Source organism: Streptomyces sp. NPDC111744 (assembly GCF_055634995.1).
Genome location: NZ_JBVKCG010000004.1, coordinates 169,470 through 226,155, shown reverse-complemented (window position 1 = coordinate 226,155; position 56,686 = coordinate 169,470). Strand labels below are relative to the sequence as shown.

Sequence of the window (56,686 nt, the reverse complement as noted above, 5' to 3'; positions counted from 1 at the left end):
CGACCCCGAAGGCATGGGAGGCTCTGTTCATCGCGAGCCTGAAGTCGAGGAGAGTGAATCCTTGCGGTCCGACGCCAACATCGCGGGACCGATGACCGATCCGGTCCCCGGTCCCCGTACCGAGTCGATGGGGGCGGATGTTTCACGTGAAACACCGCCTCCGATGGACGACACTCCCATCGGTCGTGCTGCCCAACTCGCGGTGGAGGCTCTGGGCCGCGCCGGCGAAGGCCTGCCACGTCCGGAGCAGACCCGAGTCATGGTGGTCGCCAACCAGAAGGGTGGTGTGGGCAAGACGACGACGACCGTCAACCTTGCCGCATCGCTGGCCCTGCATGGCGCCCGCGTCCTGGTGATCGACCTCGACCCACAGGGCAATGCTTCCACCGCGCTGGGGATCGACCATCACGCCGAAGTTCCGTCCATCTACGACGTGTTGGTCGAGAGCAAGCCGCTGGCCGAAGTCGTCCAGCCGGTGGTGGATGTCGAAGGTCTCTTCTGTGCCCCCGCCACGATCGATCTCGCCGGTGCGGAGATCGAATTGGTGTCGCTGGTGGCACGAGAGAGCCGGCTCCAGCGGGCGATCCAGGCGTACGAGCAGCCGCTGGACTACATCCTTATCGACTGCCCACCCTCGCTCGGCCTACTGACGGTCAACGCACTTGTCGCGGGGGTCGAGGTGCTCATCCCGATCCAGTGCGAGTACTACGCCCTGGAGGGCCTCGGCCAACTGCTGCGCAATGTCGACCTGGTGCGGGGGCACCTCAACCCCGCACTGCATGTGTCGACCATCCTGCTCACCATGTACGACGGCCGGACGCGTCTCGCTTCCCAGGTCGCGGACGAGGTGCGCAGTCATTTCGGTGACGAGGTGCTGCGGACGAGCATTCCCCGCTCGGTCCGCATCTCCGAGGCGCCGAGCTATGGGCAGACGGTATTGACCTACGATCCTGGATCGAGCGGTGCCCTCTCCTATCTTGAGGCGGCCCGAGAAATCGCGCTGAAGGGCCTCGGGGTCAGCTATGACCCCACCCAGGCCCATATCGGCGCCCAGAGCAATCCGAGCATGGTGGAGGGGATCCAGTGAGCGAGCGACGGAGGGGGCTGGGGCGTGGTCTCGGCGCACTGATCCCAGCTGCCCCGACCGAGAAGACCCCGGCCCAGACAGCGGTGGGCGGTGGGGCATCTCCGTCTCCTGCAGCCGTCCCGGTGTTGACGACCGACCGTGGAGTCGCCGCCGCCAAGGTGACGACGCTGCCGGCTGTTTCACATGAAACCGAGGAGCCGTCGGTCTTCGGTGTGGCTCCGGAGACGCCCGCTTCTCCGGTGGGCGCGCACTTCGCGGAGATCCCCCTCGACGACATCACGCCGAACCCGCGTCAGCCGCGTGAGGTCTTCGACGAGGACGCCCTGCAGGAGTTGGTCACCTCCATCCAGGAGGTCGGCCTCCTCCAGCCCGTCGTCGTACGCCAGCTGGGTCCCTCGCGGTACGAGCTCATCATGGGCGAGCGGCGCTGGCGGGCCTGTCGTGAGGCCGGCCTGGAGGCGATCCCGGCGATCGTCCGGGCGACGGACGACGAGAAGCTTCTCCTGGATGCGCTGCTGGAGAACCTTCACCGTGCCCAGCTGAACCCGCTGGAAGAGGCCGCCGCCTACGACCAGTTGCTGAAGGACTTCAACTGCACGCACGACCAGCTGGCCGACCGTATTGGGCGCTCCCGTCCGCAGGTCTCCAACACCCTGCGGCTGCTGAAGCTCTCGCCGGCCGTCCAACGCCGGGTCGCCGCCGGCGTTCTGTCGGCCGGGCACGCCCGGGCGCTCCTCTCCGTCGACGACTCGGAGGAGCAGGACCGGCTGGCCCACCGGATCGTGGCCGAGGGACTGTCGGTGCGGGCCGTCGAAGAGATCGTGACCCTCATGGGCTCGCGGCCGCAGACGACTACCCGTTCCAAGGGGCCGCGTGCGGGCGCCCGGGTCTCCCCGGCGCTGAGCGACCTCGCCACCCGGCTCTCGGACCGGTTCGAGACACGGGTGAAGGTCGACCTGGGCCAGAAGAAGGGCAAGATCACCGTGGAGTTCGCCTCCATGGAAGACCTTGAGCGGATCCTCGGCACGCTCGCCCCGGGTGAGGGGCCGGTCCTCCACCAGGGGATCCACGACGGCGACTCCGCAGAGCCGGAGGAGTTCGAGGAGTCCGAGGACTGACCGGCCCCGGTGCTTTCCGCCCGGGGTCGTCGGGGTGTTTCCCGCCCGGGGCCGGGTGTTTCCCGCCCGGTCGGTGTCCTGTCGCTCAGAGAGCGGATCATGTCCGGTGTGTACCGGACACGATCCGCTCTTTGCTTTTATGCGGTATCGATGGAATCGCTGTGTGGATACGATGCGTTCGGGTACGGCGGATCCACCTGACAGCTGGCAGCACCTCTGATGGGGAGGCGGGGGCCATGCGATCGATGAGCCGCACCGGACTGGTGAGCGCGGGCCTGGGACTGGGCGCGACCGTCGGATTCGTCGGCAGTCTGCTCAGGGAACACAGTGCTCTGACAGCCGCTCGCGACGCCGCGGGCGAAGGAAGCGAGGAACAGCCTTCATGGGGCGTCGGCTCGTACCGCTCACCCTGGACAACCTTCAGGACCTTCCCAAGCGCTGTCGCTCGTGTGTCTTCTGGGAACTGGATCCCGTCAGCGGCGAAGCAGCGGTAAGGGCGGGCACACCCGCGGTCGAGAAGGAAGCGTGGATCTCCGCCGTCCTGCTCGACTGGGGATCGTGTGGTCGCGTGGTCTATGTCGACGACGTACCTGTGGGCTTTGTGCTCTACGCTCCGCCCGCCTACGTCCCGCGGTCCACGGCGTTCCCGACGAGCCCGGTCTCACCGGACGCCGTCCAGCTCATGACCGGCTACATCATGCCCGGCTACCAGGGACAGGGGCTCGGACGCGTGATGGTTCAGACGGTCGCCAAGGATCTGCTTCGCCGGGGCTTCAAGGCCATCGAGGCGTTCGGCGACGCCCGCTACAAGGAGCCGGCCTGTCTGCTGCCCGCCGACCATCTGCTGGCCGTGGGCTTCAAGACGGTCCGGCAGCATCCTGCCCATCCACGGATGCGGCTGGAACTGCGGACGACACTCTCCTGGAAGGAAGACGTGGAGCTGGCGCTCGACCGGCTGCTCGGGGCCGTGCAGAAGGAACCGGTACTGCGGCCGCTCTGAGTGCCGCCCTGTTGATCGAAGCGAGTCCGCAAAGCAGATGGGCCAACCCCGCGGGGTTGGCCCATTCGTGTTTCACGTGAAACGTCACTCGGCGATGAAGTCGTCCAGGTCGCGGAGGAGCGCGGCCTTCGGCTTGGCGCCGACGATGGTCTTGGCGACCTCGCCGGCCTGGTAGACGTTCAGGGTGGGGATCGACATGACGCCGTACTTGGCGGCCGTCGTCGGGTTTTCGTCGATGTTCAGCTTGACGATCTCGATCTTCTCGCCGTGCTCGGCGGCGATGGCCTCAAGAGACGGGGCGATCTGGCGGCACGGGCCGCACCACTCGGCCCAGAAGTCCACCAGGACGGGCTTCTCGCTCTTGAGGACGACCTCATCGAAGTCGGCGTCGGTCACATGCTTCAGAGTGCCGGCCACGGCGGGCTCCTTTACTTGTTCGTGCGGTGGGACGGAAGGGGGATTGGTCAGACGGCGGTCTTCTCGGGCTCGGCCTTCTCCTCGTCCGCAAGGGCGGCGAGGAAACGCTCGGCGTCGAGAGCAGCGGAGCAGCCGGTACCGGCCGCAGTGATCGCCTGACGGTAGGTGTGGTCCACCACGTCACCGGCGGCGAACACACCCGTCAGGTTGGTGTGTGTCGAGGGCGAGGCGACCTTCAGGTAGCCCTCCTCGTCCAGGTCCAGCTGACCCTTGAACAGCTCGGTGCGCGGGTCATGGCCGATCGCGATGAACAGGCCGGTCACCGCCAGATCCGTGAGCTCACCGGTCTTGACGTTGCGCAGCTTCAGACCGGCCAGCTTCTGGTCGCCCTGGACCTCGGCGATCTCGCTGTCCCAGGCGAACTTGATCTTCGGGTCGGCGAAGGCGCGATCCTGCATCGCCTTGGAGGCGCGCAGGGTGTCCCGGCGGTGGACGATCGTCACGGACTTGGCGAACCGGGAGAGGAAGGTGGCTTCCTCCATCGCGGTGTCGCCGCCGCCGATCACGGCGATGTCCTGCTCCTTGAAGAAGAACCCGTCACAGGTGGCGCACCAGGAGACACCGCGGCCGGAGAGGGCGTCCTCGTTCGGCAGGCCCAGCTTGCGGTGCTGGGAGCCGGTGGAGACGATGACGGCCTTCGCCTTGTGGACCGTGCCGGCGGTGTCGGTGACGGTCTTGATCTCACCGGTCAGGTCGACGGAGACGACATCGTCCGGAACCAGTTCGGCACCGAAGCGCTCGGCCTGTGCGCGCATGTTGTCCATGAGGTCAGGACCCATGATGCCGTCGCGGAAGCCCGGGAAGTTCTCCACCTCGGTGGTGTTCATCAGCGCACCGCCCGCGGTGACGGCCCCCTCGAACACGAGGGGCTTCAGCGACGCGCGCGCGGTGTAGAGCGCCGCCGTGTAGCCGGCGGGCCCGGAGCCGATGATGATCACGTTACGGACGTCGCTCACGGCTTGATTCCTCGTCTCTGGTCTACGTCAATTCGACCGGTGGGAGTTTCTGTCAGAAGCTCTCACCCCACCCAACGGATCCTAAGGGGCGCGCATTCCCGGTGTGTCCGGGCACACGGGCATCCCACACCGTACGGATTTCCGCGCCAGGACGGGACGATGCGTCCGACACTCCCGGGACACTACAGAGCCACTCAGGGGCGGGTCAGGGACTCCGTCAGCAGAACCTCGCCAGGGGAGGCCGACGACCGGCTCTGGCACGTTGCGTCGACGATGAGGACGGTCACCCGGGTGCTGTCGGAGGCATCGGGGAGGACGACGAGGAAGGCATCCTTCCCCTCGTACGTCCCCTTCTTCGCCCCGAGGAGGTCGTCGGCGGCCTGGCTGATGCTCTGGCGGACGCACTGCGGCACTGTCACCGAGGGCTGGATCCGGGTGGTGAAGGGCGTGGCCGTCGAGCCGGGTGAAGTGGGCTCGCCCTGGATCCCCAGGTCCGGCTTCTTGGAGCCACGCAGGTTCGTCTTCGTGCCGAGGAGGTTCTCCACCTCTGTCTGGAGGCTGCCCTTGGAGAAGCCCTCGGCGGAGCTTGTCGGCTTGCCCTGCGCGGTCGTCGGCCCATTGCCGCCGAGCGACTGAAGGAAGAACGAACCGGCTCCCAGGGCGGCCGCGGTGAAGACAGCTCCGATAACGACGGTCCGACGGCGTCGGGCGCGCCCCTGTCCGTGCCCCTGTCCGCGGTCCTTGCGGCCGGGACCGGTCGAAGCACTCGACCGTCCGGCGGGACGGTCCGCTGGGGGCGACGCGAGAGCCGATGTTTCACGTGAAACATGCGCCTCGGGTGCCGTGGCGGTCAGCAGTGCCTCGGCGGCGAGGGCGGCATCGATCCGCCCTGCGACGTCGGCAGGCATACGCGGGGGCCCCGGCAGCGCGCCCAGCAAACCCCGGATCTCCTCCAGCGAAGCGTGGACGTCGGCACAGAGTGCGCACTCGTCCAGGTGCTGTCGTACTTCCGCTGTCCGGGCATTCGGGAGCAGGCCTTCGGTGAGGTCGGAGATCTCCGCGACGTCCGGGTGCCCGGTCGTGTCTGTCGGGGAAGTCACGCTCGCCCACCTCCGCCCTTCACTGTGGCTGAATCACTCGGCCCGGTCTTCTGTGAGGCCCCGTCTTGAGGTCTCGCTGCCGGTGGGACGGATGTCCCCTCCGTCCGGTTCCGTGCCGGGTCCCGCTCCTTCTCTTCGCCGGTGTTTTCCGGCCGTAGATGGGTGAGGAGCGGCAGGAGTCTGGCTCTGCCGCGGGCGCAGCGGCTCTTCACCGTCCCCGTGGGTACGTCGAGGATCCGGGCCGCTTCCGCGACCGGATAGCCCTGCATGTCGACCAGGACGAGGGCGGCGCGCTGGTCGTGCGGCAGCGTGCCGAGCGCTTCGAGGAGCTGGCGATGCAGGTCATTGCGTTCGGCCGGAGCGGAAGCCGACTCATGCGGCTCCAGCAGCTGCTCCAGCCGCTCGGTGTCGTCGACGGGGGCGGTCTTCCGGGAGGCCACCTTGCGGGCCCGGTCGAGGCAGGCGTTCACCGTGATCCGGTGCAGCCAGGTTGTGACGGCTGACTGGCCCCGGAAGGTGTGGGCGGCCCGGTAGGCGGACACCAGGGCGTCCTGGACGGCGTCAGCGGCCTCCTCGCGGTCCCCCAGGGTCCGCAGCGCGACCGCCCAGAGCCGGTCTCGGTGCCGGCGCACGATCTCACCGAAGGCATCGGGGTCGCCTTCCACATGGCGGGCGAGCAGGTCCTGATCGCTCACTCCGTCGTATCCGGCACCCTCTGCCATCTGCCCCCTCCGCCCTGCGATCAGCTGGTCACCTTGATGTCTGCCACCCGTCCGCGATAGGTGCCTTCGGCCGTCAGCGGCAGCTTGGTCAGCCAGACCAGCAGGTAGCGGGACTTGAGGGACTCGTTCGGCTTCAGGGTCACGCTCGTACCCGAGCCGTCGGCGACCTTCGTGTATGCGGCGAAGGATGTCGGCTCCGAGCCGGCGTCGCTGGATGCGGCGCGCAACTCGACGGACGTGTCTCCCACGAAGGTAACGGTCACCTTCCCGATCTGCTGGACCTTGCCGAGATCGAGGATGACGCCGAGGCCCGGCTTCAGGTTTCCGAAGGTGGCGCCCTTGTAGTAGTCGGTCTGCCAGTAGGTCGACAGGCTCTTGTCGTAGACCTTGCCTACGTCGGACGGCTTCTCGGACCCGTCCCCGAACGGGTCGAAGTCACGGGCACCGCTGATGGCGATCGGCTCGCTGACCGCCTTCGATTCCTTCTTGTCGCCGTCGTTTGTCGTCTGGGTGTTGTTGGTGCCGCCGGACTTGTCGCCCTGGTTCATCAGGGCGTCCGCGAGCTGCCAGCTGCCCAGTCCCAGCGCGGCGATCAGCAGGGCCGAGACCCCCCACTTGAGGGCCTTGCCGGTGCGGCTCTGCAGCGGGGGCGGCGGGGTCTGGACGGGCTGCGTCACGCCGGGAGGCGTGGAGCGGCCGTAGGTGCCTTGCTGATACGTGGTGCGCTGGTACTCGGGCGGTGCCGTGAACGTCGGCTCCGGCGGGCGGATACGGGGCATCTCGCCGATCGCCTTCACCAGCTCCTCCGGCGTGGTGCACGCGGACTCGTGGCGGGAGGCGGTGGCGCCGTCGTTGACCAGGGCCCGCATGGTGAGCTCCGACAGGCCGCGGTGGACACCGGCGCGCACCTGGTCGGGCGCGATCAGACCGACGTCCTTGGGTAGCCCCGGCAGACCGTAGGCGTCGCTCTGGTACGGCCAACGCTGGGTGAGCGCCGCATACAGCAGGGCGCCGATCGCCTCGGTGTCGGCGCGCTGCGGGGTCTCGGAACTGATGCCGCGCAGCGCCGCGTTCACCGCCAGGCCGCGGATACGCCACTGACCGGTGGAGGTGCGCAGCACGGCGTTGGGGTTGAGCCGGAGATGGGCCAGCCCCTCGCGGTGCGCGGCCGCCATCGCGGAGGCGATCTGACTGACCATCTGGTAGGCGTCGTGCGGCTCCAGCGGGCCGGCCGCGAGCAACGCGGTCAGCTCGGTGGCGTCGGGCAGCCACTCGTGCACCACGTAGACGAGGTCGTTCTCCTCGACGGCGTCCAGGACCTGGACGAACCGGGGATCCCCGAGTAGCGCGGCCGAGCGGGCGGCGCCCAGCACGGCGCGGGTACGCGCATGGTCGGCCGGCAGGACGTGCACGCCGACGGCGCGCCGCAGTTTCTCGTCGACCGCACGCCAACTGCTGAATCCGTCCAGACGGGTGACGCACTCCTCAAGACGATAGCGTCTGGCGAGTTTGTGACCGCTGTGCAGTTCGGGAGGTGAGGCCTTCTTCCCTGGATTCGCGGCCGTACCGCTCCCCTGTGCCTCGTCGCTGTCCGTGTCCCGCTCCGGGTTCTGGGCCACCCCGTCGGCCGTGGACTGGTCCGCCTTGGCGGTCAGCGGCTTGTCACCGCTGGTGTCTGCCACGTCGACGGCAGCCGTGCTCCGTTCCGCCACCGTCGTTCCCTGCCTCCCCATCCGTTGCACGCTCTCCGACGCCGAAACCAATTGTGCCCACAGTCCTCCGCTATGCACGACACGCGGCGGCGAACGATGGTTGTGCGCTTACCCCCGCCTCAGCGCCCCAGACGCCCGCGCACCATACCCACGAGGGAGTTGAGCTCCTCGATCCGCATGCGGCGCGCGCCGACATAGAAGACGACGAGCAGTACCGCTCCGCCGGCCAGCAGCGCGGCGAGGGAACCGATCACGCCCTGCCCCAGAGTGTGGCCGATGCCGTAGCAGGCCGCACCGCTGAGCAGAGCCGCCGGTACGGAGGCGATGCACAGCCGCGCGTAGGTGCGGGTGACCTGGGAGCCGTCCAGGTCGCCGCCGAGCCGCTTGCGCAGCCGCTTCCAGGCGACACCCACGCCGATCGCGTAGGCGAGGCCGTAGGAGACTGCCATACCGGCCACCGCCCAGCGGGCCGGGAGCAGGACATAACAGGTGACCGAGGCGCCGGCGTTGACCGCGGCGACGATGACCGTGTTGTAGAACGGGGTGCGGGTGTCTTCGTAGGCGTAGAACGCGCGCAGGACGACGTACTGCACCGAGTAGGGGATCAGGCCGAGGCCGAAGGCCATCAGCATGAACCCCATGTTGGTGGCCTCGCTGGTGCCCGAGGAGCCGAAGATCAGGGTGCACATCGGGATGCCGAGTGCCACGAAGCCGAAGGCGATGGGCACGATCGCCACGGCGGTCGTCCGCAGGCCCTGGGAGATGTCGTCGCGGACGGCGCCGGTGTCGTTCTCGGCGGCCGAGCGGGAGATCCGCGGCAGCAGGGCCGCCATCAGGGAGACCGTGATGATGGCCTGCGGCAGGCCCCAGATCAGCTGGGCGTTGGCGTAGGCGGCGAAGCCGGTGCCGTCGACGGGGGATTTCTTGCCGGCCGAGGTCGACAGCTGGGAAACGACGAGCGCGCCCGCCTGGTTGGCGAGGACGAAGAGCACGGTCCACTTGGCGAGGGTGGCGGCCTTGCCGAGGCCGTGGCCCCTCCAGTCGAAGCGCAGCCGCAGCCGGAAGCCGGTCTCACGCAGGTAGGGGATCATCGCCAGGGCCTGGACCACGAGACCGAGGAGCACGCCGAGGCCGAGCAGCCGCTGGCCCTCCGGCGGGATGCTGGTGACCTTCATGCCGGAGTGCGCGGCGGTGCCGTACACCCAGATGAACAGTCCGAGGGTGACGATGATGACGATGTTGTTGAGGACCGGGGTCCACATCATCGCGCCGAACTTGCCCCGAGCGTTGAGGATCTGACCCATCACCACGTGGATGCCCATGAAGAAGATCGAGGGCAAGAAGTAGCGGACGAAGGTGATGGCGACGTCGTTGGCCGCCGGGTCGCTGGCGACCGAGTTGGACAGCAGGCGGATCAGGAAGGGCGCGGCCGCGATCGTGGCCGCGGTGAGCAGGCCCAGCGCCACCATCACGAGGGTCAGCAGGCGGTTCGCGAACGCCTCGCCGCCGTCCTCGTCCTCCTTCATGGCCCGCACCAGCTGTGGCACGAAGACGGAGTTGAGTCCACCGCCGACGGTCAGGATGTAGATCATTGTCGGCAACTGGTAGGCGACCTGGAACGTGTCACCGAGCAGACCCACGCCCAGCGCGGAGACGATCAGCGCGGAGCGGACGAAACCCGTGAGACGGGAGACCATCGTGCCCGCCGCCATCACGGCGCTGGACTTCAGCAGCCCGGAGGCGCGCCCGCCCTTCTTGGCCGCGGGGGCCGAGGGCGCTGCGGGTGCCGCCGGAGCGGCGGGCACTGGTTCTGCGACGGGGGCCTCGGCTGTGGACGGGGCCTGCGGGAACTGGGGAGCCGGGTACTGGGGAGCCGCGTACTGGTTCTGTGCGGAGGGGACCTGTGGCGTCGGCGGGTACTGACCCGAGGGCGGTGGGTACTGGCCGGCGGGGGGCGGGTACTGGCCCGCGGGGCTCGGGACGGACCGGGGGTCCGTCTGCGGGTTGCCGCCGCCCTGCTGCTGGTCCCGGAACAGGTGCGCGAAAGCGTCCGGCTCGTGGCGCTCCTCACCGGAGTGCGTGACCAGATCGTCCACGCCCACGAACTGGGTCGTGCGCGGGTTGTCGCCGTAGGGCAGGTACTGGGTAGGTCCCTCCGGCTCCGGCGCCGGGGTCTGGGCCCACACGTGCGGGTCGGGGGCGTACGGCGACTGTGGGGGCTGGCCGTACAGCGGCTGCTGTGGGTACATGCCGGGGGGCGGCGGGGGGTGCGCGGCGCGGTCGTAGAGGGCCTCGGCGACCGGGTCCTGGGCGGAGAGGTCCTGGGCCCGGTAGGGGTCCTGGTCGTAGGCGTCCTGGAGGTACATGTCAGCCGCGTGCTGCGGCGGGACCTGGCCGGCCTCCGGCGGCGGCTCGGGGTAGCCCGAACCGGCCGCGCCCTGGCCGCGTTCACCGTCGTACGGCGCGTTCATGGTTACCCCACCTCATCGTCCCGGGCCACACCGGCCACGACATCGCTCAACGGTCCACTCTCTCACCCGTCCCGGACGGGTCGGCGCTTTCCGGTGCGGTGTCCGGTGTCGGGTCACTCGGCTGCTCCGGGCCGTCTGCCCCGGAGCGGGCCTCGGACTCTTCCTGGAGACGACCCTTACGAGGGTCGGAGTTGCCCGGCCGGCCGGTGTCCTCGGGACCCTTGGTCTCCAGGGTCTCCGGGGTCTGCGGAGTCTCCGGGGTGTCCTCGCCCGCCTCGTCGGGGCCGTCGGCCTCCTCGGCCCGGCGGGCGGCCGCCCGCTTGCGCTGGGTGTACATCCGGAACCCGGCGAGCACCAGCAGCAGCACACCGCCGCCGATGACCAGCATCACCGTGGGCGTAACCTCGGTCACCTTCACGTCGAACTGGACCGGAGCGCCGTACTCCTGGCCGTCCTCGGTGTAGAGCTGGGCGATGACCGCCACCCGGCCGTTGGCGTTGGCCGACGTGGAGAACTTCACGGACTGGGTGTGGCCGCCGGAGACCGCCACCGGCTGCTCGTAGTAGGCCTTGCCGCCGATCTCCAGTCGGGTCGGCATGGTCGAGGTGAGCCGCAGGACGAGGTGGTCGACGCCCTGGACCAGGTTGTTCTGGACGGTCACCGGGATGGTGGCACTGCGGCCGGAGAGCTTGGTCTCGGACTTGTCGATCAGCTTGACCTGGTCGATGAGGCTGTCGAGCCAGGACTCCACGCTCGTGCGGAAGCTGTCGGCCTCGCTGCCACCGCCCCGCCACGACGTGGACATCTCACGGTTTATGGCCCGCCCGAAGGGGGTCACGACCCGGGACTGGTTGGTGAGGATCACCTGGAAGTTGTCGAGCTTGTCCTGGGTGCGGGCGATCTGCTCGAAGGCCGTCCGGGGCAGCTCCTGCTTGCGCAGCGAGGAAGGGTAGGCGGACGACGAGGGGATCTTCGTGGTCGCGCCGGGGTCGGGCTTGTCCTTCGCCGCCGCCGCGAGGTCCTGGGACTGCGACCAGTTGCCGTCCTGCAAGGCGGTGATCGCCGTCGCCATCGCCTGCGCCTGACTCGCCGACGGCATCCGCTGCGGGGCGACGACGATACTGCGTTCCTTGTCGGTCTGGGTGTTCAGCGCCAGGCTCTGGGCCAGAAACCGCTGCACCGCAAGGGTGGCCGCGTCGGCCTTCGTCAGATCGCCCTGGAACACCGTGGACAGTCGCGCGTCCGCGACCACCGCCGTCGTGCCGCCACCGATCGGACGCGCCGCCGAAGGCGTGTAGGACAGCCCGCCCGTCTCCTGGAGGCTGTCGCTACGGGCAATCACCTTGTCGGCGCCCGCCGAGGTGGCGACCTTGATGATCGACGGGTCGACGGCGCCGTTCACGGGCCAGGCGAAGTCCGTGCCCGGTGTGACATGGAGCACAGTCTCCACCGTGGTGGCGGCGACGTCGGTGGCGTCCTTGAGGTGACTCAGCGAGCCGGTCACGCTGGTGCCGTTGTGGGCGAGGGAGGCCAGGTCCGGGTCGGCGAAGGGAAGGGCCACGACCTCCTTGTCCGCCACCGCGCCCTGAAGGTCGGCCAGGAACTGCTTGGCCACCGCCTGATGAGTGCCGGCCGTGGTGCTGTCGCCGGCGCCCTGGATCCGGTAGCTGCGGGTCATCGCGTCCACGGAGGCCAGCAGGTCCGGGTCGATCACCCAGGTGACGTCCAGGTCCTTGCCGAGCGCCAGCATCTGCGCCAGCCGGCCGCCGGGCGAGATCTCCTTGGCGAGGTCGTCATTGAGGAAGACCGGCGTCTGCAGCTCGCCCGCGCCTGTCTTCGCCGTCACATGGACAGTGGAGATCAGTGGCCACAGAAACGTCGTCCTGGTCCTTGTACCGGCCTCGGAGGACTGCCACGGCAGGAACGTCCGCTGGATGCCGAGCACCTGGTCCCACGGCTGCGCGGACGTCTGGCCGGACAGCGAGACAGCGAAGGGGTACACGCCGTCCTGGCCGAGATCGAGCTTGTCGACCGGCACGGAGATGCTGAAGTGCTCGGCGACCCCCGGGGGGAGCGAGTCGAAGTCCTCGGTGTACTTGCCGCCGACCGCGGTGCCGAGGCTCGACTGGAGGTCGTCGGGGTGCCGGGCGGCAGAGTCGATCCCGGAGCGCGTGCTGAGCTGAGAGCCGACGCGCAGGTCCACATGGGCGCCTGTGACGGCCTGCTTGCCGTTGTTGGTCAGCGTGCCGGAAACCGTCAGCGTGTCCCCGTCGCTGGGGGCGCTGGGGCTGAGCGAGTCCAGGGCGACGGACACCGTGTCCGAGTCGGCCGCCTGCGCCGTTACCGCGGCAGGCAGCTGCACCAGTGCGGCCAGCAGAGGCGCACCCGCGATCAGTGCCCCGGTGCGCCGCAGCCAGCGACGGGCAGGTGAGGGCGTCCCCTGGAAGTCTGCCGCCTCGGCCACGCGCTCGTCCGTCCCTCGTCATCGTCAGTGGTCGTCGGAATGTGCGTCCACGCATGGTAACGAGGCGCGCTGAGCGGAAGTGCCGCGGTCCGCCCCACAAGATCAGGGCCGGAGAACGACCTGTCCCCTATATCCAGTATCGTCAGGAGACTCATGTAAGCGACGAGGGCTGCGCTTGTGCGGGTATGGAGTGAGCTGTCCCACGCCCCTTATATGGAGTCCTTGTGTGGGTCGCTGCGGGAATATGGAGGCGCTTCGAGCCGCTCGGGGCACGTACCCTGTTCTGTTGTGCCGAACGCCAATGAAGACATTTCTCCCTCTGCCCTGAGCCAGGCGCAGCAGCGCGCGGTGAGCGAACTGCTGCGGGTGGCGCCCGTCGCCGACGACCTCGCCCGCCGATTCCAGGAGGCCGGGTTCTCCCTTGCCCTGGTCGGCGGCTCGGTCCGCGACGCGTTGCTGGGCCGGCTCGGCAACGACCTGGACTTCACCACCGATGCCCGCCCCGAGGACGTACTGAAGATCGTCCGGCCCTGGGCGGACGCCGTCTGGGAGGTCGGTATCGCTTTCGGCACGGTTGGGGTACAGAAGGACGCCCGCGTCGGAGACGCTGTCAGACCCTTCCAGATCGAGGTCACGACCTACCGGTCCGAGGCGTACGACCGCACCTCACGCAAGCCCGAGGTGTCGTACGGCGACTCCATCGAGGAGGACCTCGTCCGGCGTGACTTCACGGTCAACGCCATGGCGGTGGCACTGCCGGAGAAGGAGTTCATCGACCCGCACGGCGGGCTGGAAGACTTGACGGCTCGGGTGCTGCGCACCCCGGGGACGCCCGAGGACTCCTTCTCCGACGACCCGCTGCGGATGATGCGCGCCGCCCGCTTCGCCGCCCAGCTCGACTTCGAGGTGGCCCCCGAGGTCGTCGCCGCGATGAAGGACATGGCCGGACGTCTGGAGATCGTCTCGGCCGAGCGGGTCCGGGACGAGCTGAACAAGCTGATCCTCTCCGCCCACCCTCGCAAGGGACTGACGCTGCTCGTCGACACCGGCCTCGCCGACCACGTCCTGCCCGAGCTTCCCGCCCTGCGCCTGGAGAGCGACGAGCACCACCGGCACAAGGACGTCTACGACCACACGCTGATCGTCCTGGAGCAGGCCATGGAGCTGGAGGAGGACGGACCCGACCTCACCCTTCGCCTCGCCGCGTTGCTGCACGATATCGGCAAGCCGCGCACCCGTCGCTTCGAGAAGGACGGCCGGGTCTCCTTCCACCACCACGAGGTCGTCGGCGCGAAAATGACCAAGAAGCGCATGACGGCCTTGAAGTACTCCAACGAACTGGTGAAGGACGTCTCACGTCTGGTCGAACTCCATCTGCGCTTCCACGGCTACGGCACCGGGGAGTGGACGGACTCGGCGGTCCGCCGCTACGTCCGTGACGCCGGCCCCCTGCTCGACCGTCTCCACAAGCTGACCCGATCCGACTGCACCACCCGCAACAAGCGGAAGGCAGTGGCGCTCTCCCGTGCCTACGACGGCCTGGAGGAGCGCATCGCCGACCTTCAGGAACGGGAGGAGCTCGACGCGATCCGCCCGGACCTCGACGGCAACCAGATCATGAAGATTCTGGGAATCCGGCCCGGCCCGGAGGTCGGCAAGGCCTACAAGCACATGCTGGAGCTCCGGCTGGAGAACGGGCCGATGGGGCACGACGCTGCGGTGGCCGCGCTCAGGGAGTGGTGGGCCGAGCAGGGCTGAGTGCGGGAGCGGGTCATGTTTCACGTGAAACATGACCCGGCCCGGGATACAACAAGGGGCTATGTTTCACGTGAAACATCGCCCCTTTCCGCTGCTTCCTTACTTCAAGCGGTCCTTCAAGCAGCCCTTCACGCAGAACGGGAAACGTGTCGCTGCCGCTTGAGGTCCGGCCCCGTGCTCAGCGGCATTCAAAGCGGGCCATGGCCGCCGCAACCACCGCGTAGATGAAGGCGACCGTGATGACGAGAGGCGCGGAGCGACCGTCTGGTGGGAGCATCAGGGCGGCGACACCGGCGGCCCCTACGAAGGCGACGTTGAAGAGCACGTCGTACACGGAGAAGATCCGGCCGCGGAATCCGTCATCGACGGACGACTGGACGATGGTGTCCGTGGCGATCTTCGCGCCCTGAGTGATGAGTCCCAGGATGAAGGCTGCGACGAGCATCGGGACCGTTGTGAACGGGAGGCCCAGAGCGGGCGCCAGTATGGCGGCGGACGCGGCGCACACGATGATCCAGCGCCCGGGGCCGAGCTGCCCCGTGGTCCACGGAGTCACCACGGCCGCCGCGAAGAAACCCGCGCCGGAGATCCCCAATGCCAGCCCCAGCAGTCCGAGCCCGTCGTCCGGGTCGGAGGAGAGGGCGTAGCGGCACAGCATCAGCACCAGGACGAGCAGGGCGCCGTAGCAGAAGCGCATCACCGTCATGGTGAGCAGCGCCCAGGCCGCCTCGCGGCGCCGGGGCGCCGCGAGGTGCCGTATCGCCTCCAGGAGGTCGCGTGCGGTGGTGAGCACAGCCGTTCCCAGGCTCGGCTGTGCCGGATGCCGGTCCGGGCCGAGGAGTCCGGGGGCCATGGTCAGCGAGGTGAGGGCCGCGGACAGGTACAGCGCTGCACCCAGCAGCACGACCGCGGCATCGGAGTCCGAGGCCAGCAGCCGTACGGCGAAGGCGAGTCCGCCGCCGGCGGTCGCGGCGAGGGTCCCGGCGGTCGGGGACAGGGAGTTGGCCAGCACCAGACGGTCGGTGTCGACCACGCGCGGGAGGGAGGCGGACAGTCCCGAAAGGACGAAGCGGTTGACGGCCGTGACACACAGGGCGGAGACGTAGAAGAGCCAGTCGGGGACATGGCCGGCCATCAGGCCGGCGGTGACCGCGGCCAGCAGCGCGCGCAGCAGATTGCCGTAGAGGAAGACCTGGCGGCGGCGCCAGCGGTCCAACAGGACTCCGGCGAAGGGGCCCACGAGGGAGTACGGGAGGAGCAGGACCGCCATGGCCGAGGCGATCGCGGCCGGTGAAGTCTGCTTCTCCGGGGAGAAGACGACGTAGGCGGCGAGCGCGACCTGGTAGACGCCGTCGGCCCCCTGGGAAAGCAGGCGGAGGGCGAGCAGGCGGCGGAAGTCCCGCAGGTGCAGCAGGACACGCAGGTCGCGGACGACGGGCATGGGGCACAGCCTCACACATGGGGAAAGTCCCCGGGTCGGGGGACCCGGGGACTCTCACAGCCCTGGCAGGAGCGTTTTTTGCGAGCGACGGGACGTCAGCGCTCGACGTCGCCGCGGATGAACTTCTCCACGTTCTCGCGGGCCTCGTCGTCGAAGTACTGGACCGGCGGGGACTTCATGAAGTAGCTCGACGCGGAGAGGATCGGGCCGCCGATACCGCGGTCCTTGGCGATCTTCGCGGCGCGCAGGGCGTCGATGATGACACCCGCGGAGTTCGGGGAGTCCCAGACCTCGAGCTTGTACTCCAGGTTCAGCGGGACGTCACCGAAGGCACGGCCCTCCAGGCGGACGTAGGCCCACTTGCGGTCGTCGAGCCACTGCACGTAGTCGGACGGGCCGATGTGCACGTTCTTCGCGCCGAGGTCCCGGTCGGGGATCTGGGAGGTGACGGCCTGCGTCTTGGAGATCTTCTTGGATTCCAGGCGCTCGCGCTCGAGCATGTTCTTGAAGTCCATGTTGCCGCCGACGTTCAGCTGCATCGTGCGGTCCAGGACGACACCCCGGTCCTCGAACAGCTTCGCCATGACGCGGTGCGTGATGGTGGCGCCGACCTGCGACTTGATGTCGTCACCGACGATCGGGACACCGGCCTCGGTGAACTTGTCCGCCCACTCCTTGGTGCCGGCGATGAAGACCGGGAGGGCGTTGACGAAGGCGACCTTGGCGTCGATGGCGCACTGGGCGTAGAACTTCGCCGCGTCCTCGGAGCCGACGGGCAGGTAGCAGACGAGGACGTCGACCTGCTTGTCCTTGAGGGTCTGGACGACGTCGACCGGCTCGGCCTCGGACTCCTCGATGGTCTCGCGGTAGTACTTGCCGAGGCCGTCGAGGGTGTGGCCGCGCTGGACGGTCACGCCCGTGCTCGGCACGTCGCAGATCTTGATCGTGTTGTTCTCGGAGGCGCCGATGGCGTCCGCCAGGTCGAGACCGACCTTCTTGGCGTCCACGTCGAACGCGGCGACGAACTCGACGTCCTTGACGTGGTATTCGCCGAACTGGACGTGCATCAGGCCGGGGACCTTGGATGCCGGATCGGCATCCTTGTAGTACTCGACTCCCTGTACCAGCGACGCGGCACAGTTGCCCACGCCGACGATGGCTACGCGCACCGAACCCATTCCGGTTGCTCCCTGTGTGTACGAGTGAGGCCCTGAGCGGGTCTCACGTGGCGGTGTCGTCGGGCAAATCCGGCCGGGTCTCCCCGGACCGGGGCAGGTTGCCCGGCGCTCCATTGGTGGTGTTCTGCTGAGCGGTCCCCCCGGAAGCGGGACTCTTCATGTCCCGCCCGGCCCGCTCGCTCTCGATGAGCTCGTTCAGCCAGCGCACTTCGCGCTCCACGGACTCCATCCCGTGGCGCTGGAGCTCAAGCGTGTAGTCGTCGAGGCGCTCCCGGGTGCGTGCCAGCGAGGCGCGCATCTTCTCCAGGCGCTCCTCCAGCCGGCTGCGGCGGCCCTCCAGTACGCGCATCCGCACATCGCGCGAGGTCTGCCCGAAGAAGGCGAACCTTGCCGCGAAGTGCTCGTCCTCGTAGGCGTCGGGGCCGGTCTGGGAGAGGAGCTCCTCGAAATGCTCCTTCCCTTCGGCCGTCAACCGGTAGACGATCTTGGCGCGGCGGCCGGAGAGCGGGGCGGCCAGGGCGTCCTCGGTGGTGTTCCCCGGTTCCTCGATCAACCAGCCGTTGGCGACCAGCGTCTTGAGGCAGGGGTAGAGCGTCCCGTAGCTGAACGCCCGGAAGACGCCCAGGGACGTGTTGAGCCGTTTCCGCAGCTCATAGCCGTGCTTCGGGGATTCGCGGAGCAGGCCGAGTACGGCGAACTCAAGGATGCCGGACCGTCGGCTCAAGGTCGCCTCCTCTCGTCTCTGACTCGCTTATCTCGCTCTGATGTATCGGCTCGATACATCCCGACGATAGATCGGCCATCCCGGTGGGACAAGAGGAGTGACGGTGAACGGGATCACATCACCGATTCGTAGTAAGCAACTTGCCTGTTTTGGGGTGAACTTCGGGGCTCGGCGGGTTTTGGTGGTGCGTAGTCTGTGCGGCATGCACACCACCGGGAACCAAGTGACGCCTGGGGGGCGTCCCTGTCCCCGGTGCAGTACGGGTGAATGCAGGACCGACCACATCCGTACTTCGGGGGGACCGGAAACCAGCCGCCGTTTCCAGGCGCGCACGGGTGCGCCTGCCCGAGGAGTAATCGTTCGATGAGCGAGCACCGTCGCAAACCGCCGCAGCCGCAGGGAGGCGGACGTGCCGCGGCCCGACGCGGCCAGTCCGACCCGTCCTCCGGCCGCCGGGCGGCCCCGCGAGGCGCCACCGGGTCTCCTTCCGACTCCTATGGGTCCCGTTCCTACGGGTCGGATTCCCAGGACTCGGGGGGTGAAGAGCGCCCCTACGGCGGCCGAGCCGAGGCACGCCGGGCGGCGCAGAGGAACACCGGAGGCCGCCGCAGAACGGCCGACAACGGAAGTCGCGGTCCGGGTGGTCCTGCCGGGCCGGGGCGCGGCAGAGGCAGGGCGTCGACGGCGCCCGGCAAGAAGCGCCTCATCGACTACCCCAGGGCGAACAGATTCGGCTGGCGCCGCTGGGTCCCCTCCTGGAAGCTCGTCTCCGGGCTGTGCATCACCTTCTTCGGTAGCCTGGTGGCACTGGTCGGCGTCGGATACGCCATGGTGGGCGTCCCGAACGAGAACACCGCTGCCAAGTCCCAGAACAACGTCTATTACTGGGCCGACGGCAAGCAGATGGTCGCGACGGGCACCGGCATCAACCGACAGAACGTCACCATCGACCAGATCCCCCAGGCAATGCAGTACGCGGTGATCTCGGCCGAGAACAAGAGCTTCTTCACGGACTCGGGCGTCGACCCCATGGGTATCGCCCGCGCCCTGGTCAACATGGCCCGGGGTGGTCAGACGCAGGGTGGTTCGACGATCACCCAGCAGTTCGTCAAGAACACCTACCTCAGCCAGGACCAGACGGTCTCGCGGAAGTTCAAGGAAATGTTCATCTCCATCAAGGTGGGCACCAAGCTCACCAAGCCGGAGATTCTCCAGGGCTACCTGAACACCTCGTACTTCGGCCGTGGCGCGTACGGCATCCAGGCCGCCGCCCAGACCTACTACGGCGTGGACGCCAAGGACCTCAAGCCGAGCCAGTGCGCGGTCCTGACGGCCCTGCTCAAGGGCGCCACGTACTACGACCCCGCGGGCAACCCGGACATCGACCCCGCGGCCAGCAAGGACGCCAACTACAAGCGCTCGCACGACCGCTGGGGCTGGATCCTCGGGGAGATGCACAAGGACCAGCACCTCACGGACGCCCAGTACCAGGAGGCCATCAAGAAGTACCCGATGCCCCAGGGCCGCAAGGCGACCAAGGGGATGACCGGCCAGATCAGCTACCTCGCCGACACGGCCAAGAAGTACGTCCTCGCGCATTCCAACATCACGGAGGCGCAGTTCGACCAGGGCGGCTTCCAGATCCACACGACCTTCCAGAAGGACAAGGTCAACGCGTTGAGCGCGGCCGTGCAGAAGGTCCAGAAGGCGCGTCTGGATCCGAAGAACCGGGACAAGGACAAGAACGTCCAGTTCGGTGCGGCGTCGGTGGTTCCCAAGGACGGCGCGATCGTCGCCCTGTACGGCGGCGCCGGCTACGAGAACAACCACTTCACCAACAACGCCGACACCTCAGGTGTCCCTGTCGGTTCGACGTGGAAGCCGTTCGTGCTGGCCGCGGCCATGCAGTACGGCACGTACAAGACCGACGGCCAAGGTGTCTCGCCACTGAGCAAGTACAACGGCAACGACCATCTCAAGGTGATGAACGAGGACGGCAGCTACGTCCTGAACAAGGACGGCTCGACGTTCTTCCAGAACAACGAGAGCAACCACGCCTGGGGCTACATCACCCTCCGCAAGGCGATGGAGCAGTCGATCAACACGCCGTTCGTGCAGCTCGGCTGGGACGTCGGGATGTCGCACGTGAGGGACGTGGCCAGCCGGTCCGGCATCCTGGACAGCAGCTTCGCCACTCTCAACCCGTCGTTCGCCCTCGGTACGTCGACTCCGAGCGCTATCCGCATGGCCGACGCCTACGCGACCTTCGCCGCCTCCGGCCAGCATGCGGACCCGTACTCGGTGACCGAGGTAAAGCAGGACGGGCGGGACGTGAGCGGCTTCAGCAAGCCGAAGGTGACCAGGGCGATCCCCGAGGACGTCGCGAACAACGTCACGGACACCCTGGAGAACGTCATCCAGAACGGTACGGGTACCAACGCCAAGGCCTTGGGCCGTACGGCGGCGGGCAAAACCGGTACCACCGACAGCAACAAGTCGGCCTGGTTCGTCGGCTACACCCAGCAGCTGGCGACCTCGGTGGCGATGTTCCGTGAGGACCCGAAGGACGCCCAGCTGCTCTCCATGAACGGCACCGCCGGCGTGGCATCCATCCACGGTGGTGACATCCCGACCTCGGTGTGGACCGAGTACATGAAGTCCGCGCTGAAGAACACCAACGACCTGGGCTTCCCCGAGGCCACCAAGGTCGGTGAGATCGCCGACGAGGCGGGCGCTCCGTCTCCGACGCCGTCGCCCAGCATCACTCCGAGCGAGACGCCGAGCGCCACGCCGAGCGCCACGCCCAGCGAGACGGCCACCTCGCCGTCGCCGAGCGCGAGCGAATCCTGCCAGTTCGCCTGGAACTGTTCCACCAACGGTGGTACCGACTCGGGCAGCACGGGAGGCACGACGTCGTCGCCGTCGGCGACGGCGACAATCACCGACGGGACCACCAGAGGCAATGCCAACGGCGGAGGAAACCTCATCGGTGGGTCGAGCGGCTAGCCGCGCGGTCTGACCAGTAGGTGACCATTTCGCCCGCCGAAGTGTGTTTCACGTGAAACATGGGCCGCCGCATCCGACCAGGTGCGGCGGCCCTCGGCGTATTCCTAGAGAGGTACGGCAGGATGGGCCCCATGCCCAGTGCAGAGACGACGCCCGCGGGCGTGCGCGAGCCGGAGCCGGTGCGGCCGACCAGGGAAGACAAGGTCGCCGCGGCCGGTAGTGAGCTGTTCGGCGGCCCTATCGGGCGGCGTGCCCTGCTCGGGACGTCCTGGTGGACCCCGCTACGGGTCGTGGTCCTCGTGGCGATCGGCATGTTCGCGCTGGGCCTGATCCAGAAGGCGCCCTGCTACAACGGCGCCTGGTTCTTCGGCGCGAGCTCCCAGTACACCCACGCCTGCTACTCGGACATTCCGCACCTCTACCAGGGGCGGGGCTTCGCCGACGGTCTGGTGCCGTACTTCGACAAGCTCCCCGGTGACATGGACTACCTCGAATATCCGGTGCTGACCGGTGTGTTCATGGAGGTGGCCGCATGGCTCACACCGGGCAGTGGCAGCATCCAGCTCCAGGAGCAGGTGTACTGGTTCGTCAATGCCGGGATGCTGATGATCTGCGCCGCCGTCATCGCGGTGTGCGTGGTCCGTACGCACCGCCGGCGCCCCTGGGACGGCCTGCTGGTCGCTCTCGCGCCCGCCTTCGCGCTGACCGCCACCATCAACTGGGACCTCCTGGCGGTCGCTCTGACGGCCGCGGCGATGCTGATGTGGTCCCGGAGCCGTCCGCTCGCCTTCGGCGTCCTCCTGGGGCTTGCTACGGCCGCCAAACTGTATCCCGTGTTCCTGCTGGGGCCGCTGCTCCTGCTGTGCTGGCGCGCGGGCAAATGGCGGGAGTTCTTCGTCGCCACGGGCGGTGCCGTCGTCGCCTGGCTCGTTGTGAACCTGCCGGTGATGATCTTCGCCTTCGACGGCTGGTCGAAGTTCTACACGTTCAGCCAGGAACGGGGCGTCGACTTCGGCTCGTTCTGGCTGATCTGGGCGCAGAACACGACCACCCCGCCCAGCACCGGCTTCGTGAACAACGCGGCGATGGCCCTGGTGATTCTCTGCTTCCTGGGTATCGCCGCTCTGGCCCTCACCGCCCCGCGCCGGCCGCGTTTCGCGCAGCTCGCCTTCCTGGTCGTGGCGGCCTTCATCCTCACCAACAAGGTCTACTCCCCGCAGTACGTCCTGTGGCTGGTGCCGCTGGCTGTGCTCGCCCGGCCCAAGTGGCGGGACTTCCTGATCTGGCAGGCGTGCGAGGTGGCGTACTTCCTGGGGATCTGGATGTACCTCGCGTACACGACCAGCGGTGACGCCCACAAGGGCCTGCCGACCCACGGCTACCACTGGGCCATCGCCGTGCACCTGCTCGGCACGCTCTACCTCTGCGCGATGGTCGTACGGGACATCCTCATGCCCGAGCGGGACGTGGTGCGCCGCTCCGGTGACGACGACCCCTCGGGCGGGGTGCTGGACGGTGCGGAGGACGTCTTCGTGGTCGGCGCGGCCGCCCATCCCCCGCGCCACGCCGCTCACTTCGAGGGGCCGCAGGTGGAGTGGGGCAGTCGTTCCTCCGAGGACAGTTCGCTCTGAGCGAACGCCCCAGGTCAAGGAAAGGGCCGTACACGGAACTCCGTGTACGGCCCGTCCGGCGTTCTGGGAGCGTCAGCGGTCCACGATGCGGTCGAACTGGGTGGTGGTGTGCCGCAGATGGGCCACCAGCTCCTCGCCCACCTTCGGCTCCGGGGCGTCGGACGGCACAAAGAGGATCGACACCTGCATGTGCGGCGGCTCAGCGAACCAGCGCTGCTTGCCGCCCCAGACGAACGGAGAAAGGTTCCGGTTCACCGTGGCCAGGCCGGCCCGTGCGACGCCCTTGGCGCGCGGCATGACGCCGTGCAGGGCTTTCGGGGCCTCCAGGCCCACGCCGTGCGAGGTACCGCCCGCCACAACCACCAGATAGCCGTCCGAGGCCGCCTTCTGCTGCCGGTAGCCGAACCGGTCGCCCTTGGCGACGCGGGTGACGTCCAGGACCGCCCCGCGGTACTCGGTGGCGTCGTGGTCCCCCAGCCACAGCCGGGTGCCGATCCGGGCCCGGAACCGGGTCTGCGGGAACTGCTGCTGCAGCCGTGCGAGTTCGTCGGCCTTGAGGTGGCTGACGAACATCGTGTGCAGCGGCAGCCGGGCCGCGCGCAGCCGGTCCATCCAGCCGATGACCTCCTCGACGGCGTCCGAGCCGTCGGTGCGGTCCAGCGGCAGGTGGATGGCGAAGCCCTCAAGCCGGACGTTCTCTATGGCCGAGTGCAGCTGCGGCAGGTCCTGCTCGCTGATGCCGTGCCGCTTCATCGTGGACATCACCTCGATGACCACGCGCGCGCCCACCAGGCCGTACACGCCGTCGATCGACGACACGGAGCGGAGGACCCGGTCGGGCAGCGGCACGGGCTCCTCGCCGCGCCGGTACGGCGTCAGCACCAGCAGATCGCCGCCGAACCAGTCCTTGATGCGCGCGGCTTCATACGTCGTACCGACGGCCAGGATGTCCGAGCCCAGACGCGTGGCCTCCTCAGCCAGCCGTTCGTGCCCGAAGCCGTAGCCGTTGCCCTTGCAGACCGGGACGAGGCCCGGGAACTGCTCCTGCACGTGCTTGTGGTGCGCCCGCCAGCGCACGGTGTCGACGTAGAGCGTGAGCGCCATGGCCGGACCTGGGACCTTTCTGGATGGCTGGGGTGTGTCAGGGCTATAGAAGCACGGAGCGTGACGTCAGCGGCGCGACATGTAGATGTCGAGCGCCTTGTGGAGCAGCTTGTTCAGCGGGAAGTCCCACTCGCCGAGGTACTCGGCCGCCTGACCACCGGTGCCCACCTTGAACTGGATCAGGCCGAAGAGGTGATCCGTCTCGTCCAGCGAGTCCGAGATGCCCCGCAGGTCGTAGACGGTGGCGCCGAGCGCGTAGGCGTCGCGCAGCATCCGCCACTGCATGGCGTTCGACGGGCGCACCTCGCGGCCGATGTTGTCCGAGGCGCCGTAGGAGTACCAGACGTGCCCGCCGACGATCAGCATGGTCGCCGCGGACAGGTTCACCCCGTTGTGCTGGGCGAAGTACAGCCGCATCCGGTTGGGGTCCTCGGTGTTGAGGGCCGTCCACATGCGCTGGAAGTACGACAGCGGACGCGGCCGGAAGTGGTCGCGCACAGCCGTGATCTCGTACAGCCGCTGCCACTCCGCCAGGTCCTGGTAGCCGCCCTGGACGACCTCGACGCCGGCCTTCTCGGCCTTCTTGATGTTGCGTCGCCACAGCTGGTTGAAGTTCTTGTGGACCTCTTCCAGGGAACGGTTCGCCAGCGGCACCTGGTAGACGTAGCGCGGCTGCACGTCACCGAAGCCGGCGCCGCCATCCTCGCCTTGCTGCCAGCCCATCCGGCGCAGCTTGTCGGCCACCTCGAAGGCACGCGGCTCGATGAAGTCGGCCTCGATGTCGCGCAGCCGCTTCACGTCCGGGTTCTGGATGCCGGCCTTGATGGAGTTGGCTTCCCAGCGCCGGATGATCACCGGCGGCCCCATCTTCACGGAGAACGCGCCCTGCTGCTTGAGGTGGGCCAGCATCGGCTGGATCCACTCGTCGAGATTCGGCGCGAACCAGTTGATGACCGGGCCCTCGGGGAGGTACGCGAGGTAGCGCTTGATCTTGGGCAGCTGGCGGTACAGCACCAGGCCCGCGCCGACCATCTCGCCGGTGCGGTCGTCGAACCAGCCGAGGTTCTCCGAACGCCACTCCGCCTTGACATCGGCCCAGGCCGGGACCTGCATGTGGCTAGCCGCCGGCAGGCTCTGGATGTACGCCAGATGCTGTTCGCGGCTGATGGTCCTCAGGGTCAGGCTCATGTCGGGGCGCTCCTCGGGCTGGTGTGTCCCCATGGGTACAGGGGCTCCGGCTCTCGCGCCGAAGCCTACTGCGCCTCGCCCGCGGCCCGACTGGGCGTAGGCCACCTACGCCCCGGCTCCCGTGCGGCCGGGGCGTTTCGCGGTGGTGTGGAGGTGTCCGAGGTCTACCCGAACAGGCCGCCGTGCGCCATACCGATGAAGAATCCGATGCCCGAGGCACCGAGACCCAGGATCAGACCGAAGCGTTCGCGCGTGGTGATCGAGACCCACTGCCCGTACAGGCCGGTGAACATGCCGATCAGACCGGTCCACGAGCTGAGCAGGTGCAGGCTGTGGAAGAACGACGTGATGAAGGCGATCAGCCCGAGCGCCAGGGTCACTGCCATCAGCGAGTCCTGAAGCGGATGGGTCTTGCCGTCGCTGGCGAACAGGGATCCGGCGGTGTTGGGTCGCAATGCCTGTGCCATAGGGCACCTCCTGCGGAAGACGCGCATCGTAGCGCCGTACACACCCGATGTGTACAGATTGAGGGCCCTGGCGGCCGGATTTCAACCGGAAGCAGGTGTGCGGGTAGTCTGTACCGTCTGCACCGGTGTCTGCCCAGGCCCGCGGCCGGGGATCCCGAGGGAAGCCCCCCGTATGTCAGTGGCGGCCGATACCGTTGCGCACGCATCACAACCCTCCTGCCACGGAACGACCGTGGCCGCTGAGTCCAAAGGAGGTGGGTTCCACATGCGTCACTACGAGGTGATGGTCATCCTCGACCCCGATCTGGAGGAGCGCGCTGTCGCCCCCCTGATCGAGAACTTCCTCTCCGTCGTCCGTGAGGGCAACGGCAAGGTGGAGAAGGTCGACACCTGGGGCCGTCGTCGTCTCTCGTACGAGATCAAGAAGAAGCCTGAGGGCATCTACTCGGTCATCGACCTGCAGGCCGAGCCTGCGGTCGTGAAGGAGCTCGACCGCCAGATGAACCTGAACGAGTCGGTCCTCCGGACCAAGGTCCTCCGTCCCGAGACCCACTGAGCCCCCAGCTCAGCTGATCTCGGGCTTCGAGTAGCAGCAAGCAGCCAGCAGCAAACCCGCCGAGAGGTTCCCCCATGGCAGGCGAGACCGTCATCACGGTCGTCGGCAATCTTGTCGATGACCCCGAGCTGCGCTTCACCCCGTCCGGTGCGGCGGTCGCGAAGTTCCGCGTCGCGTCCACTCCCCGCACCTTCGACCGCCAGACGAACGAGTGGAAGGACGGCGAAAGCCTCTTCCTTACCTGCTCGGTCTGGCGTCAGGCGGCGGAGAACGTCGCCGAGTCGCTCCAGCGAGGCATGCGCGTCATCGTGCAGGGCCGGCTGAAGCAGCGGTCCTACGAGGACCGTGAGGGTGTCAAGCGCACGGTCTACGAGCTGGACGTCGAGGAAGTCGGCGCCAGTCTGCGCAGCGCCACGGCCAAGGTCACCAAGACCGCCGGTGGTGGCGGCCGCGGTGGCCAGGGCGGTTACAGCGGCGGCGGTGGCGGCCAGGGTGGCGGCGGCTGGGGCGGTGGCTCCGGCGGCGGCCAGCAGGGCGGCGCTCCCAACGACGACCCCTGGGCCTCCGGCGCTCCCGCCGGCGGCAACCAGGGTGGCGGCGGTTGGGGCGGCGCCTCGGGCGGCACCAGCGGCGGTGGCGGCGGCTACTCGGACGAGCCCCCCTTCTAAGGGCAACGGGCTCGCATCCCCACTTCTTGATCACACAGGAGAAACACCATGGCGAAGCCGCCTGTGCGCAAGCCTAAGAAGAAGGTCTGCGCTTTCTGCAAGGACAAGGTCCAGTACGTGGACTACAAGGACACGAACATGCTGCGGAAGTTCATTTCCGACCGCGGCAAGATCCGTGCCCGCCGCGTGACCGGCAACTGCACGCAGCACCAGCGTGACGTCGCCACGGCCGTCAAGAACAGCCGTGAGATGGCGCTGCTGCCCTACACCTCCACCGCGCGATAAGGGAAGGGTGACCAACATATGAAGATCATCCTCACCCATGAGGTCTCTGGCCTCGGTGCCGCCGGCGACGTCGTCGACGTCAAGGACGGCTACGCTCGCAACTACCTGATCCCGCGGAAGTTCGCTATCCGATGGACCAAGGGTGGCGAGAAGGACGTCGAGCAGATCCGTCGTGCTCGCAAGATCCACGAGATCCAGACCATCGAGCAGGCGAACTCCGTGAAGGCCCAGCTCGAGGGTGTCAAGGTCCGTCTGGCCGTCCGCTCCGGCGACGCCGGTCGTCTCTTCGGTTCCGTCACCCCGGCCGACGTCGCCTCGGCGATCAAGGCTTCCGGTGGCCCCGAGGTCGACAAGCGCCGCATCGAGCTGGGCGCGCCGATCAAGACGCTGGGCGCCCACGAGACCTTCGTGCGTCTGCACCCCGAGGTTGCCGCCAAGGTCAACATCGAGGTCGTCGCGGGCTGACGCTGTGCTCGGCTTGAGCAGTAGCTGAAAGGGGCCGTACTCGTGAGGGTGCGGCCCCTTTGGCCTGCCGACGATAGGCCGGGGCGGCGGGTGTTTCACGTGAAACGTGGCGGCTCGCGTGAAACGTGGCGGCTCGCGGTGTTTCACGTTTCACGTGAAACAGTCGGTGGGTCGAGCCGGTCAGCGCGTTGCGCCCGTCACGATCCAGCGGCCCGAGCGGGTACGCAGCCAGAGGGTCAGCATCCGCGTGGCCATCATCAGGGTCATGGCTCCCCAGAGCGCCGCGAGCCCACCGCCGAGAGCGGGGACCAACAGCGCCACCGGCGTGAAGACCGCGAGGGTCACGACCATGGCCCCGGCGAGATACAACCCGTCTCCGGCGCCCATGAGGACGCCGTCGAGGACGAAGACCACGCCGGAGATCGGCTGGGAGAGCGCCACGATGAGCAGTGCGGGCAGTGCGGTGTCTTTCACGGAGGGGTCACTGGTGAACAGCGGGAGGAAGAGCGGCCGAGCGGCCACCACGAGCAGGCCCAAGAGGACCCCGGTGCCGATGCCCCACTGGACCATGCGCCGGCAGGCCTCACGGGCGCCGGAAGTGTCACCCGCGCCGAGATAGCGGCCGATGATCGCCTGCCCGGCGATCGCTATCGCGTCCAGGGCGAAGGCCAGCAGACTCCACAGCGACAGCACGATCTGGTGGGCGGCGATGTCGGCATCGCCCAGCCGGGCCGCGATCGCCGTGGCGATCATGAGGACGGCCCTGAGTGAGAGCGTCCGGACGAGCAGAGGTGCGCCGGCCTGTGCCGAGGCCCGTATCCCGGCGGTGTCGGGGCGAAGGGACGCGCCGTGCCTGCGCGCTCCCCGTACGACGACGGTCAGGTAGACCGCTGCCATCCCGCACTGGGCGATGACGGTGCCCCAGGCGGAGCCTGCGATGCCAAGTCCGGCGCCGTAGACAAGCCCGGCGTTCAGCCCGGCGTTGGCGAGAAAGCCCGTGACGGCGACGTACAGGGGGGTCCGGGTGTCCTGGAGGCCACGCAGAACGCCGGTGGCGGCGAGCACCACCAGCATGGCTGGGATTCCGAGTGAGGAGATCCTGAGGTAGGTCGTCGCGTAGGGTGCCGCGGTGGCCGAGGCCCCGAAGATGTCCACGATGCCGGGTGCCAGGGGCAGAACGACGGCGATGACGCCGGCACCGAGCAGCAGCGCCAGCCAGATGCCGTCCATGCCCTGACGGATGGCCGCCTGGAGATCGCCGGAGCCGACCCGGCGGGCGACGGCCGCCGTGGTGGCGTAGGCGAGAAAGACGAAGACGCTCACGGCGGTGGTGAGGAGTGCCGAGGCGACCCCGAGACCGGCGAGTTGTGCGGTGCCGAGATGGCCGACGATCGCGCTGTCGGCCATGACGAAAAGCGGCTCGGCGACGAGTGCGCCGAAGGCCGGGACGGCCAGTGCGACGATCTCTCGGTCGTGCCGACGTCGGGTGGCCTCGGGGACCGGGGGAGCCTGGGACATGGGCACTAATCTAATCGTCCACAGGTAAGAGATGCAATTGCATATTGGCCCTTACCTAGGCTGGCGGGGCCTGTGCTTTCGCGCATCGTTCGAAGCGATCTTGATCCGACCGTAGAAGTTTTTCTTCTGCACAGCCGGTGGATGGGAAAGGTGCAGGTCAGGGACGGTGATAGCGGGCGATCGAGGGCTTGTTCACAGGGCTGTCCACCGCGTCGTGCACAGGTTTTGGGAGGTTCTCCACAGCATACGGGCCGTCGTCCACATGGCCTGTGGATAACCAGATTGGCTGACGGTGCCCGCGGGCCTACCGTGGTCCGGCGCACGCTCCTTCTTATGGCGTCGGAAACCTCACAAAACCGACGCGCCCGGATCCGGAATGTGGCGCCTCAGTTTGTCAGTGCCGTGCCGTAGAAATGGGGTCACGGCGAGGTCCGCCGGGCGGACGGGAGGAGGTGGCTCGGTGAGTATTTCCGAGCCCTTGGACGATCCGTGGGCCGAGACCGGTCCCAGTGATCGTCTGCCCGCCTCCCGTGGACGCGGTGAGGGCGGCCGAGGGCGAGACGACCGGCACGACCGGGGCCGGGACCGCGGTGACTGGGATGGCGGAGGTGCCACCTTCGAGCGGGTGCCCCCGCAGGACCTGGACGCCGAACAGTCCGTGCTCGGCGGCATGCTGCTCTCCAAGGACGCCATTGCCGACGTCGTCGAGATCCTCAAGGGCCACGACTTCTACAAGCCCGCGCACGAGACGATTTACCAGGCGATCCTCGATGTCTACGCCAAGGGCGAGCCGGCCGACCCCATCACCATCGCCGCCGAGCTCACCAAGCGCGGCGAGATCAACAAGGTCGGCGGCGCCTCCTATCTCCACACCCTCGTCCAGACGGTGCCGACGGCGGCGAACGCCGAGTACTACGCGGAGATCGTCCACGAGCGTGCCGTGCTGCGCCGTCTTGTCGAGGCCGGGACACGTATCACGCAGATGGGATACGCGGCCGACGGCGACATCGACGAGATCGTCAACAGCGCCCAGGCGGAGATCTACGCGGTCACCGAGCAGCGGACCAGCGAGGACTATCTGCCACTCGGCGACATCATGGAGGGCGCTCTCGACGAGATCGAGGCGATCGGCTCCCGTACCGGCGAGATGACCGGTGTGCCCACCGGCTTCACGGACCTGGACTCGCTCACCAACGGCCTGCACCCGGGCCAGATGATCGTCATCGCCGCGCGTCCCGCCATGGGTAAGTCCACCCTGGCCCTGGACTTCGCACGGGCCGCGTCGATCAAGCACAACCTGCCCAGCGTCATCTTCTCCCTCGAAATGGGCCGCAACGAGATCGCGATGCGTCTGCTGTCCGCCGAGGCCCGGGTCGCCCTGCACCACATGCGCTCCGGCACGATGACCGACGACGACTGGACCCGGCTCGCCCGCCGGATGCCGGATGTCTCGGCCGCGCCGCTCTACATCGACGACTCACCGAACCTGTCGATGATGGAGATCCGCGCCAAGTGCCGCCGGCTCAAACAGCGCAACGACATCAAGCTCGTGATCATCGACTATCTGCAGCTGATGCAGTCCGGTTCCAAACGCTCTGAAAGCCGTCAGCAGGAGGTATCGGACATGTCCCGAAACCTCAAGCTGCTGGCCAAGGAGCTGGAGGTCCCCGTGATTGCGCTCTCGCAGCTCAACCGTGGTCCCGAGCAGCGCACGGACAAGAAGCCGATGGTGTCCGACCTGCGTGAGTCCGGCTCCATCGAGCAGGACGCCGACATGGTCATCCTGCTCCACCGCGAGGACGCCTACGAGAAGGAGTCACCGCGCGCGGGCGAAGCGGACATCATCGTCGGCAAGCACCGAAACGGCCCGACCGCGACGATCACCGTTGCCTTCCAGGGCCACTACTCCCGCTTCGTGGACATGGCACAGACCTGATCCGCACCACCGAAATGAACTCGACGCCGGTCCGCCCTCCGGGTGGACTGGGCGCATGACGACATTTGACGAACAGCTGCTCCTCACCACCCGGCGGGCGCTGTTGCATCGGATCGCCGTGGCCCAGGCCGAAGGGCGGGCGCCGTCGCTGGTGGCAGCGGTCGTGCGGGGCGGGCGGGCTGTCTGGCACGGGGCGCGGACCTCGGTGGACGGGCACGGACCGGATCAGAACGTGCAGTACCGGATCGGCTCGATCACCAAGACGTTCACGGCCGTTCTGGTGCTCCGGCTGCGCGACGAAGGGCTGCTCGATCTCGGCGATCCACTGGAGAAGCATCTGCCGGGCACCGGCGCGGGGGAGGCGACGATCGCTGAACTCCTCGCGCACACAGGCGGGTTGGCGGCCGAGTCGCCCGCGCCCTGGTGGGAACGCACCCCGGGCTCGCTGCGGCCGGAGCTCAGCGATGTCCTCGGAGAGCAGCCCCTCCTGCACCCCGTCGGCCGCCGGCACCACTACTCCAACCCCGGCTACACCCTGCTCGGCGCCCTGGTCGAGGAACTCCGCGGTGCCCCCTGGACGGAGGTGCTCCGGCAAGAGGTGCTCGAACCGTTGCGCCTCGATCGCACGAGCGCCCAGCCTCAGGCGCCGCACGCGGGCGGCTGGGCGGTGCATCCCTGGGCTGACGCGATGCTTCCGGAGCCACTGGAGGACCTCGGCCGGATGGCACCGGCAGGACAGCTCTGGTCGACCACCGACGACCTGGCTCGCTTCGCCGTGTTTCTGACGGCCGGTGACGAACGGGTAATGAGCGCCGAGTCCGTACGGGAGATGCGCGTCCCGGCGGCTCCCGCCGAGTCCGCCGATGTGCTGGATGGTGCCACCTACGGCCTCGGCCTCCAGATTCAGCGCCGCGACGGCCGGCTGCTGATCGGGCACTCCGGCTCGCTGCCCGGCTTTCTGGCCAACCTCACCATCAGCGTGGACGACGACGTGGCGGCCGTGGTGCTCGCCAACTGCACCTCCGGCCCGCTCCTGTCCGCCGTCGGCGCCGACCTCGTCCGTATCGTTGCGGAGGCCGAGCCGCGCATCCCCGAGCCATGGCGGCCCCTGGCCCGAGTCGAGCCGTCTGTCCTGGAGTTGGCGGGCCAGTGGTACTGGGGCACACACGCCTTCGTGCTGCGGGTGACGGCCGATGGACTGGTCTCGCTGGGACCGCTGTCGGGCACCGGCCGCCGTGCGGGCTTCAGGTCCAACGGTGACGGGACGTGGACCGGCCTTGAGGGCTACTACGCCGGAGAGCTTCTACGGCCCGTGCGGCGGCCGGACGGCGGTGTGAGCCACCTGGACCTCGGTTCGTTCGTGTTCACGCGTCAGCCGTACGAGGAGACGACTCCCGTGCCTGGTGGGGTGGACCCCGCGGGGTGGCGGGGGATCGGCTAGACAAGCCGGGGGTGGTGTTTCACGTGAAACACCACCCCCGTGAACGCGTGCCGTCAGCACCCTGGCGGGTCAGATCTCAAGCTTGAAACCGACGTGCGAGGCGGTGAAACCGAGCCGCTCATAGAAGCGATGGGCGTCGGTACGTGACGTGTCCGAGGTCAGCTGCACCAACTGGCAGCCCTGGCGGCGTGATTCCTCGATCGCCCACTCGATGAACCGGGTGCCCAGCCCGCCGCCGCGCTCGTCGGCGTGGATGCGTACGGCCTCGATGATCGACCGAGTGGCGCCGCGCCTCGACAGCCCGGGGATGATCGTGAGCTGTAGCGTGCCGACGACACGGCCCTCGCGTACGGCGACGACCAGCTGTTGGTTGGGGTCGGCACTGAGCCGTTCCAAGGCGCGCAGGTAGGGCGTCAGGTCGTCCGGTGATTCCCGCCGGGCGCCCAGCGGGTCGTCGGCGAGCATGCCGACGATGGCCGGGATGTCGTCGGCGACCGCGGCACGTATGTCAAGATCTCCCATGCCCGCAGCCTATGCGGGCACGTTCAGTGACTCCACGACCCGCACCAGGGGAGCCAGCTCCGCGCTTCTGGCTGCCGCGTCGAGGGCCTCGCGCAGCGCGGTGTCATTGGTGGGGCGAGCTTCTTCGAGCAGCCGCAGCCCCGCTTCGGTGACGTTCGTGTAGATGCCGCGGCGGTCGGTCGGGCAGAGGTAGCGCTCCAGGAGGTCCCGGTCTTCGAGGCGTGTCACCAGCCGGGTGGTGGCGCTCTGGCTGAGGACGACCGCGTCGGCGACCTGTTTCATCTGCAGATGGCCCCCCTCGCCGTCGTGCTGTCGGCTGAGGACATCCAGCAGAGAGTATTCGCGGACGCTCAGGTCGTGCTTCGCCTGAAGGGCGCGCTCGATGTGTGCCTCGATCCTCCCGTGAAGCAGGGAGAGAGCGCACCAGCCCTGGGCAAGGGCAGTGAGCGCGGGGTCCGTCGCTGTCATTGGCGTGTTCCTCCGTCCCGGAGCGGCTGATACCAGGATAGAGCAGATCTGCAATATCCCTCGATTGCACATAGGCGGCGTCTGCAACTATTGTGGGCGCACGCAAAGCGCATCTGCAATCGTCTGGGAAGGCTGTCCTCCATGCCTCTCGCGCTCCTGGCCCTCGCGATCGGGGCCTTCGGTATCGGAACGACCGAGTTCGTGATCATGGGCTTGCTGCCCGAGGTCGCGGGCGACTTCGGGGTCTCCATCCCCACCGCCGGCCTGCTGGTGACCGGCTACGCACTCGGCGTGGTGATGGGTGCCCCGCTGATGACCGTCCTGGGGACCAAAGTCCCGCGCAAGCGGATGCTGATGCTGCTGATGGGCTTGTTCATCGCAGGCAACCTGCTGTCCGCCGTTGCCCCCTCCTTCGCCGTCATGCTGATCGGCCGCGTGGTCGCCTCCCTCGCCCACGGCGCCTTCTTCGGCATCGGGTCGGTCGTGGCGGCCGAACTCGTCGCCCCGAGCAAGAAGGCCGGGGCCATCGCGATGATGTTCACCGGCCTCACCATCGCCAACGTCGTCGGTGTCCCGCTCGGCACCCTGGTGGGACAGCACGTCGGCTGGCGTGTCACCTTCGGCATCGTCGCCGCCCTCGGCCTCGTCGGCCTGGCCGGCATCGCCAAGCTGGTGCCCGAGCTGCCCAAGCCGGAGGGCGTGCATCTGCGGCACGAACTGGCCGCGTTCAAGAACACCCAGGTCCTGCTCGCCATGGCGATGACCGTGCTGGGCTTCGGCGGAGTCTTCGCGGCCATCACCTACATCGCGCCGATGATGACCCATGTCGCCGGCTTCGCCGACGGCTCCGTCACCTGGCTGCTGGTCCTGTTCGGCCTCGGCATGGTCGGCGGCAACCTCGTCGGCGGCAAGTTCGCCGACCGCGCCCTGATGCCCATGCTGTACGTGTCGCTGGGCGCCCTGGCTGTCGTCCTCGCTCTCTTCACGGTCACCGCGCACAACAAGGTCGCGGCCGCCGTGACCGTCGCCCTGATCGGGGCCCTGGGCTTCGCGACCGTCCCGCCGCTGCAGAAGCGCGTCCTCGACCAGGCGCACGGTGCCCCCACCCTGGCCTCGGCCGTGAACATCGGCGCCTTCAACCTCGGCAACGCTCTCTCCGCCTGGCTCGGCGGCATCGTGATCGCCGCCGGCTTCGGCTACACCTCCCCCAACTGGGTCGGCGCCGCCCTCGCCACGGCCGCCCTCGCCCTCGCCTTCCTGTCGGCCGCACTGGAGCGCCGCGACGGCGCCCCGAGCACCGTGGCCGCAGGAGGCATGCCCTCGGCGCAGCGGGAGCCGTTCGCCACTGAGCCGGCCGCAAGGCCGCAGGCGTGAGCCCATCACCGACCGCGCCCTGGGACACACAGGCCGCAATCCTGACCCGCCCGCGCCGTTTCCTCTGAGTACCACCCAAGGAGAACCACCTCATGAGCACCACCGTCGCCCCGCTCACCGTCCAGGACGCCGAACTCCTGATCACCGAGGCCCAGCGCGCCGCCGAGGTCGCCGGAGCCACCGTCAGCGTCACCGTCCTGGACGCCGGGGGCCATCTGCTCGCCTTCCGGCGGGACGACCGTGCCGTGCTGATCTCCGGCGAGACCAGCACCCGCAAGGCCTACACGGCGCTCCAGCTGAACAGTCCCACCGCCGACCTTGTCGACGCCGTCCAGCCCGGCGGCCTCTTCCACACCCTGCCCACGGCACTCGACCGGCCTCTGCTCTTCATCGCGGGCGGTGTCCCAGTCCACCGCGACGGGCGGCTGATCGGCTCTGTCGGCGTCGGTGGCGGCGCCCCAGATCAGGACCACGGCTTCGCCACGGCCGCCGTGCAGGCGCTCGTCTGACCGCACCCCGATCGACGCGGAACGCCGGTTCCCCCGGGGGCCGGCGTTCGCCGCACCGAGGAATCATCAGCCCGCCGCCACCGTCAGCGGTGCGAACCGCCGTGTCCAGTCTCCCGGCAGCTCTGTGAGGCCGTACGTCATGACGGAGCTCATGGCGACGGAGGCCAGCCCGCGCTCCTTCGCCCATGCCAGCAGTTCCTCGTGCCGGATGTCGATGTCGGTGCGGAGCGGGCGGTCGGTGTGCGCGGCGAGCGAGACGATGAGGGACTTCGCAGTCTCCGTGTCGTGGGCGATCAGAGGCCCGACGACATGGGTGTCCATGTTGGGCCAGGCGGCCGCATAGCCGACGATCCGGCCGCCGTCCACGGCCACCCGCAGCTGGTCCGAGAACGCGGGCAAGCGGGCGATGAGAGGTGTGCGGTCAGTACCGAACACCTCCTCGTCGAGCCGGAGGATGGAGCTGAGGTCCTCGGCTGTGGCCGCCCGTGTCGCCACCCGGGGCTCGAGGCCGCCCGGGGTGAAGGCGCCGGACAGCATCTCCGAGCGTCCCGTGGTCTTGAACCCCAGCTCCTCGTAGAGCGGACGGCCGTACGGCGTGGCGTACAGAGTCAGGGGAGTCGTCCCCACCGCCGAGACGATGTGGCGCATCAGCCGCCGCCCGACGCCCTGACGCGCATGCCGTTCCGCGACCAGGACCATGCCGATCGCGCGGAGATCCGGGCGTTCCCCTGGGCCGTACTCAGTGATGACGCAGGCGGCGACCAGGCCTCCGCCAGGGTCGTCGATGCCGTAGCCCTTCCCGGCCGTGAGGAGTAAGCGCCACTTGTGTTCCTCGCGGGGCCACCCCCGGTCCTCGGACAAGTCGGCGCAGGCGGTGAGGTCGCGTGGCGTCAGTCGGCGAATGGGCAGAGCGGCGACGAAAGGAGTTGGCACGCAGGTCAGGCTGTCCGACCGGCACCCGTGGCGTCCACCTGTTTCGAGGTAGACGCACGCGCTTTTGGCCACGCCGTAGCCCTGAGCACAGCCCCTGGACAGACGGGGGACGTTTCACGTGAAACATCGCCCCATAACCACCGCCCGAGTCGCCTACGGGTATTCGATGTCGGACAGAGAATTGTTCACTGTGGACCCGGTGTCCGTGGCGGTCAACGCGGACGGACATCTCGCCGGTCTCGCGACGTACTCCTCCACGGGGCGGGATCTATGGGATGTCTATGAATTGGCGTGGGTCCGCCCGGTAGTTGAAGGAGCTGATGGTTCGCTCCTTGTTTGGATTCGTGGGGGAGGCAGGGGGGACTTGTGCGTGGGGCGACGGCCGGTAGGGTCGACTCCGGTTCACGTCCGGGATGAGACGCTCCGGCGGGAGTGACTGCGGGCCATGTCACACTTCCGCCTTACTTGTCCGTACGCGAAGGAACGTGGGTTCAATGGGGCCGTGTGGGCCACGAGCCTGACCGGGAAGAGCCAGCCGTCAACGGGGGAATACAAGCACCTTCCGAGCGAAGTGCGCAGACCAACCGAAAGATGTTCGAGGCGAGGCACACCATGGATGCTCCGACCACCACGTCGGCGGGCAACGACGGGGCCGGCGGAAGCAGCTGGTTCACATCCCCCAACAAGCCGCCGGTCGAACCCGCCGCCGAGCCTCAGGCCGTGGCCCCGAGTGGTCAGCAGGAGATGCCCCAGGGCCACCGTCCCGCGTCCGCAGAGGCCCGGGAGCGAATACGGCCGACGGAGGAGCCGGCCCGCTTCCAGAACCCCACCCAGGCTCCAGACCCCGGGCAGCACACGGCCGCCGGACCCTTCGCCTCCACGGCCGGACAGCCGGTACGCCCTACACCCGGACAGTCGGTACCACCCACGCCCGGACAGCGCGTCCCGCCTCAGCGCAGCGCACAGCCGAGTCCGGACGCATCCCCGGACGCGATCCGCATCCGCAGCACCCTGGCCGAGGTCGGTCCGATAGCCGACAAGGTCACCTCGTACTTCTACGCACTGCTCTTCGTACGCCATCCCGAACTGCGTTCGCTGTTTCCGGCCGCCATGGACACCCAGCGGGACCGGCTGCTGAAGGCGCTGCTCACCGCGGCCGAGCACATCGACAACACGCCCGTCCTGGTCGAGTACCTCCAGAACCTGGGCCGCGGCCACCGCAAGTACGGCACCCGTGCGGAGCACTACCCGGCGGTCGGCGAGTGCCTCATCGGCGCGCTGGCCAAGTACGCCTCGGGCATCTGGGGCCCGGAGACGGAGGCGGCCTGGGTGCGCGCCTACACGACCATGTCCCAGGTGATGATCGACGCGGCGGCGACGGACGAACTGCGCGCACCGGCCTGGTGGCATGCGGAGGTCGTCGCCCACGACCTCAGGACCGCGGACATCGCGGTGCTCACGGTCCGCCCGAATCAGCCGTACCCCTTCCGCGCGGGGCAGTACACAAGCATGGAGACGCCTTGGTGGCCGCGGGTCTGGCGGCACTACTCCTTCGCCTCCGCGCCCCGCTCGGACGGTCTGCTGACGTTCCATGTGAAGGCCGTTCCGGCGGGCTGGGTCTCCAACGCTCTGGTACACCGCGCCCGCCCCGGTGACATCCTCCGTCTGGGCCCGGCCGTCGGCTCGATGACCGTCGACCACACGAAGGACAACGGACTGCTCTGTCTGGGCGGTGGCACCGGCATCGCCCCCATCAAGGCGCTGGTCGAGGACGTCGCCGAACGCGGCGCACGCCGCCCTGTCGAGGTGTTCTACGGTGCCCGCACCGGCCACGACCTGTACGACATCGACACGCTGCTCCGGCTCCAGCAGAGCCATCCCTGGCTCTCGGTCCGCGCGGTCGTCGACCAGCAGGCGCATCTCCAGCTTCCCGACGCCATCCGCGCGTACGGTCCGTGGATCGAGTACGACGCCTATCTCTCGGGCCCGCCCGGCATGATCCGCAACGGCGTGGACGCCCTGCGGGACGTCGGCATCCCGGCGCACCGCATACGGCACGACTCGGTCGAGGAACTGGTCGTCGTCGGCGACTGATCCGTCACCCGAGGTCGGGAGCGTGCATGGCCCGTACACCCTCGATGTTGCCGTCCAGGTAGTGCCGCAGGGACAGCGGTACGAGGTGCACGGAGGCGATCCCGACGCGGGTGAAGGGCACGCGCACGATCTCGTACTCGCCCGCGGGCTCGTCGACTTCGGGGCCGTGCCGCAGGGCCGGATCCATGGACTCCAGCCGGCAGACGAAGAAGTGCTGCACCTTCACACCGGTAGTGCTGCCGCTGTCGCCGATGTGCTCCACGGTGTCCACGAAGCAGGGCACCACATCGGTGATCTTGGCGCCGAGCTCTTCGTCCACCTCGCGGTGCAGGGCATCGACGACAGTGGTGTCCTCCGGCTCGACCCCGCCACCGGGAGTGACCCAGTAGGGATCGACACCGGGTTTGGTGCGCTTGATGAGAATCAGGTCGTCGCCGTCCAGGAGAACGGCACGGGCGGTGCGCTTGACCACGGGTCGGACGGTCATGGGAGAAATGTGGCCCAGCTGGTTCCACGTGAAACATCGCGAAGCGCCACCGTACGGCCGCATCGCGTTAACCCCGCAGTATGCGCTCAGCCCCAGTCCGCAGCCGCGTGCTGGAGCCACTCGTGTGCCCGCGCCACATGCGGCATGGCGAGCGTGCCGGTCCGCACCACCAGGAAGTAGGTCCGCAGCGGGGGCACCGCGGGATCATGCAGCGCCATGACGTCACCCCGGTCCAGGGCGGTCGTACACAGATAACGGGGCAGCACTGCGAGGCCGGCGCCCGCGACCGCGCAGGCGAGGACCGCGCGCAGATCGGGCACGATCACCGTGCCGGAGGTGGCCGGTCGGGCGTCGAAGACGGAGCCCCAGTAGCGCGAGACGAAAGGCAGAGACTCGTGGACCTCGACGACGGGCAGGTTCTCCAGGGCCGGCGCGCCCCTGTCGCGTAGCGTCCCGGTGTCGATCTCGTGGGCCCAGCGGGGAGCGGCGACCAGTACATGCTCTTCGTCGCAGAGGGCGGTGGCGGTGAGCAGGGCGCCACGCGGCCGGGCTGTACTGATGGCCAGGTCATGGTGTCCGGCGGACAGCCCCTCCAGGGTTTCCTCGGCGTTGCCGAACGAGGCGCGCAGCGCGAAGCCCTGGCCGTCGTCGCCGGCGAGCTCGGAAAGGGCGGGCAGGGCGCGCTCCGCGGTGAACTCGGGCGGGCCGGCGAGATGCAGGGTTCGCACCGAGGATTCGTCGTCGAGGCCGCGTTCCGCTATTTCCACGAGCGCGTCGAGGTGTGGGGCGGCCTTGTGGGCGAGTTCGTCGCCGATGGTCGTCGGGGTCACCCCACGGGCCTGCCGCAGGAAGAGCGGACGGCCCAGCTGTCTTTCCAGAGTGCGGATCTGGGAGGTGACGGCCGGCTGCGAGAGTCCGAGCAGTGCGGCGGCGCGGGTGAAGGAGCCGGCCCGGTGCACGGTCACGAAGGTCCGCAGCAAGGCCAGATCCATTGTTCACCCTCCCCTTCCCCCTGCCCTGTGCCGGCCCTCGGGCAGGTCCCCAACTATAAATAAGTCGATAGGTCTCTGCCCCTACAGTGATTGGACACTGACGCAGAGTCAACTAGCCTTGGTCGCGCGGTTCTTGGCGCGCGAGAACCGGGACGGTCCGAGCCACGAGGGGGGAGGCTCGGACCGTCCGTTATACGTACTCAGGCCCCCGAGGGCGTCCGTCATCCGGTCATCGATCTGACTTGTCGAGCGCGTGGAGCACATCGGCCACCAGGTCTTCAGGGTCCTCGGCTCCGACCGACAGCCGGATGAAGCCCTCCGGTACGTCGTCCCCGCCCCAGCGCCGCCGCCGCTCGGCCGTGGAGCGCACCCCGCCGAAACTCGTCGCATCGTCGACCAGCCGCAGGGCTTCCAGAAAACGCTCGGCACGCGCGCGCGTGGGAAGCGTGAAGGAGATCACCGAGCCATAGCGACGCATCTGCTGCGAGGCGATCTTGTGCGCGGGGTCGTCGGGCAGCCCCGGGTAGCGCAGCCCGGTCACGTCCGGCCGCTCGCGGAGCGCCTCGGCGAGTACCAGGGCGGTGGTGTTCTGCCGGTCCACCCGCAACTGGAGAGTGGCCAGGGAGCGATGAGCCAGCCAGGCCTCCATGGGCCCGGAGATCGCCCCGACGATCTTGCGCCAGCGGCGTACGGCGGCCATGGCCGCCGTGTCGCGCCCGGCGACGTACCCCAGCAGGACGTCCCCGTGGCCGGTGAGCTGCTTGGTGCCACTGGCCACGGAGAAGTCGGCGCCCAGCGCCAGCGGTCGCTGGCCGAGCGGGGTGGCGAGGGTGTTGTCGACGGCGACTAGGGCCCCATGCGCGTGTGCCGCCTCCGCAAGCCGCCGGATGTCGCACACGTCGAGCCCGGGGTTGCACGGCGACTCGATCAGCAGCAGCTTCGCCCCGTCCAGGGCGTCGAGCTGGGCGTCACCGGCTGTCGGAGCGGTGCGCACCTCGATGCCGTAGGCCTCCAGCTGGGCGCGGAGCAGGGGCAGCACCTGGTAGCCGTCGGAAGGCAGAACGACCGCGTCCCCGGCGCGCAGCTGCGAGAAGAGCACTGCCGCGACGGCCGCCACGCCGGAGGCGAACACCAGCGTCTCGACGGCCTCGCCGGGCGCCTCCAGCTCGCCGATGGCGCGCTCCAGATGGGTCCAGGTCGGGTTCTCATCACGGCCGTAGGCGTATGGTCCGCTGACCTCGCCCGGCAGATGGAAGTGTGCGGCGAACACCGGCCCGGGCAGGGTCGGTTCGTTCTTGACCGGCTCGGGCAGTCCCGCGCGCACCGCGCGCGTGCCCTCACCCGTGACAGAGCCGGAGTTGGAGTCGCTCATGCCGCCGTTCCCTCCACTTCGTCGCGTACCGCGGTGAGCAGGCCCTCGCTCGCCGCCTCCACCATCTCAAGACACTCCTCGAAGCCGTCCAGACCGCCGTAGTACGGATCCGGCACGTCGAGGTCGTCGACGGCATCGGGATCGTAGGAGCGCAGCAGATGTACCTTGCGGGCGTCCTTCTCGGTGGGGGCGAGGCGACGCAGGGCCTTGAGGTGGCCGATGTCCAGGGCGATCACGAGGTCGAGGCGGGCGAACCAGGACGTCTGGAACTGGCGGGCGGTGTGGTCGCTGTCGTAGCCGTGCTCCTCGAGGACGCGGACGGTGCGCGGGTCGGCGCCGTCGCCCTCGTGCCATCCGCCGGTGCCGGCGCTGTCGACCTCGACGCGGCCGTCGAGCCCGGCCTCGGCTATGCGGGCCCGGAAGACGGATTCGGCCATCGGGGAACGGCAGATGTTGCCGGTGCAGACGAAGCAGACGCGGTAGGTCATCGGGCGCTCAGTCCGTGTCGGGAAGGATCATGTTCAGGGCCCAGGACACGATCGAGATGATCAGACCGCCCAGGACGGCGGTCCAGAACCCCTCCACATGGAAACTCAGGTCGAGCTTGTCGCACACCCACGACGTCAGCAGCAGCATCAGTGCGTTGACCACCAGGGTGATCAGGCCGAGCGTGAGGATGAACAGCGGGAAGGTCAGGATCTTCACGATCGGCTTGACCAGGAAGTTCACCAGGCCGAACACAAGGGCGACCAGGATCAGCGTCCAGACCTTCTTGGTGGTGCTGTCGCCGGTCAGGGTGATCTTGTCGAGCAGCCACACCGCGACGGCCAGAGCACCCGCGTTGGCGATCGTCTTGACTACGAAATTCTTCATGTGTCTGATCGTGGCAGACGAGATCGGATGCAAGCAGTGAGGCGAGGGCGAACGACGGCGATGAAGGCATTCCGGCTGGACGAACTGGAGGCGGAACGCGCCGCCAACGACGGGGCCTACCTGCAGTTCCTGCGGGAGCGGAACATGTCGGTCGGCCTCTACGCGCTGAACGCGGGCGAGCAGGACCCGCAGAAGCCGCACAACCAGGACGAGGTGTACTTCGTCGTCAGCGGCCGCGCCGCGATCACCGTCGGCCTGGACACCACGCAGGTGGCGCGAGGCAGCGTGGTGTACGTGCCGGCCGGTGTGGCCCACAAGTTCCATCACATCAGCGAGGACCTGAGGGTTCTGGTCGTCTTCTCTCCGCCCGAGGCCTGACCTCTCCCCTCAGGGTTCCCTAGGGGAGAGGTCAGGGGAGGACAAGGGATCAGAGGCCCCCGGAAGGCCCCCTCGCGGCTCTAGCATCGAGTGCAGGACATCGCATCGTGCGGCACGCACGAGACCGACCGTACGTGCCGAAGCGCACGGGAAAGCAGAGGCAGGGCAATGCGAGAGATCTTCACGGGTCTGCCGTGGTGGGTGAAGTGGATCGCGGTGCCGGTCATCGCACTGGTGGTGTTCGGTGGCCTGATCGGCGCCATCGTCGGCTTCCTGGCCTACCTGCTCTTCAAGTTGCTGATCTTCGTGGCGCTGGTCGGCGGACTGATCTACATCGTGCGGAAGTTCATGTCGAGCACCTCGTCGAAAAGCGACTGGTGAGGACCGTGGGAATCGGTGGCCGGTAACAGGAGTCACCGGTTCCCTCGGGGGAGGGAAGTTTCCCGTAGGGGCCGACCGGGAGCGGTGGCGGACGGTTAGAGTCGCTGACCCCCTCGCGCTCCGGGAGTGACCCTTGGCCACGCTTGACGCCACCTCCGCACCCACGGAACACCCCGCACCCCCCACCCAACGCCGTTCCAGTGCACCCCCCGTGCAGCGACCGGCCGCCCCGGCCGTCCCCGCACAGCCACACTCGGCCACCCTCATCGGCTCCGTGCAGCGTGCGATGCGCCTGCTGGAATGTGTCGCCGGACACGAACACGGCGCCCCCGCCAAACAACTGGCCCGCGAGACCGGCCTCGCGCTGCCCACCGCCTATCACCTGCTGCGCACCCTGGTCCACGAGGGCTATCTGCGCCGTGAGAAGGGGCTGCTCTTCCTCGGTGAAGCGGCGGAGCGGCTGAGCAGCAGCGGAGCGCAGCAGAAACGTCGCAGCGCGGTTGTCGACACCCTCGCCCACTGGCGGGACTTGATCGGTGCACCGGTGTACTACGCGATGTACCGGGACGGCGAGGTCGAGGTCATGTGCGTATCGGACTCCCCAGGCACCCCGGCGGTCGAGGAGTGGGCCGACTTCCGAGAGACCGCGCACGCGCATGCCGTCGGCCAGTGTCTGCTCTTCCAGCTGGACGAGAACACCCGCCGTGACCATCTCGAGCGCTATCCCCTTCAGGCTCTCACCCCGTACACGGTTCGTGACAGCCATGCGCTGCTGCGGCGGCTGGAGCGGACGCGTCGGATGGAGCCGCTGGTGGAGCGCCAGGAGTACGCGCTGGGAACGGTGTGCGCGGCGATCCCCATCACCGTCGGTACCACGGCCGCCACGGTGGCGATCTCCCTCCCCCTCCACCAGGCCGACCGGCTGCTGCCCGCCGCACGGCAGTTGCAGACGGAGGTGGGACGGCATCTGGGTTCGCTGGCGATCGCTATCAGTATCTGAAAACTCACTCCTTGTGATCTCCCGTGTACGTTCAGCAAGATTTGACCACCATCAAAGGGGTAAATCCCGGCCAGTCGGTGTCATATGACGGGGTAGTCGATGCGCGAGTCCGTACAAGCAGATGTCATGATGAGCTTTCTCGTCTCGGAGGAGCTCTCCTTTCGCATCCCCGTGGAGTTGCGCTACGAGACCTGTGATCCATATGCCGTCCGGCTCACCTTCCATCTGCCCGGGGACGCGCCGGTGACCTGGGCCTTCGGCCGTGAGCTGCTGATCGACGGGGTGGGCCGGCCGTGCGGGGAGGGCGATGTGCATATCGCGCCCGCCGATTGCGAGGTACTGGGCGAGGTCCTGATCAGGCTTCAGGTCGGCGGCGACCAGGCGGTGTTCCGGTCCTCGGCGCCACCGCTGGTGGCCTTTCTCGACCGTACCGACAAGCTGGTGCCGCTCGGCCAGGAAGGCGCGCTCGCCGACTTCGACGCCCATCTCGACGAGGCCCTGGACCGCATCCTGGCCGAGGAGCAGAGCGCAGGCTGAAGCGTTACGGCACGGGCCGCGAGCCACTCCACCGAAGGGCGTGAGGACGCGCAGGAACGCTTCTGCGCGTCCCTGTGCGGGCGTCTCGAGCACCGTGCGTCCCTGTGTGAGCGCCGGAACGCTTCTCCTCGCGCGGACCGTCCTCTTACGCCGCCCACCGCCCGCTTACCGCTTCCGGCGCCGCCCTCGCCCGCCGCGCGCCGGGCCCCCCACCGACGCACCGGCCTCCTTGCCCTGTCGGTCGGCTGATACGACCAGGGCTGCGAGGAGTGTGGTGACCGGCACGGAGGCGACGAGGCCGATCGAGCCGACGAGTGTGCGGACGATTTCTTCGGCGACCAGTTCGCTGTTGGCGACGGTGACCACGCTGCTTTGTGCGATGGAGAAGAGCAGGAGCAGGGGGAGGGCGGCGCCGGCGTAGGCGAGGACGAGGGTGTTGACGACGGAGGCGATGTGGTCGCGGCCGATGCGGATGCCTGCCCGGTACAGGCCGCGCCAGCCCATGGTGGGGTTGGCGTCGTGGAGTTCCCAGACGGCTGATGTCTGGGTGACGGTCACGTCGTCGAGGACGCCGAGGGAGCCGATGATGACGCCGGCCAGCAGCAGGCCGCTCATGTCGATCGAGGGGTAGAGGCCGTGGATGAGGCCGGTGTTGTCGTCGGTGTTGCCGGTGAGGGCGGCCCAGTCGATGAACTCCGAGCCGAGGAGGCCGATGAGGCACAGGGAGACCAGGGTGCCGAGGACCGCGACGGAGGTGCGGGCGGACAGGCCGTGGCACATGTAGAGGGCGATCAGCATGATGGCGCTGGAGCCGATCACGGCTACGAGGAGCGGGTTGGAGCCCTGGAGGATCGCGGGGAGGATGAACAGGGTCAGCACCAGGAAGCTGACGGCCAGCGCGACCAGTGCCATCACACCGCGCAGTCGGCCCACCACGACGACGACGAGGGCGAAGATCCCGGCGAGCAGGGCCATGGGGAATTTGCGGTTGACGTCGGTGACGGAGTACTGCAGGTCTTTGGGTGCGGAGGGTTCGTAGGCGACGACGACCTTCTCGCCCTGGTGGAGTTGTCGTGACTGGTCGGGTTGCACGATCTCGGTGAAGGTGCGGCCTGTGTCCTTGCCGGTGTCGACGCGGACTGTGGCTTTTTTGCAGGTGCCGTCGTGTTCTTGCTGTGCTGAGCTGCCTCCGGCGGTGGAGGTGTCGCCGGTCGGTGTCTCGCTGGAGGCGTTGACCGATTTGCAGCTGACGGAGTCGACTTTGCTGACGGTGGCGGCTTGGGTCTGGCGGTCGAAGCCGACGCCGGTGCGTTCGTGGGGTGGTGCGCCGCCGGGCCACAAGATCACGAGGCCGGCGATGACCGCGGCGGTGAAGGGGATGAGGATCGCTGCGATGACCTTGCGCAGGTGCTTGGAGACCGGCGCGGCGGGTCCGTGGCTGTGGCTGTGCGAGTGACCGTGCCCGCCACCTGCCCCCGAGCCGCCCTGACCGGGTCCCTGAGCGGGCGGGTGGCCGTGGGCATGGCCGTTGTCGCGACTGTGGGCAGGCTTCTGGTCGTAGTGCTGACCCTGTCCGTGGTCGTGTCCATCACCGGCACCATGGCCCCCGTGGCCGGTTCCGCCACCCTGGGCGGTGCTGTTGCCGCGGCTCGGGTCGGGGGGCGGGTAGGGGGGCTGCCGTGTCGTGGTCACCGCCCGATCATCGCAAGAAGGGCAGGGGCCCTCTGTTCACCGCGCCCGAATTGACGCTAGCGTGGAGGCACCTTTGCACACGCGGGAGCTCGGAGCACCGGGCTGAGAGGGCGCTGACCTCCGTATTCGCGATGTTTCACGTGGAACGAGTGATGTTTCACATGAAACGCCGCCCGACGGAAGCCGCTGCGTCGACCGCCGAACCTGTTACCGGGTAATGCCGGCGTAGGGAGTAGGTCAAATGACCAACAAGGACGCACGCACGCCTGCCTTCACTCAGGACGAACAGCCCATTGCGGGCGAACTGTCCCAGGAGGCCGGGAAGTCCATCGGCTGGCACAAGGGGTATGTCGAGGGCTCGCGCCCCGACCTCCGGGTGCCGGTCCGTCAGGTGCATCTCACCAACGGGCAGTCGGTCACGCTCTACGACACCTCCGGCCCGTACACCGATTCGACCGTCGAGACCGACGTCCGCAGGGGCCTGCCTCCACTGCGGGAGAACTGGATCATCGCCCGTGGTGACACGGCCGAGTACGCAGGCCGTCCCGTCCGTCCCGAGGACGACGGGCTCAAGCACACCTCGCCGCGTGGCGGGCTGCGCAACCTGGACGCGGTCTTCCCGGGCCGCCCGCGCCAGCCGCGCCGCAGCCGGGACGGTGAGGCGGTCACCCAGCTGGCGTATGCCCTCAGGGGTGAGATCACCCCGGAGATGGAGTACGTGGCCATCCGCGAAAACGTCTCTGCCGAGATCGTCCGCGAGGAGATCGCGGCGGGACGGGCCGTGCTGCCGACCAACGTCAACCACCCGGAGATCGAGCCGATGATCATCGGCAAGCGGTTCCTGGTGAAGGTCAACGCCAACATCGGCAACTCCGCGGTGACCTCCTCGATCGAGGAGGAGGTGGAGAAGATGACCTGGGCTACCCGCTGGGGCGCCGACACGGTCATGGATCTGTCCACCGGGCGCAACATCCACACCACCCGCGAGTGGGTGCTGCGCAACTCCCCCGTTCCCATCGGCACCGTTCCGCTCTACCAGGCCCTGGAGAAGGTCGACGGCAGGGCCGAGGAGCTGACCTGGGAGATCTACAAGGACACGGTCATCGAACAGGCCGAGCAGGGTGTGGACTACATGACCGTCCACGCGGGCGTGCGCCTGCCGTACGTGCCGCTCACCGCCAACCGCAAGACCGGCATCGTCTCGCGCGGCGGCTCGATCATGGCGGCCTGGTGCCTCGCACACCACAAGGAATCATTCCTGTACGAGAACTTCGAGGAACTCTGCGAGATCCTCGCCGCCTACGACGTCACGTACTCGCTGGGTGACGGCCTGCGCCCCGGCTCCATCGCGGACGCCAACGACGAGGCCCAGTTCGCGGAGTTGCGCACGCTCGGGGAACTCAACCGGATCGCCAAGCGTTTCCATGTACAGACGATGATCGAGGGCCCGGGCCATGTCCCGATGCACAAGATCAAGGAGAACATCGACCTTCAGCAGGAGATCTGCGATGAAGCTCCGTTCTATACGCTCGGCCCGCTGACCACGGACGTCGCACCGGCGTACGACCACATCACCTCCGGCATCGGCGCCGCGATGATCGCTTGGTGGGGCACGGCGATGCTGTGCTACGTCACCCCCAAGGAGCACCTGGGCCTGCCCAACCGGGACGACGTCAAGTCCGGCGTGATCACCTACAAGATCGCCGCCCATGCGGCCGACCTCGCCAAGGGCCACCCGGGCGCGCAGGACTGGGACGACGCGCTGTCCGACGCCCGCTTCGAGTTCCGGTGGGAGGACCAGTTCAACCTCGCCCTCGACCCGGACACGGCCCGCGAGTTCCACGACGAGACGCTTCCGGCCGAGCCGGCGAAGACGGCCCACTTCTGCTCGATGTGCGGGCCGAAGTTCTGCTCGATGAAGATCTCGCAGGACATCCGTCGCGAACACGGCGGTAGCCGGGCCGAGATCGAGGAGGGGATGGTGCAGAAGTCCAAGGAGTTCGCGGCCGCGGGCAACCGGGTCTATCTGCCGATCGCCGACTGACGAGGGTCACGGGAGGCGTGCCGGAGTCTCTGCAGGCAGGCAGGCTCCGGCAGATGGGTGGGCTGGTGAAGGCCATCACCGACTGGGCGCAGGCGAACAGCGCCGCCGTCCGGGCGGCACGGGAGGAGTTCGACGAGCGCTCCGCCCGGCTCCCCGGCTCTGCCTCGTAGACCGGGTGTCCGGCCTGCGCCCCCGGGCGGGGGCGCAAGCCGGGTTATTCCGGCTGGTGTTCCGGGCCTCCGAAGTCCGGGCTGGTGTAGTCCGGGCTGGTGAAGCTCGGCCGGGGGGCCGGTGTGGTGCGGTCGTCGGTGCTGAAACCAGGGCGGTCGTAGCCGAGGCGCGGCATCCGGTTGCCCGGGCCCGACGGGGTCGTACGGTGCAGTCCGGCTGTGCCGGGTTCGGTGGCCAGCGCTTCCCGCAGGAAGGGCAGGATGCCGCGTTCGAGCAGGGCGTCCCGCCAGGCGTCCCTTGCCTTGGCCACCTCCCCACCGGGTTCGCCGTAGGCTCCGGCCTCCAGTGAGGGGCTGTTGCGCAGTGCGGTGAGCAGCAGCCCCGCGCCGGCCATGAGGATGGCGGCCGCGGTCACGACGCCGAAGACCCAGCCGGCGGTGAGCATGGTCTGGGCGAACGCCGGGGCCGGGTCCAGCATCTTCAGGACGTAGCCGACGAGCAGGAAGATCGCGGCGGCGGTACCGGCGAGCACGGGCGCCAGGACCAGGGCGAGGGCGAAACCGCCGGCGCCCGTGGTCTCGGCGGCCTCGCCGAGGGTGGTGGCGAGCCCCATCGCACCGCCCGTGGCCGACTCCGCCGAGTCGGACTCCTGGACGGTGGCTGGGGTGGACCGCGCCGGATTGCGCAGTTCCTCGCGGACCTTCACATAGTGCTGGTACTCGGTCGCCGCGGCCGCCGCTATCAGTGCGGTGGCGTTGAGCGCCATGGTGCGCAGCTGTTCGGTGTTCAAACGCTGGCCGGCACCGGCCAGTTCGGGACGGTAAGGGGCGGAGCGCAGCGCCTCATCGAGGATCCGCTCGTATTCCTGGCGGTCCTCGCTGTGCAGGTGCTGCGGAACGCTGTTCATGTGCATCCCCCGATGCTCCGTAGGGCTTGGGGCTCGCACGCCGGCGAGCCGTCGGGCAGAAACGGAGGGGAGCCTGCTACGGATAAACCGATGGTAGAGCCGTTAAGGCACGCGGTGACAGGGGGTTGCCGGAAATTGGGGATGGCCCGCGTGTGACATCGGGGGACAGAACAGCGTGCCGAACGCTCAGTCGTCCAGCTGAAGTTGCCTGACCAGCAGCTTTCCAGCCATGGTCACTCCGCCGTCCATGGCGATGGCGAGCCCGTCCGCGTAGACGTGCGGTCCCTCCACCACGGGGCCGGTGTTCTCCTCGCCGTCCTCGGAGCCGACTTCCCCCAGCAGATAGGGAATCGGGCTGTGCCCGTGAACGATGCGGGTGCCGCCGTACGTATCGAGAAGGGAACGGACGGCGTCTGCACCCCCCTCGTCGCGGAAGGAGAAGCGTTTGGTGAACTTACGGAACAGGTCCCAGACCTCGTCCGCGTCGTTTCGGGTGATGGTCTCGCGGACCGTGTCGTTGACCGCCTCGATCGAGTCGCCGTAGTCGAGGTAGGCGGTGGTGTCGGAGTGGACGAGCAGATAGCCGTCGACCTCCTCGATCGCGTCGAGGCGGGCCATCCACTGGAGGTGGTGGTCCTGGAGCCGGTCCATGTCGGTCTTCTGCCCGCCGTTGAGCAGCCAGGCCGCCTGGAAGGTGGCGGTGCCCGCGCCGGAGTTGACGGGGGTGTCGCCGAACCGCTTGGCGCCGAGCAGCAGCAGCTCGTGGTTGCCCATGAGGGCCTTGCAGTAGCCGCCGGCCGCGGCCGCCTCGGCGGACAGCCGCATCACCAGGTCGATGACGCCGATGCCGTCGGGACCCCGGTCGGTGAAGTCGCCCAGGAACCAGAGCCGGGCGGTGCCCGCACACCACTGCCCGTCCTCGTCGATCAGCCCCTGCTCCCGGAGTGCGGCGACCAGCTCGTCGAAGTAGCCGTGCACGTCTCCGACGACGTAGAGCGGGCCGGGACCGGCCGCGAGCTGGGCGGCCGGGGCGGCGGCCGGGTCGACGGGCATCTGGAGTGTGTCGCCGCGGTTGACGACGGGCAGGTCGCGCTGGGTGGGCGTGTACCCCTCGGGATATCCGTCGGGGTACGGCTCGTCGAGCGGTGGGGCGAGGTCGCCCGGGTGGGTGCTCTGGACGTACGGGCCGGTCTCGTTGACGTACGCGGGCACCCGGAAGTCGCGCAACGTCGCTGTCCGTTCCGCCTCGGGTCCCTGACCGGCCCCCTGAGTCATCAGACCCCTCCACCATCGCGCCGCATCTGCACCGCTTCGGACTGCCTGGTCGCAGCGGCCCGCGGTGTCGTGGGCCCATCATAGGAATGCCCGTCGCGCCGTGTGATGACCCAGGGGTGGTGAATCGGAACAGGACTCCGGTTCAGCGTGGCTTTCGCCCCGGTTGGGCAGGGGTTCGACCACCCGCCGTTGTCCTGCCGGCTGTCTTTCGACGGCGCCGGGCAGGCGCGTCGGCCGCCTCCGTGTGCGTATGGGCCGTCCATACGTTCACATGGGGTGGCCGTGTGTGCGTACGGGCCGTCCGTGCTACTCCTCCTCCGGTGCCCGCGGCGGGCTGACCGTGGTGCGCTGCGGGCGTCGCTGGGACGAGGTACGCACGATCAGTTCGGTCGGTATCACCTGCTCGACCGGCTGGTCCGACTCCACTCCCTCGATCGCGTCGATGAGGAGCTGTACCACCGCCGTGCCGATACGGCGCGGCTTCAGGGAGAGTGTGGTGATGGGCGGCTCGGTGTTGGCGTAGACGGTCGACTCACTGCAGCACACCAGCAGCAGGTCGTCGGGGACGCGCAGCCCGTAGCGGCGGGCGGCGGCGAGCAGGTCGGTGCCGTTGGGGTCGAAGAGGCCGTAGACGGCGTCGGGGCGGTCCGGGCGGGCCAGCAGCCGGTCGGCGGCGACGGCGCCCGCGCAGGGGTCGTGCGCCGGGTAGGCCTCGTAGACCGGGTCCTGGCCGACGCGTTCGCACCACCGCAGGTAGGCGGTGGTGGACAGATGGGTGTATGTGTCCGTCGTGGTGCCCGTGAGCAGGCCGATCCGGCGGGCGCCCGCGTCGGCGAGATGGTCGAGGATGCCGAGGACGGCGGCTTCGTGGTCGTTGTCCACCCAGGCGGTGACCGGGAGCGAGCCGGCCGGGCGGCCGTCGGAGACCACCGGCAGCCCCTGCCGGACCAGCTCACTGACCACCGGGTCCTGGTCGGAGGGGTCGATGACGACCGTGCCGTCCAGGGCGACGTTCGACCACACGTCGTGGCGTGAGGTCGCGGGCAGGATCACCAGGGCGTAGCCGCGGGCGAGCGCTGCCGAGGTGGCGGCCCGTGCCATCTCGGCGAAGTACGCGAACTCGGTGAAGGTGAAAGGTTCATCCCCGTACGTCGTCACGGTCAGGCCGATCAGTCCCGACTTGCCGGTACGGAGGGTGCGGGCGGCGGCCGAGGGGCGGTACCCCAGCCGGTCGGCTACCTCGCGGACATGGCGCCGGGTGGCATCCGGGAGCCGGCCCTTGCCGTTCAGGGCGTCGGAGACGGTCGTGATGGAGACTCCGGCGGCGGCGGCCACGTCTCTGATGCCCGCCCGGCCCGGCCGGCTGCCTCGCCGAGAGGTTTCCGCGCGGCTCACCTGGTGCTTCCCTGCTGCTGTCATGGCGAGCCGATAGTAGGGCTCAGGCGGTGGGGTAGTGCGGACGCATATGCACGCGTTGACAGGCACGTTTCTGCAAGGTCAAATTGGGTCAACTAACTTAGAAACAAAGTCAGTTGAACGATCCAATGGTGAGACTTGACTTGTCGGCACGCATGGGCCTGCCGACTGCCCGATGTCTCGAAGAGGTCTCAACTCACCTTCACGGGTGATGCGCGCCACGGCGCGAGCCACCGGCGCGTAGATATATGTAGGGCGCGCCCCCGAAAAATGCGCCTTCGTGCGGTGATGCCCGTGATGCCGGTGGGACGGAGAGGTCAGATCCTCGGCTGCTTGCTCGCTCCGCCGCTGTACGCAGCGGGGCCGAATCCTCATAAGGTGAGCAGTATTGGATGTCGGCGGCGCGGACGGTCCGCCGGTGGTCGCGAGGAGGACTGCGGTGAGCGAGACGAGCCCCAAGCTGCGCGCCGAGCTGGAGGGTATCCCCACCTACAAGCCGGGCAAGCCTGCCGCGGCCGACGGCCCGGCCGCCTACAAGCTCTCCTCCAACGAGAACCCGTACCCTCCGCTGCCCGGCGTGATGGAGTCCGTGACCACGGCCGCTGCCGCCTTCAACCGCTACCCGGACATGGCGTGCACGGGGCTGATGAACGAGCTGTCGGACCGCTTCGGCGTCCCGCTCGGCCATCTGGCCACCGGCACCGGCTCGGTCGGCGTGGCCCAGCAGCTGGTCCAGGCCACCAGCGGCGCCGGCGACGAGGTGATCTACGCCTGGCGGTCCTTCGAGGCGTACCCGATCATCACGCAGATCAGCGGTGCCCGCCCGGTCCAGGTGCCGCTCACGTCCGGCGATGTGCACGACCTGGACGCGATGGCCGACGCGATCACCGACCGCACCCGGCTGATCTTCGTCTGCAACCCCAACAACCCGACGGGCACGGTCGTGAAACGGGCCGAGCTGGAGCGGTTCCTGGACCGTGTGCCGGGTGATGTGCTGGTGGTCCTTGACGAGGCCTACCGGGAGTTCATACGCGACCCCGAGGTGCCCGACGGCGTCGAGATCTACCGGGAACGGCCGAACGTCTGTGTCCTGCGGACCTTCTCCAAGGCCTACGGCCTCGCCGGACTGCGCGTCGGCTTCGCGATCGCCCATGAGCCGGTGGCGGCGGCGCTGCGCAAGACGGCGGTGCCGTTCGGCGTGAGCCAGCTCGCCCAGGAGGCGGCGATCGCCTCGCTGCGGGCGGAGGACGAGCTGCTTGGCCGGGTCGGCTCGCTGGTGTGCGAGCGGCAGCGCGTGGTCGGGACGCTCCGCGCTCAGGGCTGGACGGTGCCCGAGACCCAGGCCAACTTCGTGTGGCTGCGGCTGGGGGAGCGTACGACGGCCTTCGCGCAGCTCTGCGAGGAGCACGGCGCGGTCATCCGGCCGTTCCCGGGCGAGGGCGTCCGGGTGACGGTCGGGGAGACCGAGGCCAACGACATCTTCCTGAAGGCGGCGGAGAACTTTCGTAAGGAGATCTAGCCGCAAGGAGCTCCAGCAGTCGGCCAGTTCCACGCGTACGGGGTCGCCGTTGAGGCGGCCCCGTTGTCGTATGGGTTTCACGTGAAACCGAGGGCCGTGGGCGACGTGACGGAGAAGACAGGACCCCCCTGACCACATCGAAAATCGGTGCGCCATAATGGCTTGTGAATGTGAATGCATTCACAAGCGTGTCCCGTTTGCTCCGTGATGTACGCGACAAAGGGGGCAAACTGCCGCTGTATCACGGCGACGGAAGGAGACTGACGACGTGGACCTGGCCCTGGCGCCGGAGACATTGGCGCGTTGGCAGTTCGGCATCACCACCGTCTACCACTTCCTGTTCGTCCCGCTGACGATCTCGCTGGCCGCCCTCACGGCCGGTCTGCAGACCGCCTGGGTGCGCACGGAGAAGGAGAAGTACCTCAGGGCGACCAAGTTCTGGGGCAAGCTCTTCCTGATCAACATCGCGATGGGCGTCGTCACCGGCATCGTGCAGGAGTTCCAGTTCGGCATGAACTGGTCGGACTACTCGCGGTTCGTCGGTGACATCTTCGGCGCCCCGCTCGCCTTCGAGGCGCTGATCGCGTTCTTCTTCGAGTCCACCTTCATAGGACTGTGGATCTTCGGCTGGGACAAGCTGCCCAAGAAGATCCATCTGGCCTGTATCTGGATGGTCTCCATCGGCACGATCCTGTCCGCCTACTTCATCCTCGCGGCCAACTCCTGGATGCAGCACCCCGTCGGCTACAAGATCGACAAGGTGAAGGGACGCGCCGAGCTGACGGACTTCTGGGCCGTCCTGACCCAGAACACCGCACTGGCCCAGGCCTTCCACACGCTGACCGCGTCCTTCCTGACCGGCGGCGCCTTCATGGTCGGCATCGCCGCCTTCCACCTGTTCCGCAAGAAGCACATCACCGTGATGAAGACCTCGCTGCGGCTGGGCCTGGTCACCGTCGTCATCGCCGGCCTGCTCACCGCGATCAGCGGAGACACCCTCGGCAAGGTCATGTTCAAGCAGCAGCCGATGAAGATGGCCGCCGCCGAGGCCCTGTGGGACGGCCAGAACTCGGCACCGTTCTCGGTCTTCGCCTACGGCGACGTGAGCAAGGGCCACAACAGCGTCGAGCTGTCGGTCCCCGGCATCCTGTCGTTCCTCGCCGACGACGACTTCAACTCGTACGTCCCCGGCATCAACGACACCAACAAGGCCGAACAGCAGAAGTACGGTCCGGGCGACTACCGCCCGATCATCCCCGTCACATTTTGGGCGTTCCGCTGGATGATCGGCTTCGGCATGGCGTCCTTCGCCATCGGCCTGGTCGGACTCTGGCTGACCCGCAAGAAGTTCATGCTGCCGCAGCATCTGCGGGTCGGCGAGGACGAGGTGCCGCATCTGGTCCTCTTCAAGAACAAGGCCCTCAGCCCGAAGCTCGGCAGGCTGTACTGGCTGGTGGCGATCTGGACGCTGGGCTTCCCGCTGATAGCCAACTCCTGGGGCTGGATCTTCACCGAGATGGGCCGGCAGCCGTGGGTCGTCTACGGCGTCCTGCAGACCCGTGACGCCGTCTCCCCCGGTGTCTCCCAGGCCGAGATCCTCATCTCGATGATCACCTTCACCGCGCTCTACGCCGTCCTCGCCGTCATCGAGGTCAAGCTGCTCGTGAAGTACGTCAAGGCCGGCCCGCCCGAGCTCACCGAGGACGACCTCAATCCGCCCACGAAGATCGGCGGCGAGGCCCGTGACGCCGACAAGCCGATGGCCTTCTCGTACTAGGTCGAGGGAGACGCAGTCATGGAACTTCACGACGTCTGGTTCGTCCTGATCGCCGTCCTGTGGACCGGCTACTTCTTCCTGGAGGGCTTCGACTTCGGGGTCGGCATCCTCACCAAGCTGCTCGCCCGCGACCGCATGGAGAAGCGGGTGCTGATCAACACGATCGGCCCGGTCTGGGACGGCAACGAGGTGTGGCTGCTCACCGCGGGCGGCGCGACCTTCGCTGCCTTCCCCGAGTGGTACGCCACGCTTTTCTCCGGCTTCTACCTGCCCCTGCTGGTCATCCTGGTCTGCCTGATCGTCCGGGGTGTCGCCTTCGAGTACCGGGCGAAGCGGCCCGAGGAGAACTGGCAGCGCAACTGGGAGACCGCGATCTTCTGGACCTCGCTCATCCCGGCGTTCCTGTGGGGCGTGGCCTTCGGGAACATCGTGCGGGGCGTGAAGATCGACCAGAACTTCAACTACGTCGGCGACGTCTGGGACCTGCTCAACCCGTACGCCCTGCTCGGCGGACTGGTGACGCTGACCCTGTTCACCTTCCACGGGGCGGTGTTCACCGCGCTCAAGACCGTCGGTGACATCCGGGTACGGGCGCGGAAGCTGGCGAGCAAGGCCGGTCTGCTCGTCGCCGCGCTGGCGCTGGTCTTCCTGCTGTGGACCCAGGTCGACAGCGGTGACGGCAAGAGTCTGGTGGCCCTGGTCGTGGCGGTCGTCGCGCTGGTCGCCGCCCTGGGCGCTAACTTGCGGGGCCGTGAGGGATGGGCGTTCGCTCTGTCCGGCATCACCATCGTGGCCACCGTGGCGATGCTCTTCCTGTCGCTCTTCCCGAACGTCATGCCGTCGTCGCTCAACGCGGACTGGAACCTCACGGTCACCAACGCCTCGTCGAGCCCGTACACCCTGAAGATCATGACGTGGCTCGCGGCGATCGCCACGCCGCTCGTCGTGCTCTACCAGGGGTGGACGTACTGGGTGTTCCGCAAGCGGATCGGTACGCAGCACATCGCAGCCGAAGCCGCGCACTGAGTCCGAAGAGAGGGTGTTTCACGTGAAACACCCTCTTGGGACCGAAGGGGCATGTTTCACGTGAAACCAATCGACCCACGTCTCCTCCGCTACGCCCGTGCCACCCGCCTCTTCCTCGTGGCGGTGGTCGGTCTGGGTGCCCTCGGCGCCGGGCTGGTCATCGCCCAGGCAATGCTCATCGCCGAAGTGGTGGTCGGCGCCTTCCAGCACGGCGACTCGGTATCCGAACTCCGCACTCGCCTGCTGCTGTTGGTGGCCGTCGCCATCGGCAGGGCGCTGGTCTCCTGGCTGACCGAGCTGGCCGCGCACCGGGCGAGCGCGGCGGTCAAGTCGGAACTGCGGGGGCGGCTTCTCGACCGTGCTGTAGCACTCGGTCCGGGCTGGCTGAGCGGTCAGCGGACCGGGGCGCTGGTCAACCTCGCCACGCGCGGAGTCGACGCCCTCGACGACTACTTCTCCCGCTACC

Annotated in this window: 50 protein-coding genes and 1 pseudogene (1 of these 51 running past the window's edge); 25 read left to right on the top strand and 26 right to left on the bottom strand. The window is 68.3% G+C overall.

What is annotated here, in order from left to right:
• Nucleotides 1–13 precede the first annotated feature (13 nt).
• The 3 genes from ACZ7OO_RS11220 to ACZ7OO_RS11210 all read left to right on the top strand — a co-directional run bounded on the left by ACZ7OO_RS11220 (nt 14) and on the right by ACZ7OO_RS11210 (nt 3,205).
• A complete protein-coding gene (locus tag ACZ7OO_RS11220; RefSeq protein ID WP_471504252.1) occupies nt 14–1,087 on the top strand; it encodes a ParA family protein in 1,074 nt (357 codons plus the stop codon).
• Complete coding sequence (locus ACZ7OO_RS11215; protein ID WP_471503747.1) at nt 1,084–2,205, top strand: ParB/RepB/Spo0J family partition protein; 1,122 nt, start codon at nt 1,084–1,086, stop codon at nt 2,203–2,205. Before ACZ7OO_RS11220 ends, ACZ7OO_RS11215 begins: the two co-directional genes overlap by 4 nt.
• Nucleotides 2,206–2,587: 382 nt before the next feature.
• A complete protein-coding gene (locus tag ACZ7OO_RS11210; RefSeq protein ID WP_352221381.1) occupies nt 2,588–3,205 on the top strand; it encodes a GNAT family N-acetyltransferase in 618 nt (205 codons plus the stop codon).
• Nucleotides 3,206–3,289: 84 nt separating this feature from the next.
• Here ACZ7OO_RS11210 and trxA read toward each other — a convergent pair whose 3' ends face one another.
• The 7 genes from trxA to ACZ7OO_RS11175 all read right to left on the bottom strand — a co-directional run bounded on the left by trxA (nt 3,290) and on the right by ACZ7OO_RS11175 (nt 13,107).
• Nucleotides 3,290–3,622 (bottom strand): thioredoxin, encoded by a 333-nt coding sequence (gene trxA / locus ACZ7OO_RS11205; protein WP_471503745.1) that lies wholly within the window; start codon nt 3,620–3,622, stop codon nt 3,290–3,292.
• 47 nt (nt 3,623–3,669) lie between these two features.
• On the bottom strand, nt 3,670–4,638 hold the full coding sequence (gene trxB / locus ACZ7OO_RS11200) for a thioredoxin-disulfide reductase (RefSeq protein WP_471503743.1): 969 nt from the start codon (nt 4,636–4,638) through the stop codon (nt 3,670–3,672).
• 194 nt (nt 4,639–4,832) lie between these two features.
• On the bottom strand, nt 4,833–5,738 hold the full coding sequence (locus ACZ7OO_RS11195) for an anti-sigma factor family protein (RefSeq protein WP_471503741.1): 906 nt from the start codon (nt 5,736–5,738) through the stop codon (nt 4,833–4,835).
• Entirely contained in the window at nt 5,735–6,460 is a 726-nt protein-coding gene (gene sigM, locus ACZ7OO_RS11190; protein WP_471503739.1) for an RNA polymerase sigma factor SigM, read from the bottom strand. The genes ACZ7OO_RS11195 and sigM overlap by 4 nt, the downstream gene beginning before the upstream one ends.
• Nucleotides 6,461–6,480: 20 nt before the next feature.
• Nucleotides 6,481–8,172: a protein kinase family protein gene (locus ACZ7OO_RS11185; protein WP_471503738.1), complete on the bottom strand. Its 1,692-nt coding sequence runs from the start codon at nt 8,170–8,172 to the stop codon at nt 6,481–6,483.
• A gap of 119 nt (nt 8,173–8,291) precedes the next feature.
• Nucleotides 8,292–10,643, bottom strand: a complete 2,352-nt coding sequence (gene murJ / locus ACZ7OO_RS11180) for a murein biosynthesis integral membrane protein MurJ (RefSeq protein ID WP_471503736.1) — start codon at nt 10,641–10,643, stop codon at nt 8,292–8,294.
• A 46-nt stretch (nt 10,644–10,689) separates the two neighbouring features.
• Nucleotides 10,690–13,107, bottom strand: coding sequence for a DUF6049 family protein (locus ACZ7OO_RS11175; protein ID WP_471503735.1), 2,418 nt, complete (start codon nt 13,105–13,107; stop codon nt 10,690–10,692).
• Nucleotides 13,108–13,395: 288 nt separating this feature from the next.
• Between ACZ7OO_RS11175 and ACZ7OO_RS11170 the strand changes: the two genes are divergently transcribed.
• Nucleotides 13,396–14,865, top strand: coding sequence for a CCA tRNA nucleotidyltransferase (locus tag ACZ7OO_RS11170; RefSeq protein WP_471503733.1), 1,470 nt, complete (start codon nt 13,396–13,398; stop codon nt 14,863–14,865).
• Between the two features lie 178 nt (nt 14,866–15,043).
• On the opposite strand, the gene ACZ7OO_RS11165 is transcribed toward ACZ7OO_RS11170, so the two are convergent.
• The 3 genes from ACZ7OO_RS11165 to ACZ7OO_RS11155 all read right to left on the bottom strand — a co-directional run bounded on the left by ACZ7OO_RS11165 (nt 15,044) and on the right by ACZ7OO_RS11155 (nt 18,208).
• Complete coding sequence (locus tag ACZ7OO_RS11165) at nt 15,044–16,306, bottom strand: MFS transporter (RefSeq protein WP_471503731.1); 1,263 nt, start codon at nt 16,304–16,306, stop codon at nt 15,044–15,046.
• Between the two features lie 95 nt (nt 16,307–16,401).
• The gene (locus tag ACZ7OO_RS11160; protein ID WP_471503730.1) at nt 16,402–17,484 is read right to left on the bottom strand and encodes an inositol-3-phosphate synthase; all 1,083 of its coding nucleotides are present in this window, start codon (nt 17,482–17,484) and stop codon (nt 16,402–16,404) included.
• Nucleotides 17,485–17,527: 43 nt separating this feature from the next.
• On the bottom strand, nt 17,528–18,208 hold the full coding sequence (locus tag ACZ7OO_RS11155; RefSeq protein ID WP_471503728.1) for a PadR family transcriptional regulator: 681 nt from the start codon (nt 18,206–18,208) through the stop codon (nt 17,528–17,530).
• Nucleotides 18,209–18,571: 363 nt separating this feature from the next.
• Here ACZ7OO_RS11155 and ACZ7OO_RS11150 point away from each other — a divergent pair, with 363 nt between their 5' ends.
• Nucleotides 18,572–21,214, top strand: a complete 2,643-nt coding sequence (locus ACZ7OO_RS11150) for a transglycosylase domain-containing protein (protein ID WP_471503726.1) — start codon at nt 18,572–18,574, stop codon at nt 21,212–21,214.
• A 131-nt stretch (nt 21,215–21,345) separates the two neighbouring features.
• On the top strand, nt 21,346–22,845 hold the full coding sequence (locus ACZ7OO_RS11145) for a glycosyltransferase family 87 protein (RefSeq protein WP_471503724.1): 1,500 nt from the start codon (nt 21,346–21,348) through the stop codon (nt 22,843–22,845).
• Between the two features lie 72 nt (nt 22,846–22,917).
• Here ACZ7OO_RS11145 and ACZ7OO_RS11140 read toward each other — a convergent pair whose 3' ends face one another.
• The 3 genes from ACZ7OO_RS11140 to ACZ7OO_RS11130 all read right to left on the bottom strand — a co-directional run bounded on the left by ACZ7OO_RS11140 (nt 22,918) and on the right by ACZ7OO_RS11130 (nt 25,604).
• Nucleotides 22,918–23,949 carry an alanine racemase gene (locus ACZ7OO_RS11140; RefSeq protein ID WP_471503722.1) on the bottom strand — a complete coding sequence of 344 codons (1,032 nt, stop codon included), beginning with the start codon at nt 23,947–23,949 and terminating at the stop codon, nt 22,918–22,920.
• Nucleotides 23,950–24,015: 66 nt separating this feature from the next.
• On the bottom strand, nt 24,016–25,137 hold the full coding sequence (gene femX / locus ACZ7OO_RS11135; RefSeq protein WP_360480837.1) for a peptidoglycan bridge formation glycyltransferase FemX: 1,122 nt from the start codon (nt 25,135–25,137) through the stop codon (nt 24,016–24,018).
• Between the two features lie 164 nt (nt 25,138–25,301).
• Nucleotides 25,302–25,604, bottom strand: a complete 303-nt coding sequence (locus tag ACZ7OO_RS11130; protein WP_471503720.1) for a hypothetical protein — start codon at nt 25,602–25,604, stop codon at nt 25,302–25,304.
• Between the two features lie 265 nt (nt 25,605–25,869).
• Between ACZ7OO_RS11130 and rpsF the strand changes: the two genes are divergently transcribed.
• From rpsF to rplI, 4 genes are all read left to right on the top strand, one after another.
• Nucleotides 25,870–26,160 carry a 30S ribosomal protein S6 gene (rpsF, locus tag ACZ7OO_RS11125; protein ID WP_005482942.1) on the top strand — a complete coding sequence of 97 codons (291 nt, stop codon included), beginning with the start codon at nt 25,870–25,872 and terminating at the stop codon, nt 26,158–26,160.
• 74 nt (nt 26,161–26,234) lie between these two features.
• Entirely contained in the window at nt 26,235–26,828 is a 594-nt protein-coding gene (locus tag ACZ7OO_RS11120) for a single-stranded DNA-binding protein (protein ID WP_471503718.1), read from the top strand.
• Nucleotides 26,829–26,876: 48 nt separating this feature from the next.
• On the top strand, nt 26,877–27,113 hold the full coding sequence (gene rpsR / locus ACZ7OO_RS11115) for a 30S ribosomal protein S18 (RefSeq protein WP_006381652.1): 237 nt from the start codon (nt 26,877–26,879) through the stop codon (nt 27,111–27,113).
• An 18-nt stretch (nt 27,114–27,131) separates the two neighbouring features.
• On the top strand, nt 27,132–27,578 hold the full coding sequence (gene rplI, locus ACZ7OO_RS11110; RefSeq protein WP_352221362.1) for a 50S ribosomal protein L9: 447 nt from the start codon (nt 27,132–27,134) through the stop codon (nt 27,576–27,578).
• Between the two features lie 180 nt (nt 27,579–27,758).
• Here rplI and ACZ7OO_RS11105 read toward each other — a convergent pair whose 3' ends face one another.
• Nucleotides 27,759–29,096, bottom strand: a complete 1,338-nt coding sequence (locus ACZ7OO_RS11105) for an MATE family efflux transporter (protein ID WP_471503716.1) — start codon at nt 29,094–29,096, stop codon at nt 27,759–27,761.
• Between the two features lie 460 nt (nt 29,097–29,556).
• Between ACZ7OO_RS11105 and dnaB the strand changes: the two genes are divergently transcribed.
• Together dnaB and ACZ7OO_RS11095 are read left to right on the top strand one after the other, a co-directional pair.
• Entirely contained in the window at nt 29,557–31,032 is a 1,476-nt protein-coding gene (gene dnaB / locus ACZ7OO_RS11100; RefSeq protein ID WP_471503714.1) for a replicative DNA helicase, read from the top strand.
• A 55-nt stretch (nt 31,033–31,087) separates the two neighbouring features.
• Nucleotides 31,088–32,473, top strand: coding sequence for a serine hydrolase domain-containing protein (locus ACZ7OO_RS11095; protein WP_471503712.1), 1,386 nt, complete (start codon nt 31,088–31,090; stop codon nt 32,471–32,473).
• Nucleotides 32,474–32,542: 69 nt separating this feature from the next.
• On the opposite strand, the gene ACZ7OO_RS11090 is transcribed toward ACZ7OO_RS11095, so the two are convergent.
• Together ACZ7OO_RS11090 and ACZ7OO_RS11085 are read right to left on the bottom strand one after the other, a co-directional pair.
• Nucleotides 32,543–32,995, bottom strand: a complete 453-nt coding sequence (locus ACZ7OO_RS11090) for a GNAT family N-acetyltransferase (protein ID WP_352221358.1) — start codon at nt 32,993–32,995, stop codon at nt 32,543–32,545.
• A 9-nt stretch (nt 32,996–33,004) separates the two neighbouring features.
• Nucleotides 33,005–33,463 (bottom strand): MarR family winged helix-turn-helix transcriptional regulator, encoded by a 459-nt coding sequence (locus ACZ7OO_RS11085; RefSeq protein WP_471503710.1) that lies wholly within the window; start codon nt 33,461–33,463, stop codon nt 33,005–33,007.
• Nucleotides 33,464–33,604: 141 nt separating this feature from the next.
• On the opposite strand from ACZ7OO_RS11085, the gene ACZ7OO_RS11080 reads away from it, so the two are divergent.
• Both ACZ7OO_RS11080 and ACZ7OO_RS11075 read left to right on the top strand, forming a co-directional pair.
• On the top strand, nt 33,605–34,837 hold the full coding sequence (locus ACZ7OO_RS11080; RefSeq protein ID WP_471503708.1) for an MFS transporter: 1,233 nt from the start codon (nt 33,605–33,607) through the stop codon (nt 34,835–34,837).
• A 92-nt stretch (nt 34,838–34,929) separates the two neighbouring features.
• On the top strand, nt 34,930–35,346 hold the full coding sequence (locus ACZ7OO_RS11075) for a GlcG/HbpS family heme-binding protein (protein ID WP_471503706.1): 417 nt from the start codon (nt 34,930–34,932) through the stop codon (nt 35,344–35,346).
• 66 nt (nt 35,347–35,412) lie between these two features.
• Here the strand turns inward: ACZ7OO_RS11075 and ACZ7OO_RS11070 are convergent, their stop codons facing one another.
• On the bottom strand, nt 35,413–36,279 hold the full coding sequence (locus ACZ7OO_RS11070; protein WP_471503704.1) for a GNAT family N-acetyltransferase: 867 nt from the start codon (nt 36,277–36,279) through the stop codon (nt 35,413–35,415).
• Nucleotides 36,280–36,427: 148 nt separating this feature from the next.
• Between ACZ7OO_RS11070 and ACZ7OO_RS11065 the strand changes: the two are divergent.
• A pseudogene (locus ACZ7OO_RS11065) lies at nt 36,428–36,568 on the top strand (hydrolase); the annotation flags it as partial.
• Nucleotides 36,569–36,870: 302 nt separating this feature from the next.
• Nucleotides 36,871–38,373 carry a globin domain-containing protein gene (locus tag ACZ7OO_RS11060; protein WP_471503702.1) on the top strand — a complete coding sequence of 501 codons (1,503 nt, stop codon included), beginning with the start codon at nt 36,871–36,873 and terminating at the stop codon, nt 38,371–38,373.
• 4 nt (nt 38,374–38,377) lie between these two features.
• Here the strand turns inward: ACZ7OO_RS11060 and ACZ7OO_RS11055 are convergent, their stop codons facing one another.
• From ACZ7OO_RS11055 to ACZ7OO_RS11035, 5 genes are all read right to left on the bottom strand, one after another.
• Nucleotides 38,378–38,860 carry an NUDIX domain-containing protein gene (locus ACZ7OO_RS11055; protein ID WP_093500896.1) on the bottom strand — a complete coding sequence of 161 codons (483 nt, stop codon included), beginning with the start codon at nt 38,858–38,860 and terminating at the stop codon, nt 38,378–38,380.
• 86 nt (nt 38,861–38,946) lie between these two features.
• On the bottom strand, nt 38,947–39,852 hold the full coding sequence (locus tag ACZ7OO_RS11050; RefSeq protein ID WP_471503699.1) for a LysR family transcriptional regulator: 906 nt from the start codon (nt 39,850–39,852) through the stop codon (nt 38,947–38,949).
• Nucleotides 39,853–40,081: 229 nt separating this feature from the next.
• Nucleotides 40,082–41,224, bottom strand: a complete 1,143-nt coding sequence (locus ACZ7OO_RS11045) for a cystathionine gamma-lyase (protein WP_471503697.1) — start codon at nt 41,222–41,224, stop codon at nt 40,082–40,084.
• On the bottom strand, nt 41,221–41,712 hold the full coding sequence (locus ACZ7OO_RS11040; protein ID WP_471503695.1) for a low molecular weight protein-tyrosine-phosphatase: 492 nt from the start codon (nt 41,710–41,712) through the stop codon (nt 41,221–41,223). Before ACZ7OO_RS11040 ends, ACZ7OO_RS11045 begins: the two co-directional genes overlap by 4 nt.
• Nucleotides 41,713–41,719: 7 nt before the next feature.
• Complete coding sequence (locus ACZ7OO_RS11035; RefSeq protein ID WP_358915062.1) at nt 41,720–42,097, bottom strand: phage holin family protein; 378 nt, start codon at nt 42,095–42,097, stop codon at nt 41,720–41,722.
• A gap of 60 nt (nt 42,098–42,157) precedes the next feature.
• Between ACZ7OO_RS11035 and ACZ7OO_RS11030 the strand changes: the two genes are divergently transcribed.
• The 4 genes from ACZ7OO_RS11030 (at nt 42,158) to ACZ7OO_RS11015 (ending at nt 44,393) form a co-directional block, all read left to right on the top strand.
• Nucleotides 42,158–42,475 carry a cupin domain-containing protein gene (locus ACZ7OO_RS11030; RefSeq protein ID WP_471503692.1) on the top strand — a complete coding sequence of 106 codons (318 nt, stop codon included), beginning with the start codon at nt 42,158–42,160 and terminating at the stop codon, nt 42,473–42,475.
• Between the two features lie 168 nt (nt 42,476–42,643).
• A complete protein-coding gene (locus tag ACZ7OO_RS11025) occupies nt 42,644–42,856 on the top strand; it encodes a DUF5326 family protein (RefSeq protein WP_471503690.1) in 213 nt (70 codons plus the stop codon).
• A 211-nt stretch (nt 42,857–43,067) separates the two neighbouring features.
• Nucleotides 43,068–43,856 (top strand): IclR family transcriptional regulator, encoded by a 789-nt coding sequence (locus ACZ7OO_RS11020; protein ID WP_471504250.1) that lies wholly within the window; start codon nt 43,068–43,070, stop codon nt 43,854–43,856.
• A 99-nt stretch (nt 43,857–43,955) separates the two neighbouring features.
• On the top strand, nt 43,956–44,393 hold the full coding sequence (locus ACZ7OO_RS11015) for an SsgA family sporulation/cell division regulator (protein ID WP_471503688.1): 438 nt from the start codon (nt 43,956–43,958) through the stop codon (nt 44,391–44,393).
• Between the two features lie 165 nt (nt 44,394–44,558).
• Here the strand turns inward: ACZ7OO_RS11015 and ACZ7OO_RS11010 are convergent, their stop codons facing one another.
• Nucleotides 44,559–46,085, bottom strand: coding sequence for a YibE/F family protein (locus tag ACZ7OO_RS11010; protein WP_471503686.1), 1,527 nt, complete (start codon nt 46,083–46,085; stop codon nt 44,559–44,561).
• Nucleotides 46,086–46,326: 241 nt separating this feature from the next.
• On the opposite strand from ACZ7OO_RS11010, the gene thiC reads away from it, so the two are divergent.
• Nucleotides 46,327–48,129, top strand: a complete 1,803-nt coding sequence (gene thiC, locus ACZ7OO_RS11005; RefSeq protein ID WP_471503684.1) for a phosphomethylpyrimidine synthase ThiC — start codon at nt 46,327–46,329, stop codon at nt 48,127–48,129.
• Between the two features lie 214 nt (nt 48,130–48,343).
• Here the strand turns inward: thiC and ACZ7OO_RS11000 are convergent, their stop codons facing one another.
• The 3 genes from ACZ7OO_RS11000 to ACZ7OO_RS10990 all read right to left on the bottom strand — a co-directional run bounded on the left by ACZ7OO_RS11000 (nt 48,344) and on the right by ACZ7OO_RS10990 (nt 51,901).
• Nucleotides 48,344–49,213 carry a hypothetical protein gene (locus tag ACZ7OO_RS11000; protein WP_471503682.1) on the bottom strand — a complete coding sequence of 290 codons (870 nt, stop codon included), beginning with the start codon at nt 49,211–49,213 and terminating at the stop codon, nt 48,344–48,346.
• 180 nt (nt 49,214–49,393) lie between these two features.
• Entirely contained in the window at nt 49,394–50,482 is a 1,089-nt protein-coding gene (locus tag ACZ7OO_RS10995; RefSeq protein WP_471503680.1) for a metallophosphoesterase family protein, read from the bottom strand.
• 306 nt (nt 50,483–50,788) lie between these two features.
• Entirely contained in the window at nt 50,789–51,901 is a 1,113-nt protein-coding gene (locus tag ACZ7OO_RS10990; RefSeq protein ID WP_351748148.1) for a LacI family DNA-binding transcriptional regulator, read from the bottom strand.
• A 436-nt stretch (nt 51,902–52,337) separates the two neighbouring features.
• Between ACZ7OO_RS10990 and hisC the strand changes: the two genes are divergently transcribed.
• The 4 genes from hisC to cydD form a co-directional block, all read left to right on the top strand.
• Nucleotides 52,338–53,417 carry a histidinol-phosphate transaminase gene (hisC, locus tag ACZ7OO_RS10985; protein ID WP_471503677.1) on the top strand — a complete coding sequence of 360 codons (1,080 nt, stop codon included), beginning with the start codon at nt 52,338–52,340 and terminating at the stop codon, nt 53,415–53,417.
• A gap of 268 nt (nt 53,418–53,685) precedes the next feature.
• Nucleotides 53,686–55,194, top strand: coding sequence for a cytochrome ubiquinol oxidase subunit I (locus ACZ7OO_RS10980; protein WP_471503675.1), 1,509 nt, complete (start codon nt 53,686–53,688; stop codon nt 55,192–55,194).
• Nucleotides 55,195–55,212: 18 nt separating this feature from the next.
• Nucleotides 55,213–56,220 (top strand): cytochrome d ubiquinol oxidase subunit II, encoded by a 1,008-nt coding sequence (cydB, locus tag ACZ7OO_RS10975; protein WP_471503673.1) that lies wholly within the window; start codon nt 55,213–55,215, stop codon nt 56,218–56,220.
• 60 nt (nt 56,221–56,280) lie between these two features.
• A protein-coding gene (cydD, locus tag ACZ7OO_RS10970) for a thiol reductant ABC exporter subunit CydD (protein ID WP_471503671.1) crosses the window boundary here: on the top strand, nt 56,281–56,686 show its 5' end (the start). It continues 3,161 nt past the right edge of the window; only the first 406 of its 3,567 coding nucleotides appear in the window; its start codon is at nt 56,281–56,283; the stop codon falls past the right edge of the window.

Excerpts from the sequence above, each read along its gene's own strand:
- rpsR (WP_006381652.1), top strand. The coding sequence starts at position 26,877 with ATGGCGAAGCCGCCTGTGCGCAAGCCTAAGAAGAAGGTCTGCGCTTTC.
- ACZ7OO_RS11045 (WP_471503697.1), bottom strand. The coding sequence starts at position 41,224 with ATGAGCGACTCCAACTCCGGCTCTGTCACGGGTGAGGGCACGCGCGCG.
- ACZ7OO_RS11095 (WP_471503712.1), top strand. The coding sequence starts at position 31,088 with ATGACGACATTTGACGAACAGCTGCTCCTCACCACCCGGCGGGCGCTG.
- ACZ7OO_RS11050 (WP_471503699.1), bottom strand. The coding sequence starts at position 39,852 with ATGGATCTGGCCTTGCTGCGGACCTTCGTGACCGTGCACCGGGCCGGC.
- rpsF (WP_005482942.1), top strand. The coding sequence starts at position 25,870 with ATGCGTCACTACGAGGTGATGGTCATCCTCGACCCCGATCTGGAGGAG.
- sigM (WP_471503739.1), bottom strand. The coding sequence starts at position 6,460 with ATGGCAGAGGGTGCCGGATACGACGGAGTGAGCGATCAGGACCTGCTC.
- murJ (WP_471503736.1), bottom strand. The coding sequence starts at position 10,643 with ATGAACGCGCCGTACGACGGTGAACGCGGCCAGGGCGCGGCCGGTTCG.
- ACZ7OO_RS11165 (WP_471503731.1), bottom strand. The coding sequence starts at position 16,306 with ATGCCCGTCGTCCGCGACCTGCGTGTCCTGCTGCACCTGCGGGACTTC.
- ACZ7OO_RS11015 (WP_471503688.1), top strand. The coding sequence starts at position 43,956 with ATGCGCGAGTCCGTACAAGCAGATGTCATGATGAGCTTTCTCGTCTCG.
- ACZ7OO_RS11090 (WP_352221358.1), bottom strand. The coding sequence starts at position 32,995 with ATGGGAGATCTTGACATACGTGCCGCGGTCGCCGACGACATCCCGGCC.
- ACZ7OO_RS11025 (WP_471503690.1), top strand. The coding sequence starts at position 42,644 with ATGCGAGAGATCTTCACGGGTCTGCCGTGGTGGGTGAAGTGGATCGCG.
- ACZ7OO_RS10990 (WP_351748148.1), bottom strand. The coding sequence starts at position 51,901 with ATGACAGCAGCAGGGAAGCACCAGGTGAGCCGCGCGGAAACCTCTCGG.
- ACZ7OO_RS11140 (WP_471503722.1), bottom strand. The coding sequence starts at position 23,949 with ATGGCGCTCACGCTCTACGTCGACACCGTGCGCTGGCGGGCGCACCAC.
- femX (WP_360480837.1), bottom strand. The coding sequence starts at position 25,137 with ATGAGCCTGACCCTGAGGACCATCAGCCGCGAACAGCATCTGGCGTAC.
- ACZ7OO_RS11080 (WP_471503708.1), top strand. The coding sequence starts at position 33,605 with ATGCCTCTCGCGCTCCTGGCCCTCGCGATCGGGGCCTTCGGTATCGGA.
- ACZ7OO_RS11030 (WP_471503692.1), top strand. The coding sequence starts at position 42,158 with ATGAAGGCATTCCGGCTGGACGAACTGGAGGCGGAACGCGCCGCCAAC.
- ACZ7OO_RS10995 (WP_471503680.1), bottom strand. The coding sequence starts at position 50,482 with ATGACTCAGGGGGCCGGTCAGGGACCCGAGGCGGAACGGACAGCGACG.
- ACZ7OO_RS11035 (WP_358915062.1), bottom strand. The coding sequence starts at position 42,097 with ATGAAGAATTTCGTAGTCAAGACGATCGCCAACGCGGGTGCTCTGGCC.
- ACZ7OO_RS11145 (WP_471503724.1), top strand. The coding sequence starts at position 21,346 with ATGCCCAGTGCAGAGACGACGCCCGCGGGCGTGCGCGAGCCGGAGCCG.
- ACZ7OO_RS11055 (WP_093500896.1), bottom strand. The coding sequence starts at position 38,860 with ATGACCGTCCGACCCGTGGTCAAGCGCACCGCCCGTGCCGTTCTCCTG.
- ACZ7OO_RS11075 (WP_471503706.1), top strand. The coding sequence starts at position 34,930 with ATGAGCACCACCGTCGCCCCGCTCACCGTCCAGGACGCCGAACTCCTG.
- ACZ7OO_RS11105 (WP_471503716.1), bottom strand. The coding sequence starts at position 29,096 with ATGTCCCAGGCTCCCCCGGTCCCCGAGGCCACCCGACGTCGGCACGAC.
- ACZ7OO_RS11000 (WP_471503682.1), bottom strand. The coding sequence starts at position 49,213 with ATGCACATGAACAGCGTTCCGCAGCACCTGCACAGCGAGGACCGCCAG.
- thiC (WP_471503684.1), top strand. The coding sequence starts at position 46,327 with ATGACCAACAAGGACGCACGCACGCCTGCCTTCACTCAGGACGAACAG.
- ACZ7OO_RS11160 (WP_471503730.1), bottom strand. The coding sequence starts at position 17,484 with ATGGGTTCGGTGCGCGTAGCCATCGTCGGCGTGGGCAACTGTGCCGCG.
- ACZ7OO_RS11120 (WP_471503718.1), top strand. The coding sequence starts at position 26,235 with ATGGCAGGCGAGACCGTCATCACGGTCGTCGGCAATCTTGTCGATGAC.
- ACZ7OO_RS11040 (WP_471503695.1), bottom strand. The coding sequence starts at position 41,712 with ATGACCTACCGCGTCTGCTTCGTCTGCACCGGCAACATCTGCCGTTCC.
- ACZ7OO_RS11220 (WP_471504252.1), top strand. The coding sequence starts at position 14 with ATGGGAGGCTCTGTTCATCGCGAGCCTGAAGTCGAGGAGAGTGAATCC.
- ACZ7OO_RS11060 (WP_471503702.1), top strand. The coding sequence starts at position 36,871 with ATGTTCGAGGCGAGGCACACCATGGATGCTCCGACCACCACGTCGGCG.
- cydB (WP_471503673.1), top strand. The coding sequence starts at position 55,213 with ATGGAACTTCACGACGTCTGGTTCGTCCTGATCGCCGTCCTGTGGACC.
- ACZ7OO_RS11085 (WP_471503710.1), bottom strand. The coding sequence starts at position 33,463 with ATGACAGCGACGGACCCCGCGCTCACTGCCCTTGCCCAGGGCTGGTGC.
- ACZ7OO_RS11210 (WP_352221381.1), top strand. The coding sequence starts at position 2,588 with ATGGGGCGTCGGCTCGTACCGCTCACCCTGGACAACCTTCAGGACCTT.
- ACZ7OO_RS11130 (WP_471503720.1), bottom strand. The coding sequence starts at position 25,604 with ATGGCACAGGCATTGCGACCCAACACCGCCGGATCCCTGTTCGCCAGC.
- rplI (WP_352221362.1), top strand. The coding sequence starts at position 27,132 with ATGAAGATCATCCTCACCCATGAGGTCTCTGGCCTCGGTGCCGCCGGC.
- ACZ7OO_RS11150 (WP_471503726.1), top strand. The coding sequence starts at position 18,572 with ATGAGCGAGCACCGTCGCAAACCGCCGCAGCCGCAGGGAGGCGGACGT.